The following is a 57671-nucleotide window of genomic DNA, read 5'->3' on the forward strand; positions in this document are numbered from 1 at the left end:
CGTTTTGTTTTGACGACTTACATATCTTATCATTCATTCTGCATTATTGTCAACACTTTATCATAAAAAAGTAATAGGGGGTTTTTTAGTGTTTATAAAAAATGAGTGGGAGCGTTGATATGATGCGGAAAATTATCATTTTAAGTATTTTTATTTTGTGTGCTTTATTATTATTTATTCCTACAAAAGAGAAACTATTAGAAGTTTTTAATGTAACGGACGGACCGAATATTATTGCGAAAGGAACTCATGGGCAAACTTTAACGATCGATGTTTCTTTTGGCGATCAAGAGTTGGAGCAATGGCTAGAGTCACTATCTGCCCCGTATCCTCTATTGTTATTAGACACGGATTGGATTAATCGTTCCCCTACGATTATTCAATTAATTCAAGAGAAGAAAATTGCTACTGGACTGTTAGGTAAAAATAGTACCTATTATGAAAGTAACTTACAGGCTTTGGAGGAAGACATAGCTGTTTATGAAAAGCACTTTGGTGTAAAACCACTTTGGTTTAGAACAAAAGACCAACTATTCCCTAGTGATATGCGCCAAGTTTTATGGCAAGAACAAATTAATATGCTTGGCTCTTCTAAAGTATGGACGAATGATAAACTCCCTATGCTTGTAAAAGGAGATATTATTACTGCTCTTATGCACAAAGAAGAACGGATGAGTTTTAAAAAGATTGATGAATTGCGTGCAAAATATACCTTTTCTTCTATAGAGGAAACGATTTTCGGCTACGATGTGAAAGAAAAAAAGTTTCCATGAGAGATTGTTTGTTACTGAAAGTAGTTTGATCGTCGCTTAGCCAGATGGTTGCTTCTCTAAAAACAGACAGCTTAATATGATTTTCTACTCTAAATTTAACGATAATCTTTATCCATAAAAAAAGTGATGACCTTATATTACAGGCCATCACTTTTACTTATTACTTTGCTTTAGCTGCTTCCGCAAGTCTACGTGCTTTGCGGCGTTCTTCTAATTTTAAACGGTCCTCATCTGATTTTGCGTTATACTTTGGCAAAACTAGTAATTGGAAAGCATTTACTGCTAATAGAGGGAATAATAATAATGTTACGTATTCGTCTCCACCTTCAGTACGTACCCATAGTGCGATTAACCATTCTAATGTCGTCACAACGATCATAAAGAATAGTGCTGGGACAAGAACATGTTTCTTCGTTAGCTTTGTTTTTTTAATCGCTGTAGCTATAGAACCTGCTAGTAAAATTAGCAATAAACCAAAATACAATAACCAATCTTGAGCAGTGTGAGCATATGGTTTAAAACGGAACCAAACTAAATCAACTAGTGTTATAACGATTATTAGCATTTGCACCCAATTCCATAATGTTAAGGAACGGAAAATATTCACGCCTATTTGGTGCACTGTTAAATATGCAAAGAATCCCATCTGTGCAATAACACTCATTGTAAAACCTAAAATAACAAACCAAGCGAAACCGGAAAATAACTCTGCCCATTCTCCATTCGAAAAATGTACAGCATAAAAGTCATTCCATCGGATGAATAAACTTAAAATCCCCGTGATGGAACCACCGATTAACATTGCATTTAAGAAAAATTTAAACCAATTTCGTATCGTCACGACTAAAAGTCCTCCGTTTATAAAAACAATTTCTTGTTTCATTCTAACAACGAATGTGTAAAAAATCTATTTCTCGTGCAAATCAATACATATTCCTTCGTCAATTGTGAACAATAAATGAAAGCATAGTGGAGAAAGTGAGGAATTCGAATGGTGAAAAAGATCATCTTATCATTTTCCTTCGTCGTTTTCTTGTATGGCTGTTCTGCAAATCAGCAAAACACACAGTCTTATGATGAAATGAAAAAGATTGTACTCGATTCACTGCAATCTGAAGATGGTAAAAAGGCAATGCGTCAGCTTCTAGAAGATAGTAGCTTCCGGGATATGCTTATATTGGAGCATGAAGATGTAAAGAAAGCAATTGAAGAGACAATGCTATCCAAAGAAGCCGAAGCTTATTGGAAAAAACAATTTGAGGATCCCAAATTCCGTGAAACATTTGCTAAAAGTATGAAAAAAGAGCAAGAAGGGGTTATGAAAGATCTTATGAAGGATGCTTCATTCCAAAAAGACCTGGAGCAATTTTTTGGACAGCCCGATATGCAAAAGCAACTGGAGAAAATTTTAAAGTCGGCCAATTCTAAAGAAAACTTAGAAAAGGTCATTGCAGAAACGATTGAAAGTCCACTTTTACAAGAAAAATGGCTGAAACTTATCCAATCTGTTGGTGAACCATCTGGCGGTGAAGAAAAATCTAAAGGTGGCAAGAGCAGCAGTGATTCTGGTGGAGAAAAAGGAAAGCAGGGGGAAAAATGATTTATGTGTACTAAAAAGCGAGTACCTTTTAAAAGGTACTCGCTTCTTTTTAAGATTATTTCTCTTCTAATTTTCCAATCACATTACGTGCGATATCAAGATAAATTTGACCTGTTGAGTGATTTTCAGCATAAACAGATGGTGCGAAATCAACATCATTCCAGTCAGGTTGACCTAATGGAATTTGACCAAGTAATTCCGTGCGAAGTTCTTCAGCCAATTTAGGACCGCCACCTTCACCAAAGACGAATTCACGCTCACCAGACATTTTTGATTGGAACCAAGACATATTTTCAACAACACCAAGGATATTATGATCTGTTTTGATGGCCATTGCGCCAGCACGAGCCGCTACGAATGCAGCAGTTGGGTGCGGAGTTGTGACAACGATTTCATTTGATTCAGGTAGCATTTGGTGTATATCAAGTGCAATATCCCCTGTACCTGGAGGTAAGTCCAATAGTAAGTAGTCAAGCTCGCCCCACTCTACATCGCGGAAGAATTGGTCTAATACTTTACCAAGCATTGGTCCACGCCATACTACCGGTGCGTTATCTTCTACGAAGAAGCCCATAGAAATCATCTTCACACCTAAACGGTCAACTGGAATAATGCGGTCTTCTTCTACTACCGGCATCGTTTGTACACCCATCATATCAGGCACACTGAAGCCATAAATATCAGCATCGATTAGGCCTACTTTTTTGCCAAGACGCGCAAGAGCTACAGCGAGATTAACTGAAACAGTTGATTTACCTACGCCGCCTTTACCTGAAGCGATTGAGATAAATTTCACATTGTTTAGTGGTGACAGTACATCTTGTGCTTCCGCTCTTGTTGCTGTACCACGAAATTGTTCTAGTGTTTCTGATGGAAGCTCTTCAAAACGAATACCCACTGTTCCCACTCCAGCGTTCTTCAATGTATCTACAACTTGCATTTGTAATTGCATTTGTTCTGGTGTATTTGTTTTAGCGATTGCTACTTTAACACTTACATGATTTTTTTCTTCTTTGATTGAAACGTCTATAATACCGTTTGTTTCTGCTATTGTTTTATGTAAAAAAGGATCTTTTAATGCTCCGACTAATTCACGGACTTGTTGTTCGTTCATCACAGTAGACACTCCTCTAAATATCTTTTTTCGAATTTTAGTATATCACAAAGGGTATGAATTAGGTTTATGAGTTGCTTCACTCAATATTAATCTCAAAATACCGCTCGATTCCTTCTACAATTGCATCTGCCATTTGATCTTGGTATTTTTTCGATATTAGTAATTTCTTTTCTTCTGGATTGCTAATAAAGCCTGTCTCCACTAACGCAGACGGCATCGTTGCTTTTTTCAATAAATACACCTGCTTAATAGATAAAGCTTCTCGCTCCGTATTCTTCAAATTCTCACGAATAGACGATTGAATTTCCTTTGCCAAAAATTCACCACCAGCATGACCGTCCTGATGATAGAATACTTGGGCACCTCTCCACTTTGTCTCTGGAATAGCATTCGCATGAATACTAATAAAAATATCAGGATTCTGTTTTGCCACAAGTTGCTCTCTTAGGAAAATATCCTGCTTTTTACGTTCGCGCAATGTGTTATATGATTGATCAGATGCATGCTCTGAAATGACATCTCCATTTTTAGTACGCGTCATAAATACAGTAGCACCTTTTTTCTTCAGCTTCTTCTCTACATTGAGCGCAATGGCTAGTGTTATATCTTTTTCAATAATATCATCTTTAGATGCCCCACCATCTATCCCTCCATGCCCAGCGTCTAAAACAACCTTCACTCCACCAAGTGTTTCTGAGATGAAAAATCCTCGATCTGATGCTTGCGTTTCATATACGACAAAAATTAAACAGCCAAGTAGTATCGTCCCCAATATAAGCCATCGCTTCAAATAAAGACACCGCCTTTTGCATTAATATATGCGGTTCGATATGATGTTATGTCGTAATGATGAGCTTATATAGAATCGTTTATACAGCGTATTGTATTTTGGGTATAAAAAACCAGCCCCGTAACAGATACATTATTATCAATAATAATTTGTCTACATAGCATGAATAGATTTTAGGGTTGAGCCTTAATATATGTAATATTGCAAATGAACATAAAAAAGCACCCTCCAAATATAATGGAGAGTGCTTGAATGTTGAAAGATTAACGTTTTGAGAACTGAGGTGCACGACGAGCGCCGCGAAGACCTGGTTTTTTACGTTCTTTCATGCGTGAATCACGAGTAAGTAGACCTGCTGATTTAAGTGCTGGACGGAAATCAGGATCAACTTTTAGTAAAGCACGTGCAATACCATGACGGATTGCTCCTGCTTGACCTGTGTATCCACCACCATTTACATTAACGTGAATGTCATAGCTTCCAACTGTTTCAGTTGCTACTAATGGTTGTTTAATAATTTCGCGTAAAGCTGCAAATGGAACGTAGTTTTCAACGTCGCGATTGTTAACAATGATGTTTCCTTCGCCTGGTACTAAACGTACGCGAGCTACAGAACTTTTACGACGACCTGTGCCGATATATTGAACTTGTGCCAAGGGTGTTTCCTCCTCTAATAATTATCCGCGAAGCTCATATGCTTCTGGTTTTTGTGCTGCATGTGGGTGTTCTGCTCCAGCGTATACGTGAAGTTTTGTGAACATTTGACGACCTAAAGAGTTTTTAGGAAGCATGCCTTTAATTGCTAATTCCAACATTTGAGTTGGATATTTTTCTTTCATCTCACCTGCAGTACGTGTTTTTAAACCACCTGCAAATTGAGTGTGACGGTAATAAATTTTCTTTTTCAATTTATCACCAGTTAATTCGATTTTACCAGCATTGATAAGGATTACGTGATCCCCAGTGTCAACGTTTGGTGTGAAAATTGCTTTATGTTTACCGCGTAAGATAGCAGCGATTTCAGAAGCTAAACGACCTAGAGTTTTGCCTTCTGCATCAACTACTAACCATTTACGCTCTACTTCGTGACCTTTAGCCATGAATGTTGTACGCATGTTAGTATCCTCCTACTAATTGTTTCTATTATTCTGTTCCAATTGTTTTCTTTATCCACAACACTATAAGATTCGGGGCTTATCGAGTGGGGTAATGAAAATACCATATGTTATATTATAACGAATAGCAAGTTTTGTCAAGTGGTTCGATAAAAACACCTGGTGATGTTGCTTCAGTCATTATAGAACACGGATTCTAAGTACAATCCGTGTGGTGGCGCGGTTTTTCCGGCTTTTCCTCGCTCCAATGAAGCTACGATTGAGGCTAGTTCATCGGCTTGGCGCTTGCCAATTCCAACTTCCCATAAAGTACCTGCGATAATTCGCACCATATTATACAAAAAGCCGTTTCCTTCGATTGTCATATGTAATTCCTTACCATGCCATTCAAAGTCCAGCTTTGCGACAGTACGCACTTTATCTTTCACGCTTGTATTGGCTGCACAAAAGCATGAAAAATCATGTGTCCCAAGAATATACTGCGCTGCTTCTTGCATTGCCATAACATTTGGCTTTACACCATTGGTTGGCGTCGCATAAAAACGTCTAAAAGGGCTCTGTACGGCTTCACAAGACCAGATATAGCGATACCGCTTACCATGTACGCTAAATCTCGCGTGAAAGTCCTCAGACACCTCTTCTATTTCCACAATGCGGATGTCTCTCGGCAATTGGACGTTTAATGCTTGTGCATAACGATCAAGAGGAATGGACAACGTCGTGTCAAAATGGATGACTTGGCCAGTTGCATGCACCTTTGCATCTGTTCTTCCACTAGCAGTCACGTGGACAATCTCATTTTTATGCATGGTGGTAAGCACTTTTTGAAGTTCTTCCTGCACGGTACGCTTTTCAGGTTGCACTTGGTAACCCGAAAAGTTCGTCCCATCATATGCGATTGTTGCTTTCATTCTTCTTTTCATCGTTATGCAATCTCCTCATTTATTAACTACGAAGGGTTATTAATAACGCTGTCATGGCTACAAGTAGGATCATTGCTAATGTATCCTTACCATCCCATTTCAGCTGACGATAGCGTGTACGGCCTTCTCCGCCTCGGTAGCCACGTACTTCCATTGCTGTAGCCAAATCCTCCGCACGCTTAAATGCGCTAACGAAGAGTGGTACTAGCAGTGGTACAACCGCTTTTACACGTTCTTTGATCGGGCCGGTACTAATATCGGAGCCACGGGCCATTTGTGCCTTCATTATTTTATCTGTTTCATCCATTAACGTTGGGATGAAGCGGAGTGAAATCGACATCATTAATGCTAATTCATGCACAGGTAGCTTCAATTTTTTGAATGGATTCAAAAGTACTTCTAAACCATCTGTAATTGAAATCGGTGATGTTGTTAGCGTTAAAATCGAGGTCATAAATACTAACACTAAAAAACGGATTGAAATAAATATCCCTTGTCTCAAACCTTCTTCATACACATGGATGAACTTCCACTCAAAGATTGGATTGCCTTCCTTCGTGAAGAAGATATGAAGCAAGAATGTAAAAACCATTAATATAATAACAGGCTTTAAGCCATTTATTAAAAAATATAATTTAATTCGCGAAACGAAAATGACTAGTAACGCAAACACAAGCAATCCCGCGTAAGTCACTGGATTATTCGCAAAAAACACAATAAATATAAACGCGAATACAAAAAGTAGCTTCGATCGTGGATCTAGTTTATGCACGAAGGAATCCCCTGGCATAAAACGACCGAAGATCATTTTTTCCATCATTGGCCCGCACGCTCCTCTCGAACAGCTGCCGTAATCGCTCTGGCAAGCTCTTCTTCTGTTAGACAAAGCGTCTGCAATCGACGGCCAATCTTCGCTTCAAGCTCTCTTTGGAAACGTACAATACGAGGCGCCTCTAAACGATAAGTTGCTAACTTCTCAGCATTACCGAAAATTTCTTCTGGACTTCCTGTTAAAACACATTTACCTTCGTGCATAATCGCAATACGGTCAGCATAACGCGCCGCATCCTCCATACTATGTGTCACAAGAATTGTCGTTAAATTGCGCTCTTTATGCAGTTGCAGAAATAAATCCATAATTTCTTTACGACCTCGTGGGTCAAGTCCAGCTGTTGGCTCATCTAGGACGATTACTTCCGGCTCCATTGCAAGTACACCTGCAATCGCTACTCGACGCATTTGACCACCTGATAAATCAAATGGTGACTTCTCAAGTATAGTATGTGGTAAGCCAACCAACTCAATTAGTTTGTGCGCACGCTTTGTCGCCTCTTGTTCAGAGACACCGAAGTTCATCGGGCCAAAAATAATATCCTTTAAAACCGTTTCTTCAAACAATTGATGCTCAGGGAATTGGAATACAATCCCTACCTTTTGACGAACCGGTTTTAAATCCTTCGCCTTTTTACCAGCTGTAATTGTACGATCTCCGATTTGCAAAGCACCCTCAGTAGGTTTTAGAAGTGCATTAAGATGTTGTAAAATCGTCGACTTGCCTGAACCTGTATGACCTATGATGGCTTGATAGCTACCTGAAGGAATAGCCAATTCAACATCAAATAACGCTCTCTTTTCGAAGGGAGTGCCTTTTGCATATGCATAGCTTACTTTTTGAAGTTGGATGTCCATAAGTCATTCACCAGCTCTTCTTCTGTCATGTGCTCTCCTTGAAGTTCGACACCATCTTGTTTCAAAAGCTTCGTAAGCTTCATAGCAAATGGTAAGTCTAATCCAAGATCTAATAATTGGTCGCCTAAAGCGAAAATTTCAGATGGCGTTCCTTCAGCAAATTTCTCGCCGCCATTCATAAATAACATACGGTCAGCCAAAATGGCTTCTTCTAAGTCATGCGTAATGGACAGTACAGTTAAACCTGTTTCCTCACGCAATGCTTGTACAGTAGCGAGTACTTCTGCGCGACCTTGAGGATCAAGCATAGATGTAGCTTCGTCTAAAATGAGCAATCTCGGCTTTAATGCAAGTGCACCCGCAATCGCTACACGCTGCTTTTGTCCACCTGATAAATGCTGGGGCTCATGATTTAACAACTGATCCATCTTTACCTGCTGTAGTGCTTCATGTACACGTTTGACCATTTCTTTATATGGTATGCCATTGTTTTCAAGTGCGAAAGCAACGTCATCCTGTACTGTCGCTCCAACAAATTGGTTATCTGGGTTTTGGAATACCATGCCCATTTGTGATCGGATTTCCCATAGATTCTCTTCTGTTAATGGCTCATTCATGACTTTAATCGTTCCTTGCTGCGGAAACAATAGTCCGTTCATAAGACGCGCGATAGTCGATTTACCAGACCCGTTGTGACCAACAATCGCTATCCATTCGCCTTCATGTACAGTAAATGATACATCTTCAACCGCGTTCTTAACATTCGGTTCATCCGGGGAATATGTAAATGTTATGTGATCCAGTGATAAGATTTCATCCATTTGCTCAAAACTCCTCTCGCTCAACTTCGCTCTGCTGTTCTCTCTAACTTACACTGTTTTATGTATTAATACTAGCTGAAAAAATTCTTCCTTAGAAAAATACGACTTTTGCACATAACGGCGAAAGTCGATTCTCTTCATTGCTAATATTTAGTGGACAAGAGCAAGTGCTCTTCCAAATTAAATAAAAAAGCGCGCACCCCATTCAGAGAAATGCGCTTTGTTTCGTATCTCCGTTCTTATGGTTGCTCAGACCTTAAGGGTGAATGAGGTGCGTAGAGCTAAACGAGTCGGCTTTTATGTCCGCTCATCATAACACTCAGCTTTTAAATTTGTCGTATAAATCTTAATTGTTATTTTGAAAAAAAGAGGGTGCAGTTCAAATAGCAATGAACCTGACACCCTCCTCCGCATCGTATGATTAAACTAGTTCAATCACAACTACAGGCGCACCGTCACCGCGGCGAGGTCCCATTTTCATAATGCGTGTATAACCGCCTTGACGTTCAGCGTAGCGTGGCGCTACATCATCGAACAATTTTTGCAAAGCGTAAACTGTTGATTCGTTGCCTTCTGCGTCAGTAGTAGTCGCTAATTCACGACGGATATAAGCAGCTGCTTGACGACGTGCATGCAAGTCTCCGCGTTTGCCTAAAGTAATCATTTTTTCAACAACCGAACGTAATTCTTTAGCACGAGTTTCTGTTGTTTCAATGCGCTCATTGATGATTAGGTCAGTCGCTAGATCGCGTAACATCGCTTTACGTTGAGAACTTGTACGTCCAAGTTTTCTGTAACCCATGGATGTTTCCCTCCTTTGTTCAATAACTGATCAGTCTTTTATATAAAAGTTCGCTTAGTCTTCTTCGCGTAACCCTAAACCAAGCTCTTCTAACTTCGCTTTTACTTCTTCTAATGATTTACGTCCTAGGTTACGAACTTTCATCATGTCATCCTCTGACTTGTTAGCAAGTTCGAGAACAGTGTTGATACCTGCTCGTTTTAAACAGTTGTAAGAACGCACAGAAAGATCAAGCTCTTCGATAGTCATCTCTAAGACTTTTTCTTTTTGGTCTTCTTCTTTTTCAACCATGATTTCAGCAGTTTGTGCCTCGTCTGTTAAACCAACGAAGATATTTAAGTGCTCGGTTAATATTTTTGCTCCGAGCGAAATCGCCTCTTTAGGACCGATGCTGCCATCTGCCCATACATCAAGTGAAAGTTTATCGTAATCAGACGATTGTCCAACACGAGTATTTTCAACTTGGAAGTTGACGCGTGAAACTGGAGTGTAAATAGAGTCGATCGGGATCACACCGATAGGAAGATCCTCGCGTTTGTTTTGATCAGCAGGAGTGTAACCACGTCCGCGTTGCGCATACATACGCATACGAAGATGACCATTTTTAGCAATAGTTGCGATATATAGATCTGGGTTTAAAACTTCTACGTCACTGTCATGCGTTATATCCGCAGCAGTTACTACCCCATCACCTTTAAAATCGATTTCAATGACTTTTTCTTCATCAGAATAGATTTTTAAAGCTAGCTTTTTAATATTCAAAATAATTGAAGCAACATCTTCTACAACGCCCTCAATAGTAGAGAATTCGTGTAGTACGCCGTCAATTTGGATTGAAGTAACAGCAGCTCCTGGTAAAGAAGACAGAAGGATACGACGTAAAGAATTTCCCAAAGTGTTTCCATATCCACGCTCAAGTGGTTCTACAACAAACTTGCCGTATTTGGCATCATCGCTGATCTCAACGGTTTCAATCTTTGGTTTTTCAATTTCGATCATTCAAATTTACCCTCCTTCAAAACATCGAATGTATGATTTTTATTTCCTACATAAAATCGAATGTCTAATCAATCATGTGTCTGCACAATTCAGTTTGTACAAGAAATGAGATTCTCAATCAACAGATTGAGATTCATCAATTATACACGACGACGTTTTGGTGGGCGACAACCGTTATGTGGAACTGGAGTTACATCTTTAATTGCTGTAACGTCTAAACCTGCAGCTTGAAGCGCACGAATAGCAGCTTCACGACCTGCACCAGGACCTTTAACAGTTACTTCTAATGTTTTTAAACCATGTTCAATTGATGTTTTAGCAGCAGCTTCAGCAGCCAGTTGTGCAGCAAAAGGAGTTGATTTACGAGAACCACGGAATCCTAGAGCACCTGCACTTGACCAAGAAACAGCATTACCTTGCATGTCAGTGATGGTTACAATTGTGTTATTAAATGTAGAACGGATGTGAGCAATACCAGATTCGATATTCTTTTTCACACGACGTTTACGAGTTTGTTGTTTACGTGCCATGTTAAGAAGAAACCTCCTTTACCGATTATTTTTTCTTGTTCGCTACAGTTTTACGAGGACCTTTACGCGTACGCGCATTGTTCTTCGTATTTTGACCGCGAACAGGTAAACCGCGACGGTGACGGATACCACGGAAAGATCCGATTTCCATCAAACGTTTAATGTTAAGAGAGATCTCACGACGAAGATCACCTTCTAATTTATATGAGTCTAATTGTTCACGGATTTTATTAAGTTCGTCTTCAGTAAGATCGCGAACTCGAGTATTTTCAGAAACACCTGCATCTGCAAGAACTTGTTTAGCAGTTGTGTTACCTACTCCGTAAATGTAAGTTAATGAAATTACAACGCGCTTGTCGCGAGGAATGTCAACACCAGCAATACGTGCCATATACGTTGTGCACCTCCTTCAAATTAACCTTGTTTTTGTTTGTGCTTAGGATTTTCACAGATTACCATTACTTTACCGCGTCTACGAATAACTTTACATTTTTCGCAGATCGGTTTCACAGATGGTCTCACTTTCATCTAACCTAACCTCCTTAGTGGTCCGGAGTGCAAAAGATTATTTAAAACGGTATGTGATACGACCGCGAGTTAAATCATACGGAGATAACTCAATAGTTACTTTATCTCCAGGTAAGATGCGAATAAAGTGCATACGAATTTTGCCCGATACGTGAGCAAGAACTGTATGACCATTTTCTAATTTTACCTTAAACATCGCGTTTGGCAAAGTCTCAACAACTGTGCCTTCGATTTCAATTACATCGTCTTTCGCCATCGACCCTGTCTCCCTTCTATATGCAATTCAGGTTCTCATCGTCAAATCAAACGGAATTTGCTGCAAGTGTGTTTCTTTCATGAAAGAAGCGACTCGTCTCAACATATGTTTGGATTGTATGAGAGATGTTCGAAAGACGCTCATCAGGTTTCGCTTCTCACAACCCATGGAATTGACTTCCCGGTTGAACCCTGTTTCCCTCATGTCAACACGACCATCCGGAATTGTCTTGGATAAGATTCTTCCATACCCGCTTACACAGACGCTTCCACGAAACCCATTATACCCTTTCAGAACTAGGATTGCATCAAGGACAAAGGGTATCCTGTATACCGATGCAGCTAATTCATCAGTGCATAGACCGGGCACAATATGCTTTTGCAGCTCTCGAAAATACATTTCCGTTGCTACCGCATACTCCCCGCGGAGGCAGTTATCTGCACCCGGGATTCGGGTATTAGTTGCGGCTGCCCTGTAATAGAGCATCTACGTCAGCGAACACATCTGAGATGTCTTGCTGTCCGTTGATATTTGTTAACACATTTTTAGCTTGATAGAAATCAAGTAAAGGTTGTGTTTGTTTGATATTTATTTCCAGACGGTTTGTAACCGTTTCTGAATTATCGTCTGCTCTTTGATAAAGTTCTCCTCCGTCTTTATCACAAATGTTTTCCTCTTTTGAAGGATTGAACACTAAGTGATAAGCAGAGCCACATACTTTACAGATACGACGACCTGTTAGACGTTTAATCAATTCTTCTTGTTCTACTTCGATGTTTACTACATATTCTACTTTTTTACCGAGATTAGATAAAATAGTATCTAATTCTTCAGCTTGTTCAATAGTACGCGGGAAACCATCTAGTAGGAAGCCTTGATCACAATCAGGTTGGCCTAAGCGTTCGCGAACGATACCAATCGTTACTTCATCAGGTACAAGAGCACCTTTATCAATAAACGATTTTGCTGTAAGACCTAATTCCGTACCACCTTTAATAGCTGCACGGAACATATCGCCTGTAGAAATATGAGGGATTTCGTACTTCTCAACAATTTTGTCTGCTTGAGTGCCTTTACCAGCACCAGGCAAACCCATCAAAATGATATTCATACGGAGAGCTCCCCTCAGATTAGTTTGAAGGTTCAAGGAACGATAATCGTCCCAAAAACCAACATTATTTCATAAAACCTTTGTAGTGGCGTTTCACAAGTTGTGATTCTAATTGTTTCATCGTTTCCAGTGCAACACCGACTATGATTAGTAAACTAGTACCGCCAATTTGAGCTGACTCTGGAAGCTTCGCAACATTAATAAAAATGATTGGAAGAATCGCAACTAGCGATAAGAAAATCGCTCCTACAAATGTTAAGCGATATAAAACACGTGTTAGATAATCTTGAGTGCTTTGACCTGGGCGAATACCCGGAATATAGGCACCTTGTTTTTTCAGATTATCCGCTACTTTTTCAGGATTCACTTGAACGAACGCATAGAAATATGCAAACGCCATAATTAGCGCTACATACATGACCATCCCAACTGGTTGAGAGTAATCAAACGTTCTTTGAATGAACTGAGTTGCTTTATTATCTCCAAAGAAAGGTGCAATAGTTCTAGGCGTTACGATAAATGCAACAGCGAAGATCACTGGGATAACCCCAGCAGCATTTACTTTCAATGGTAAGTGAGATTGTTGTGCTCCTCTTTGTGCACCAGCACGTTTTGCATATTGAATAGGAATTTTACGCAACGCTTGTTGAACGTAGATAACCCCAACAACAATCACAAGAGCGGCTAATACAATCAAAGCCATTACGATAATACGGATGAACAATTGCTCTCCCGCACCTTCGAATTGTGAAGCATAAATTTGATTCACTGTATTTGGCATTGCAGCTACGATACCTGCGAAGATGATAATGGAAATACCATTCCCAACACCTTTTTCAGTAATTTGCTCACCTAACCAAAGTAAAAATGCAGTACCAGCAGTTAACACTATCGCAATTGTTAAGTACGTCATAACACCCTCATCTTTAATCAATGAACCGCCGTACATACGATTGAAACCGTAAGACATTGCGATTGATTGAATAAATGCAAGGATAATTGCGAAGTAACGTGTAAATTGAGCGATTTTACGTCGACCAACTTCACCTTGTTTTGACCACTCAGTGAACTTTTGGACAACATCCATTTGTAATAGCTGAACTATGATAGAAGCCGTAATGTAAGGCATAATACCCATAGCAAAAATCGAGAAGTTTGATAAAGCTCCTCCGCCAAATGTATTTAAGAAACCAACTAAACTATATTGATCAGTGGCTTTTAATACATTAGCATCGACGTTTGGTACCGGGATAAACGTTCCAATACGGAAAACCACCAACATCAAAAGGGTGAAAATGATTTTATTTCTAATATCTCTCACGCGCATAAAGTTAGAGATTGTTTGAAACATTAAATCACCTCGATTTGTCCGCCGGCATTTTCAATTGCTGTCTTAGCAGAAGCTGAGAATTTAAGAGCTTTAACTGTAAGCTTTTTCTCAAGAGTTCCATTACCTAGAACTTTGATTCCTGCTTTTTCGTTGCTCACAACACCAGTTTCAAGTAATAAAGCTGGTGTTACTTCTGTGCCGTCTTCAAAACGATTTAAAGTGTCAAGGTTTACGATAGCGTATTCTTTACGATTAATATTCGTAAATCCACGTTTAGGTAAACGACGGAACAATGGATTTTGACCGCCTTCGAATCCTGGACGAACGCCGCCGCCAGAACGAGCTTTTTGACCTTTATGCCCTTTACCAGAAGTTTTACCGTTACCAGAACCGATTCCGCGACCTACACGGTTACGTTCTTTACGTGAACCTAAAGCTGGTTCTAACTCATGAAGTTTCATTTGGGTGGCACCTCCTTGTTATTGATTTTAAATTAAATCTCTTTAACAGTAACTAAGTGTGCTACTTTTGTGATCGCACCGCGAACAGCTACATTGTCAGCATGTTCAACAGTATGATTTACTTTACGTAAGCCAAGCGCTTCGATTGTTTTACGTTGAGCAGGTTTAGTACCGATTAAACTTTTAGTGAGGGTGATTTGTAGTTTAGTTGACATGTAATTCCCCCCCTTAACCTAATAGTTCTTCTACTGATTTACCACGAAGTTTTGCAACTTCTTCAGCATGTTTAAGTTCAGATAAACCTTTAACAGTAGCACGAACCATGTTAATTGGTGTGTTTGAACCAAGTGATTTTGAAAGAATGTCAGTGATACCAGCAAGTTCTAATACAGCACGAACTGGACCACCAGCGATAACTCCTGTACCAGGAGCAGCAGGTTTAATCATGATGTTACCTGCACCGAAGCGACCCATGATTAAGTGTGGTGTTGTACCACCAACACGTGGAACTTCGATCAGGTTTTTCTTCGCATCTTCTACTGCTTTGCGAATTGCATCAGGTACTTCCTGAGCTTTACCTGTACCGAAACCAACATGGCCGTTACGGTCTCCAACCACTACTAATGCAGTGAAGCGGAAACGACGTCCACCTTTAACAACTTTAGCTACGCGGTTAATCGTAACTACGCGTTCTTCAAGTTCAAGTTTGTTTGCGTCAATGCGACTCATGAAATGTGTACCTCCTTCTTATTAAAATTCTAAACCATTTTCACGTGCAGCTTCAGCTAAAGCTTTTACACGTCCATGATATAAGTAACCACCACGGTCAAAAATAACAGATTTGATATTTTTTTCCGTAGCGCTTTTAGCGATAATTTCACCGATTTTCTTAGCAGCTTCTAAGTTACCAGCATTGCCTTCAAACCCTTTATCCATAGTTGAAGCACTTACTAGTGTTAGGCCTTGAGAATCATCGATTAATTGCGCGTAAATGTGTTTGTTAGAACGGAATACGTTTAAACGTGGACGTTCAGTAGTACCAGTAATTTTAGAACGCACGCGCGCATGACGTTTTTTACGAACTTGATTCTTATCTTGTTTCGTAATCACAGAGGTCACTCCTTTCTAATGCTTTAAGAAGCATTATTTACCTGTTTTACCTTCTTTACGACGAACGTGTTCGCCTTCATAACGGATCCCTTTACCTTTATAAGGCTCTGGAGGACGAACTTGACGGATGTTAGAAGCTAAAGCTCCAACGCGTTCTTTGTTAATCCCTTTAACGATAACTTTAGTGTTTGTAGGAACTTCTACAGAAACTCCTTCTTCAGGTGTGAACTCAACTGGATGAGAGTAACCTACGTTCAATACAAGTTTAGTTCCTTGTAATTGAGCACGATATCCTACCCCAACTAATTCAAGTGTACGTTCAAATCCTTCAGAAACACCAGTAATCATGTTTGCTAAAAGAGCACGAGTTGTACCATGGTTAGTACGGTGTTCTTTTGATTCAGAAGGACGAGATACAGTAATCACGTTACCTTCTTGTTCAATTGTCATATCTTTGTTAAAAGAGCGAACAAGTTCACCTTTTGGTCCTTTCACAGTTACTGTGTTGCCAGCAGCGACAGTTACAGTTACAGTTGCAGGTACCTCGATTGGTTTTTTACCTACGCGAGACATTAATGTTGCACCTCCATTCTTTTGTTGCTAATTACCAAACGTAAGCTAAGATTTCTCCGCCAACTTGTTTAGCGCGAGCTTCTTTGTCAGTTAATAAACCGTTAGAAGTTGATACTAAAGCAATACCAAGCCCGTTCAATACTTTAGGTACTTCGTTAGTTTTTGCATATACACGTAATCCTGGTTTAGAAATACGTTTTAATCCTGTAATAACACGTTCGTTGTTTTGGCCATATTTTAAGAAGATACGGATGATACCTTGTTTGTCATCTTCTACATACTCAACGTCACGTACAAAACCTTCACGCTTAAGAATTTCAGCGATCTCTTTTTTGATGTTAGAAGCCGGAACCTCTAATTTCTCGTGACGGACCATGTTAGCATTACGAATGCGTGTAAGCATATCTGCAATTGGATCAGTCATTGTCATTACATTTTACCTCCTTCCCAAATTAGGGGATTACCAGCTGGCTTTTTTCACGCCAGGAATTTGTCCCTTATAAGCAAGTTCTCGGAAACAAATACGGCAAAGTTTAAATTTGCGGTATACAGAGTGTGGACGCCCACAGCGTTCACAACGAGTGTATTCTTGCACTTTAAACTTTTGCGTGCGTTGTTGTTTAACGATCATTGATTTTTTAGCCACGTTTTCGCCCTCCTTGTTTTATTACTTCTGGAACGGCATACCGAATTGAGTAAGTAACTCGCGAGCTTCTTCATCAGAGTTCGCAGTAGTTACGATAACGATATCCATACCGCGTACTTTAGAAACCTTATCGTAGTCGATTTCTGGGAAGATTAATTGTTCTTTAACACCTAGAGTGTAGTTACCGCGACCGTCGAATGCTTTTTTAGAAACACCACGGAAGTCACGTACACGTGGAAGTGAAACAGCAATTAATTTATCCAAGAATTCATACATACGCTCACCGCGTAATGTAACTTTCGCACCGATTGGCATACCTTCACGAAGACGGAAACCTGCGATAGATTTCTTAGCTTTTGTTACAACAGGTTTTTGACCTGTAATTAATGTTAACTCTTCAACAGCAGAGTCAAGAATCTTAGAGTTTTGAACAGCGTCACCAACACCCATGTTAACAACGATTTTCTCAACTTTAGGAACTTGCATTACTGATGTATATTCAAACTTGCTCATAAGAGCAGGTGAAACTTCACTTAAAAATTTGTCTTTTAGGCGGCTCATGTGTTTGTACCTCCCTTCTCTATAACTTATTTATCGATTACTGCACCTGATTTTTTTGCTACACGAACTTTTTTACCATCTTCGATTTTGTAACCTACGCGAGTCGGCTCGCCAGATTTTGGATCGATTAGCATTACGTTCGAAACGTGAATTGCTGCCTCTTGGCTGACAATTCCACCTTGTGGATTGATTTGGTTAGGTTTCACGTGTTTTTTGACGATGTTAACACCTTCAACTAGTACACGATCTATCTTAGGAAAAGCAGCAAGAACAACACCTGTTTTGCCTTTATCTTTACCAGAAATAACCTTTACTTTGTCGCCTTTTTTAACATGCATTCTGTCGCACCTCCTTGATTGGCACTTTCATGAAAATTAAAGAACTTCCGGAGCTAAAGATACGATTTTCATGAAGCTGCTGTCACGTAGTTCACGTGCAACAGGTCCGAAAATACGAGTTCCGCGTGGTGATTTGTCGTCTTTGATGATTACACATGCGTTCTCATCGAATTTGATGTAAGTACCGTCTTTACGACGAACACCGCTCTTTGTACGAACGATTACAGCTTTTACAACTTCACCCTTCTTGACAACGCCACCTGGTGTTGCTTTCTTAACTGTACATACGATTACATCACCGATGTTTGCAGTTTTACGTCCAGAACCACCAAGTACTTTGATTGTTAATACTTCTTTCGCACCTGAGTTGTCAGCAACTTTTAAACGGCTTTCTTGTTGGATCACTTAGGTTACCTCCCTTCGGACATTGTTATGTTCCGAAATATAATTAGATAATAACCGCTTTTTCTACAACTTCAACCAAACGGAAACGTTTAGTAGCTGATAGCGGACGAGTTTCCATAATGCGGACGATATCTCCAACTTTTGCTTCGTTGTTTTCATCATGCGCCTTAAATTTCTTAGAGTATTTTACACGTTTGCCATAAAGCTTATGCTTTTTGTGTGTTTCAATTAAAACAGAAATAGTTTTATCCATTTTATCTGAAACTACGCGGCCAGTGTAAACTTTGCGTTGATTACGCTCAGTCATGCTGCAAACCTCCTTTATCAGTTATTTGCACTGATTTCTCTTTCACGAATCACAGTTTTCATACGCGCAATTGCTTTGCGTACTTCGCGGATGCGAGCTGTGTTTTCTAATTGACCAGTCGCCAATTGGAAGCGAAGGTTGAAAAGCTCTTCTTTCAGTGATTTTACTTTAGTTTCAATTTCTGCTGTTGTAAGTTCACGGATATCATTAGCTTTCATTAGATTCACCACCAATTTCTTCACGTTTAAGAATCTTACATTTCACAGGAAGCTTATGAGATGCTAAACGAAGTGCTTCACGAGCGATTTCCTCTGAAACGCCTCCGATTTCGAACATAATTTTTCCTGGTTTAACTACAGCTACCCAACCTTCAGGAGCACCTTTACCTGAACCCATACGAACTTCTAGAGGCTTTTTCGTATATGGTTTATGTGGGAAGATTTTAATCCAAACTTTACCGCCACGTTTCATGTAACGAGTCATCGCGATACGTGCAGCTTCGATTTGACGGTTAGTGATCCAGCTAGCTTCAGTTGCTTGTAAACCGAATTCGCCGAATGCAATTTCTTTACCGCCTTTCGCTTCTCCACGCATTTTTCCGCGGTGTACACGACGGTATTTTACGCGTTTTGGCAATAACATATTATTTGCCTCCTTCCTCAGAGTTCTTCTTCACTGGAAGGACTTCACCGCGGTAGATCCATACTTTAACACCTAATTTACCATAAGTAGTGTCAGCTTCTGCATGAGCATAATCAATGTCAGCACGAAGAGTATGAAGCGGAACAGTTCCTTCACTATAATGTTCAGCACGAGCAATATCAGCGCCGCCTAAACGACCAGATACTTGAGTTTTAATCCCTTTAGCACCTGAACGCATTGTGCGTTGAATAGATTGTTTTTGTGCACGACGGAATGATACACGGCTTTCTAATTGGCGAGCAATGTTTTCTGCAACCAATTTAGCGTCAAGATCCGCACGTTTAATTTCAACGATATTGATGTGTACACGTTTACCAGTGATTTTGCCAAGGTTTTTACGAAGTGATTCCACTTCAGTACCGCCCTTACCAATTACCATACCTGGTTTCGCAGTGTGAATTGTAATGTTAACACGGTTTGCAGCACGTTCGATTTCTACTTTAGAAACTGACGCTTCTTTCAAGCTGCTTTCGATGTGTTTACGTACTTTAATGTCTTCATGAAGTAAAGTAGCATACTCTTTTTCAGCGTACCATCTAGATTCCCAATCACGAATGACACCAACACGTAATCCTATTGGATGTACTTTTTGACCCACGTATTATCCCTCCTTCTTCTCAGATACCACTAGAGTAATGTGGCTTGTACGTTTGTTAATTGCGCTTGCACGTCCTTGTGCGCGTGGACGGAAACGTTTTAACGTTGGACCTTCATCAACGAATATTTCTGAAATAACTAAGTTATTTACATCTAAATCATAGTTATGTTCAGCATTAGCAACTGCAGATTTTAGTACTTTCTCAACTACAGGAGACGCTGCTCTTGGAGTATGACGTAAAATTGCAACCGCTTCGCCGATTTGCTTGCCTCGGATTAAATCAACCACTAAGCGGACTTTACGAGGAGCAATACGAACTGTGCGAGCAATAGCTTTAGCTTGTTGCATCAGGATTTACCTCCCCTCATATTAGCGTACTGATGTTTTCTTATCATCTGCACCATGACCTTTGTATGTGCGTGTTGGTGCGAACTCACCCAATTTATGACCTACCATATCTTCAGTCACGTATACAGGAACATGTTTACGTCCATCATATACAGCGATCGTTAGTCCGATAAAGTTCGGGAAGATTGTAGAACGGCGAGACCAAGTCTTGATAACTTGTTTTTTCTCAGAAGCCTCTTGTGCTTCCACCTTTTTCATTAAGTGGTCATCAACAAAAGGTCCTTTTTTCAAGCTGCGGCCCATATTGGAACCTCCCTCCGTGATCCCACTACGGCTCTTTCAATGAACCGCAGTCTAATCACTTTATTTTTTACGACGACGAATGATAAGTTTGTCGGATTTGTTTTTCTTGTCACGAGTTTTGTAACCAAGTGCTGGTTTACCCCATGGCGTCATTGGTGATTTACGTCCGATTGGAGAACGACCTTCACCACCACCGTGTGGGTGATCGTTAGGGTTCATTACAGATCCACGTACAGTTGGGCGTTTACCTAACCAACGAGTACGACCTGCTTTACCAATGTGGATAAGTTCATGTTGCTCATTACCAACTTGACCGATTGTAGCGCGGCAAGTAGCAAGGATCATACGAACTTCACCAGATTGTAGACGAACAATTACGTATTTACCCTCTTTACCAAGGATTTGTGCTGATGTACCAGCAGAACGTACTAGTTGTCCACCTTTACCAGGTTTCATTTCGATGTTATGGATTGTAGTACCCATTGGGATATTTTCAAGTGGTAATGCGTTACCTACTTTAATATCAACATCTGTACCAGATACAATTGTCATTCCTACTTCTAGACCTTTAGCAGCTAGAATGTAACGTTTCTCACCATCAACATAATTAATTAATGCGATGTTGGCAGAACGATTTGGATCATATTCGATAGTAGCAACGCGTCCTGGTATGCCATCTTTCAAACGTTTGAAATCGATGACACGGTATTGGCGTTTGTGGCCACCACCATTATGACGAACAGTGATTTTACCTTGGTTATTACGACCAGCTTTGCGTTTTGTCGGTTGTAACAAAGATTTCTCAGGTTTGTTAGTTGTGATTTCAGCAAAGTCAGATGACGTCATGTTACGACGACCATTTGAGGTAGGCTTATACTTTTTAATCGCCATTTGAGTTCCCTCCTTCTTTATTGTTCAAATATGAACGAAATTTACATTTCGAATAATTCGATTTCGTTGCCAGCAACTAATTTTACGATTGCTTTACGGCGTTTGTTTGTGTAACCACCGAATTTACCTACACGTTTGTATTTACCTTTGTAGTTCATGATGTTAACTTTCTCAACTTTAACTCCAAAGATAGATTCAACAGCGTCTTTAACTTCAGTTTTGTTGGCACGAGTGTCAACATCAAATGTATATTTATTTTCTGCCATTAGTTCTGAAGAACGCTCAGTAATGACAGGACGTTTTAAAATATCACGTGCTTCCATTAACCAAGCACCTCCTCAACTTTTTCTACAGCAGCTTTAGTGAATACAACTTTATCGTGACCTAATAGATCAAGAACGTTGATACCAGCAGCTGGTACAACAGTAACGCCTTGGATGTTACGAGCAGATAATGCCACGTTTTCATCTAAATCAGCAGTTACGAATAATGCTTTAGATTCGATTGAAAGATCTTTAAGAACTTTTACGAAATCTTTTGTTTTTGGTGTGTCTAGTTTAAGACCATCTAGTACTAAGAAGTTAGTTTCTAATACTTTAACAGATAGTGCTGATTTAAGAGCTAAACGACGTACTTTTTTCGGTAGTTTGTAGCTATAGCTACGAGGTACTGGACCGAATACGACACCACCACCACGCCATTGTGGCGAACGGATAGAACCTTGACGAGCACGACCTGTTCCTTTTTGCTTCCATGGTTTACGACCACCACCAGCTACTTCAGAACGGTTTTTTACTTTGTGATTACCTTGACGTAATGAAGCGCGTTGAGCGATTACAGCGTCAAATAATACATTTTGGTTTGGTTCGATTCCGAAGATTGCATCGTTTAATTCGATTTCACCAACAGAAGAACCTGTTTGACTAAGCAAAGATACCTTTGTCATTCCTGTTTCCTCCTTTCTTCGGTAATTTAGTTAGCTTTAGTTGCAGATTTAACTGTTACTAGCGCTTTACGAGAACCAGGAACATTACCTTTAATAAGTAGTAAGTTGCGTTCAACGTCAACTTTTACAATTTCTAAATTTTGGATTGTAACAACTCCGCCACCCATTTGACCAGGTAATTTCTTTTGTTTAAATACGCGGTTCGGAGCAACTGGACCCATTGAACCAGGACGACGGTGGTAACGTGAACCGTGAGACATCGGGCCGCGAGATTGTCCGTGACGTTTAATTACGCCTTGGAAACCTTTACCTTTAGTAACACCTGTTACATCTACTACTTCGCCTTCTGCGAAAATTTCAACTTTGACTTCTTGACCAACCTCGTACTCAGCTAAGTTTACATCGCGGATTTCGCGGATGAAGCGCTTAGGAGCAGTGCTTGCTTTAGCTACGTGTCCTTTTTCAGGTTTGTTAGAAAGTTTCTCACGCTTATCTTCGAAACCGATTTGGATTGCTTCGTAACCATCTGTATCAACTGTTTTCTTTTGAAGAACTACGTTTGGAGCAGCTTCAACTACAGTTACAGGGATTAAATCACCGTTCTCAGCAAAAACTTGCGTCATACCGATTTTTCTACCTAAGATTCCTTTGGTCATTTGTCACACCTCCTGTGATTATTGTTTTTCTATTTTCATTTTTACCATTAAAGTTTGATTTCAATATCAACGCCAGATGGTAAATCAAGTTTCATTAACGCGTCAACAGTTTGTGGTGTTGGGTTAACGATATCAATCAGACGTTTATGAGTACGCATCTCGAATTGCTCACGAGAATCTTTGTACTTATGAACGGCACGCAGAATTGTATACACCGATCTTTCAGTTGGAAGTGGAATCGGACCTGATACACTTGCACCTGAACGTTTAGCAGTTTCCACAATTTTCTCAGCAGATTGATCAAGAATTCTATGATCATATGCTTTCAAACGGATACGGATCTTTTGTTTTGCCATTATTTTCCCTCCTTTTCGCCTATTCCCTAGACATTCTCCACAGAAATTTCTCCGTCACACGCGCCATGGCAATGCGGCCGGGTGTGTCGGCAACCTCCCGCTTCATCGCAGTCAAAGACCAACATTAAATATTATACACATTAAAAAAAGAATAAGCAAGTCTTTTTGCTAAATTCTTTTCAATGTCACGATTATTCTTTGTCAATTTTATATTTTGCTCTTTAGCCGATTTCAAGTATATAAAATAACCATCTATATTGCAAATTATATGGTATAAAAAAGATGCAATTCATTTAGAATCGCATCTTTACAGTTATAAGAAGAATACACAAGCAACCCACCCAAAGATAATGAGTGGTATATTCACGAAGATAAATGTCGGTACACATGTATCCCAAATATGATTGTGCTGTCCATCAACATTCAATCCAGCTGTTGGCCCAAGCGTCGTATCAGAAGCAGGTGAGCCAGCATCTCCTAGGGCACCCGCTGTTCCAATCAAACACATTATCGCTAATGGGCTTAATCCTAGTTCTACAGATAATGGTACAAATAGTGTTGCAATGATTGGAATTGTTGCAAAGGATGAACCAATCCCCATTGTTACGATTAAACCAATGATTAGCATAGCAAATACTGCCAAACTAGCATTACCTTCTAAAACACTTAATGAACTTGTTATTAGGCTATCTATATCTCCTGTTGCATTAATAACGGATGCAAAGCCGTTCGCCGCAATCATAACAAAGCCGATAAATGACATCATGCGCATACCATCTGTTAAAACTTCATCCGCTTCTCTCCATTTCAAAGCTCCAGTTACATACATAACTGTAATACCTGCAAATGCACCAACAATCATAGAATCCGTGGTTATTTGTGTATAGAGCGATGCAATTAATGCAATGATAGTTGAAATAATCACTCTTTTGCTGACCTTTACCTCAATAGAAGAAGTTTCAACATCTGCTGCTTCGTAGTGTCGAGGTTTACGATAAAAGAATAACGCGACAACTAAGCCAATAAGCATCCCAAGCACCGGAATAGCCATTGCTGTCGGAACATCACTTACTGATACATTCATGCCAGCTTTCGTTACTTGAGTTGCTACAATCTCTTGGAAAATAGAACCGAACCCTGCTGGTACAAAGCTATATGTACCAACTAAACCAACTGCAATGATTGTTGCAATGATCCGACGATCTACTTCGAGCATATTTAAGATTTTCAAAATTGGCGGAATTAATAATGGAATAAATGCAATATGAATTGGAATCAAGTTTTGAGAGAAAACGGACATTGCAAAGATTAAAAGGAAGATCAAAACCTTCACTAATCCACGTCTATTATTTTCACCGTTATTATTCAAAAGTTTTAAAATCGATGCAATCATTAATTCAGGAATTCCTGTTTTTGAAATGGCGATTGCAAAACCACCCAATAAACCGTAACTCAAAGCAATTGTTGCTCCTGCTCCTAGCCCCTGTGTAAACGTTTCTACGGTGTTAGTAATCCCCATACCACTTGTTAGGCCCCCTGCAAATGCACCTAATACAAGTGAAAGTACAACATTTATGCGTAGTAAGCTCAATATTAACATAACAGCTATTGCTATAATTACTGCATTCACACTTTACACTTCGCTTTCACACTCTAGTTCTCTAGTTCGATAAAGTAATTATAGAGACATAAATTAATGATGTCAATAAAAAATTCCATGTAGAATCATAATCTACATGGAATTTCTTCTATATTATAAACTTTCATTTACTACTTTACGGTAATACATAACAGAGAGCCATGCGAATACCGAGTAAAGTAAAGCATAAATGCTCATTGTCACAATTAATGGTGTTGTTAACTCTGAACCAAATAACATCCACCCTGATTTAACTGCGAAATAACTGTGTAGTAAGCCGATTAGCAGCGGTACACCAAAGTTAAAGGCTTGCTTTATATAAATTCCCTTCATAATTTCTGACTTTGTAAAGCCGATTTTACGAAGTACTGTATAAGACTCTCTTTCATCTTCCGCATCAGACATTTGTTTAAAGTATAAAATGCTGCCTGTTGCTAGTAAGAATGCAAGGCCAAGGAAACCTGTGGCGAAAATGACATTCCCCCATAATTCTAATGAATCATTTTTTTTACCTTCCTGAGTTGATGCAAAAAACTTTCTCTCTTTGCCCTTTGCATCCTTCGTAGTAAATGTTCCCCCATTGGTCGTCTTTTCATAAATTTCTTGAGCCTTTTTCAGATCATTCTCTTCAAATGAGTAACCTTCTTGTTTATACCAAATAGAGTTCTTTTTGATTTTGGTATCAGTTACTAGCTTATCGAAAAATTTATCTGTCACTATCACAGCAGGACTACCATATGTTAGTTGACTCGAAATAATCCATTCCTTTTCAAGACCAACCATCGTTAATTTTGTTTTATCTTCTTTCGTATGAACAGTCATAGATTTACCAACCTCTAATGGCAGTAATTCTGCAAGCATTCCACTATTTCCAACTAGATACGCTTCTCCCTCTTTTAAAGTTACTTTAGGGTGGATTTTCTGCATATCGCTCAATCTTGTCACGATAGAACCTAATACCATATTCTCTTTTATCGAATCAGCTAATGGTTTCTCCAATAATCCTGAAGTATCAATATCTACCTTCAATAGAGAGAATTCATATTTCTCATAGTTAATATTTTGTTTCTTAAGATGTTCTTCAAACATTTTATTTTGCCCATTTAATGAAATGATATCAAAAGGCACAAATTGCTTTGCACTAGAACCTGCAGAATAATAGGAAATATACGACAGTGACATAATTGCTAAAGCAATAGCAGTCATAATTGTAATAAGTGTTAACGATTTCGCATTACCCTTCATACGGTGCATAATCGGCGTTAACGCCAACACATCATTTAATGATAAATGTCCTTTTTTCCCTTTACGAATCACATTCATGATGAATGACACTGAGAAACGGAACACAAAAAACGTCCCTATGATTGTTGAAGCTAATATAGTTATCATCTTAATAATTAGTAAATTCAAAGTAACTGAATCTGAATCTAAATCAAATAAATGCGTTGATTTATAATAACCAAAGCTGATTAATATTACTCCTACCAGACCTAGAAGCATTTGAAATGGTCCAATACGTTTCACACGCGTATCACCTTTTTTACTTGCCAAGAACAAATCAAGCAACGTAGAACGACGAATCACAAAAATCGTTTGAACTGTGATTAATACTAGGAGCGCCAAAAAGACAACCATTGTTTGCACGAACGCCTGTGAAGAAAAGGAAATCTCCACTAAAGCCTCTTTACTAATCAACTTCAATAGAATCATCGCAAATACACGTGAAGTTAAAAAGCCAATACCAACTCCAATAGTTGTAGCACCAACCCACAATAGAATATTCTCTAAAGAAAGTAGACGTACAACCGTTGTCTTCGACATACCAATCAATTGATACAAACCAATCTCTTTACTTCTACGCTTCATAAACAGATGATTTGCGTAAATTACGAAGAATGTCACGATGAATAATAACATTGCTGAAGCAGCTTTAAATCCCGCTGCCCCAGTCGTACTTCCTTCCGTCATATCTGAAACACTCGGATTAAATTGCAATGTCACAAATGAAAAGTACAAAGTCACACTAAATATCAATGCAAAAAAATATAAATAATAATGCGTAATATTCTTTTTCAAGCTACGCAGCACAAGTTGACTAAGCGTCATAACCGTCACCGCCTAAAACACCTTGCGTATTCATAATTTCTTGGAAGAACGTTTTACGATTTTTATCACCTTTATAAAGCTCTGTGTAAAGCTGACCGTCTTTTAAGAACAATACACGACTACAGAAGCTGGCCGCAACTGGATCATGAGTAACCATCATAATCGTTACACGTCGCTTCTCATTTATAGTTACTAAATTCTCTAATAGGACCGTAGCTGATTTTGAATCTAACGCACCTGTTGGCTCATCACCGAAAACGATTGACGGATTCGAAATAAGTGCACGTGCTGCAGATGTTCTCTGTTTTTGCCCACCTGATATTTCATTTGGATATTTATTAGCTAATTCTCGAATATCTAATAAGTCTGTTAGTGTATTGAAGCGACTTTCCGCCTCAGCTTTTGAAACTTTACTAATCGATAATGGCAATAGAATATTCTCTTTCACAGTTAATGTATCTAATAAGTTATAGTCTTGAAAGATGAAACCTAGTTGCTCACGACGGAATCTAGATAGTTCCTTTTCTTTCATCTTTCTTAAATCATTACCATCGATTTCAATAACACCCTCTGTCGCATGATCAATCGAACAAAGAACATTTAATAAAGTTGTTTTACCAGAACCCGAAGGCCCCATGATGCCGACAAATTCTCCCTCATTTACTTCTATATCAATACCCTTTAACACTTCTTGGGCTGTTAGTTTACGTCCATATACTTTTTTAACTTTACGTGCTTTTAAAATAGCCATTACAATTCCTCCCTTTCGCTTATAAACCTATATTATAGAATTTTCATAAAAGAATCGTTTGATTAACATGACAAATAAAAAGAGTAGATGACAATTTTGTCATCTACTCATGATTTTAACGAATTCATTTTTCAAAGGGAATCGTAAAGAGAAGACAGAACCTACCCCTTCTTCTGATTGCACAAAAATTCGGATCCCTAACTTACTTGCAGCTTTTTCGGCCAAATATAACCCCATACCAGTCGAAGCTGTCTGATGGCGTCCAATTGTACCCGTGAATGACTTATTAAAAATACGTGGTAAATCTGCTTGACTAATCCCAATACCCGCATCTTTAATATATAAATATACATGACCATCTTGATCCTTTGATGTATACACTTGAATGTCTGTATCATTGCCACTATACTTCACAGCATTCGCAAGTATTTGGCGGATAATAAAAGCCGTCCATTTCTGATCTGTTAGAACTTCTGCATCTAGATTTTCGATATCAAAACCAATATCCTTTTCAATACACCATGTTTGTAGATTTTTTATCTCTTTGAGCAATGTATATCTAATTGATACGATTTCCATCATATTGTCATTTTCTATAGAAAAAAGTCTAATATGATGCAATTGCTGATCAAGTAGCAAATGAACTCTCAACCATTCAATTTCAAGCCTCTTCTTCAAAGTATAATCCCCTAGCGAGTCAATCATAAGCTTCATCGCAGTTAGTGGCGTCTTCACTTCATGAATCCAAGCCAATGCTCTATCCTGCTCTTCTAAGGATTCAACATGCATTTTGTTTAGTTGTTCACGCCTTTTCGATTCTACATCTTCAATCACATTAAAATACACTTCCTCAAAACTGGATAGCTTTTCTGAAGATAACGGAACAATATTCTCTATATCTAAAGCATTTCCCAGGAAATGTTCCAGTTTACGAATTGACTTCGCCTCTTTTACATATCGCCATATTAAAAAAAGCACAAATAATAGTATATTAGTCATATTAAGATACTCTGCTGATACAGTGGATAAACCTACATCTAAATACAGAATCACATTCATCCATAGTTGCATGACGATAAAAAAAAGTATCCATGACTGTCTTTCCCTAAGAAACTTCCAAAGCATCGTAAATTAGACCTCCTTCGTAATTGCCATATAGCCTAATCCCTTTTTCGTAAGAATGACATCTGCTAAACCGATTTCTTCAAGCTTCAAGCGCAGACGATTTACATTCACGGATAACGTATTATCATTAACAAAACGTTCATCATCCCATAGTTTTCTCATTAATTCATCTCGTGATACTATTTGATCTAAACGTTCTAGTAATACTCTTAAAATAAATAATTCATTTTTTGTTAATTCTGCTGTACGTCCTTGTAGCGTAATCGTACTTCTAGAATAATCGATTGTCGCTGCATTCCATAAAGCACTATGTAAATGCTCTTCTTTATAATCATATGTTCTGCGTGTAATGGCTTGTACTTTAGCTAATAGCACGTCCATATTGAACGGCTTTTGTATAAAATCATCGGCACCCATTTGCATCGCCATAACTTGGTCCATCGGATGATCACGTGATGATAAGAAAATAATAGGCACTTTCGAAATATGACGTATTTCACGGCACCAGTGAAAACCATCGAATGCAGGCAACTGGATATCTATAATAACTAGCTGTGGTTTTTCCTTATAAAAGCTTTCCATCACTTTTTGGAAATCAGCAGGTCTTATAACTTCCAGTGACCACTGACTAAAGCGCTCCTGGATAATTTCAAAAATAGCCTGATCATCTTCAATTATAAGTATTTTCATAACTCGATCACCCTCTCTATTACCATTGTACAAGAATTTGGTAAAATAAAAAAACTTTCGCCAATAAAACGAAAGCCCCGCAAATTTGAACATAAAAAAATCCATCTCGTCGTCACGAGATGGATTTTAAAACTAGTAATAGAAATTACTTAGTGATTGTAGCTACAACGCCAGCGCCTACAGTACGTCCACCCTCACGGATAGAGAACTTAGTACCTTCTTCAAGAGCGATAGGAGAGATCAAAGAAACAGTCATTTCGATGTTATCTCCAGGCATAACCATTTCTACGCCTTCAGGAAGATTACAAACACCAGTTACGTCAGTTGTACGGAAGTAGAACTGAGGACGGTAGTTTGAGAAGAATGGAGTATGACGTCCACCCTCTTCTTTAGAAAGAACATAAACTTCAGCTTTGAAGTCTGTGTGTGGAGTGATTGAACCTGGTTTAGCAAGTACTTGTCCACGTTGGATATCTTCACGAGCTACACCACGAAGAAGAGCACCAATGTTGTCTCCAGCTTCAGCGTAGTCTAATAATTTACGGAACATTTCAACACCTGTTACAGTTGTTTGTTTAGCTTCTTCAGCAATACCAACGATGTCTACAACATCGCCGACTTTAACTTGACCACGTTCAACACGGCCAGTTGCAACTGTACCACGACCAGTGATAGAGAATACATCCTCTACTGGCATCATGAATGGTTTGTCAGTTTGACGTTCTGGAGTTGGGATATAAGAATCTACAGCGTCCATTAATTCAACGATTTTTTCTTCCCAATCTGCTTCGCCTTCAAGAGCTTTAAGAGCAGAACCTTTAATTACAGGAAGATCATCGCCTGGGAAATCATATTCAGTTAATAGGTCACGAACTTCCATTTCTACTAATTCAAGTAGTTCTTCGTCGTCAACCATATCACATTTGTTCATGAATACTACTAGGTATGGAACACCTACTTGACGAGATAAAAGGATGTGTTCACGAGTTTGTGGCATTGGACCATCAGCAGCAGATACTACTAAGATACCGCCATCCATTTGAGCAGCGCCTGTGATCATGTTTTTAACATAGTCGGCGTGTCCTGGGCAGTCAACGTGTGCATAGTGACGAGTATCAGTTTCGTATTCTACGTGAGAAGTGTTGATTGTGATACCACGTTCTTTTTCTTCTGGAGCGTTGTCGATATCAGCGTATGACTTAGCTTCGCCACCCATTTTTTTAGAAAGAACTGTAGCGATTGCAGCAGTTAAAGTTGTTTTACCATGGTCAACGTGTCCGATTGTACCAATGTTAGCATGCGTTTTAGAACGGTCAAATTTTTCTTTAGCCATTAGAAAATGCCTCCTCAATAATTGTTTATATTTTTTTAGTTTTATAGTCATGCATCTCAGAGGATAGGGCCCTACCCTCTTCCATACATAGCTTACAAATTAGTTATACTTTATGCAAGATGAAATTTCAATTATTCACCCATATTTTTTTTGATAATGTCAGCAGCAATTGATTTTGGTACCTCTTCATAATGATCGAATGTCATTGAGAAGACACCGCGACCTTGCGTTGCAGAACGAAGAGTCGTTGCGTAACCAAACATTTCCGATAAAGGAACCATTGAACGAACAACTTGAGAGTTACCGCGAGCTTCCATACCCTCAACGCGTCCGCGACGAGAAGTAATGTTACCCATGATATCACCAAGGTATTCTTCTGGAATTACTACTTCTACTTTCATCATTGGTTCTAAAATAACTGCATTACATTGTTTTGAAGCTTCTTTAAGAGCCATAGATGCAGCAATTTTGAACGCCATCTCATTCGAGTCAACGTCATGGTAAGAACCGAATACTAATTTCGCTTTAATGTCGATTAGTGGGTAACCAGCTACTACACCGCGGTCAAGAGAGTCACGAAGACCCGCTTCTACTGCAGGAATGTATTCACGAGGTACTACACCACCAACGATAGCGTTTTCGAATTCAAAGCCTTTACCTTCTTCATTTGGAGAGAACTCAATTGTTACGTCTCCGTATTGTCCACGACCACCAGATTGGCGAGTGAATTTACCTTGAACTTTTGCAGAGCCACGGAATGTTTCACGATAAGATACTTGTGGAGCACCTACGTTAGCTTCTACTTTAAATTCACGGCGCATACGGTCAACTAAGATATCAAGGTGAAGTTCACCCATACCTGAGATGATTGTTTGTCCAGTTTCTGTGTCAGTGTGAGCACGGAAAGTTGGATCCTCTTCTTGAAGTTTTTGTAAAGCTTGACCCATTTTATCTTGGTCTGCTTTAGATTTTGGTTCTACAGAAAGAGAGATAACTGGTTCTGGGAATTCCATTGATTCAAGAATAACTAAGTGTTTCTCTTCACAAAGTGTATCACCAGTAGTAGTATCTTTAAGACCTACTGCAGCAGCGATATCCCCAGCGTGTACTTCTGCAATTTCCTCACGAGAGTTAGCGTGCATTTGTAGGATACGACCTACGCGTTCACGTTTACCTTTTGAAGAGTTTTGCACGTATGAACCTGATTGTAAAACACCAGAGTATACACGGAAGAATGTTAACTTACCAACGAATGGGTCTGTCATTACTTTGAACGCTAATGCAGAGAATGGTTCTTCATCACTTGAGTGACGAACAACTTCTTCGTCTGAATCAGGAAGTGTTCCTTTAATTGACTCAACATCTGTTGGAGCTGGTAGGTAATCGATTGCTGCATCTAGCATTTTACGAACACCTTTATGTTTGAATGCCGTACCACAGATAACTGGGTAGAACTCAATATTGATTGTTGCTTTGCGAATCGCTTTTTTAAGCTCAGCAACAGAAATTTCTTCACCTGCAAAGTATTTTTCCATGATATCTTCATTAACGTCAGCAATTGCTTCGATTAATTTTTCACGGTATTCCTCAGCTTGTGCTTTATATTCTTCAGGAATTTCGCCCACAGTAACTTCAGTACCTAGGTCATTTCCGTAGAAAGTTGTGTTCATTTCAACTAAGTCAATAATTGCTTTGAACTCATCTTCAGCACCGATTGGCAACTGAATTGGGTGAGCGTTCGCTTGTAAGCGCTCAGTTAAAGTTCCTACAGAGTATAGGAAATCCGCACCCATTTTGTCCATTTTGTTAATGAACACAATACGTGGAACACCGTAAGTTGTAGCTTGACGCCAAACTGTTTCTGTTTGTGGTTCTACACCTGATTGTGCATCAAGCACTGTAACTGCACCATCAAGTACGCGTAGTGAACGTTCAACTTCAACTGTGAAGTCTACGTGTCCAGGAGTATCGATGATGTTTACACGGTGGCCGTCCCATTGAGCTGTTGTTGCAGCAGAAGTGATTGTAATACCACGTTCTTGCTCTTGCTCCATCCAGTCCATTTGTGATCCACCGTCATGCGTTTCACCGATTTTATGGATTTTACCAGTGTAATAAAGGATACGCTCCGTCGTTGTTGTTTTACCAGCATCGATGTGAGCCATAATCCCAATATTACGTGTTTTCTCAAGTGAGAATTCGCGTGCCATAGGGTATTTCTCCTTCCGAGTTGGGTTAAAGTCGGTTTAATCTTACCAGCGGTAGTGAGCGAATGCTTTGTTCGCTTCTGCCATTTTGTGCATATCTTCACGTTTTTTAACTGACGCACCAGTGTTGTTAGAAGCATCTAGAATTTCGTTAGCTAGACGTTCTTCCATAGTTTTTTCTCCACGAAGACGAGAGTAGTTAACTAGGTAGCGAAGACCAAGAGTAGTACGACGATCTGGACGTACTTCAACTGGTACTTGATAGTTAGTACCACCAACACGGCGAGCACGAACTTCAAGAACAGGCATTACGTTGTTTAATGCAGCTTCAAATACTTCAATTGGATTGTTACCAGAACGTTCTTGAACTAATTCGAACGCACCGTATAAAATCTTTTGAGAAGTACCTCTTTTACCATCTACCATCATTTTATTGATTAAACGAGTTACTAGTTTTGATTTATAAATTGGATCTGGTAACACGTCACGTTTGGAAACAGGACCTTTACGAGGCATGTGTTTTCCTCCTTTCGATTAGAGCTTGAATTTTAGATTATTTTTTTTCTTTTGGTCTTTTAGCACCATATAGAGAACGAGATTGCATACGGCCAGTTACTGCAGCAGTATCTAGCGCACCACGAACAACGTGATAACGTACACCTGGTAAATCTTTTACACGACCTCCGCGAATAAGTACAACACTGTGTTCTTGTAGGTTGTGGCCTTCACCAGGAATATAAGCGTTAACCTCGATTTGGTTTGTTAAACGTACACGAGCGTACTTACGTAACGCTGAGTTTGGTTTTTTAGGTGTCATTGTACCAACACGTGTACATACACCGCGTTTTTGTGGTGAGTTAACATCAGTTAAAGCTTTTTGGAAGCTGTTATAACTTTTGTTTAACGCTGGTGATTTTGATTTCTTACTTTTGGATTGGCGAGGCTTACGTACTAATTGGTTAATTGTAGGCATCGGTTTTTCCTCCCTTCATATCTTCAGTTTAAATCCACACATCCAGGTGGTTCATTTTTAGGTAAAAAACAAAGTCTTTGTGTACTATACACAAAAACCATCATTCAGTAATTGCAACTACTGCAGCACCTACTTGAATTCCGCAGGCTCTACCAAGTTCTTTTTTCGAGTCTACAAATGCAATGGGAATACCATTTTTTTGTGCTAATTGCACCGCATGCGTGGTAATTCGATCATCTACATCTAGAGCAACGAAAAGTTTAGTAACATGACCAGTACATATTGCTTTTACTGCTTGCTTATTACCGACGATTGTTTTTTTAGCCTTTTTGACTTTTTCATAAGACATTTGCATATCCTCCGAAATGATAGACAATCAACTATCAACCTTAAATATATTATCATTCAATGCATTTATTGTCAATCAAAATTATAAAAATCCCGAGAAGAAGGAAAATATCTCTTCTCCCCGGATGATTTTTTATAATTATTCAGCTAAAACTGATTCAGCGTCTTCTGTTTCGCTTTCCTCAATTTTGATTTGACGATAACGTTGCATACCAGTACCAGCTGGAACAAGTTTACCTAAGATAACATTTTCTTTCAGTCCTAGAAGTTCATCACGTTTACCTTTAATTGCTGCATCAGTTAAGACACGAGTTGTTTCTTGGAATGATGCTGCAGATAAGAATGATTCAGTTTCAAGAGATGCTTTAGTGATACCAAGGATTAGAGGACGGCAAGTTGCTGGAAGTTTTCCATTTAACAGCGCCTCTGCATTGGCTTCAGAGAATTGATGTATATCAAGTAATGAACCAGGAAGTAAATCTGTTTCACCAGCTTCAATTACACGTACTTTACGAAGCATTTGGCGTACCATCACTTCGATATGTTTATCTCCGATTTCTACACCTTGCATACGGTATACTTTTTGAACTTCTTTCAATAAGTATAATTGAACTGTAGATACATCAGTGACTTTAATCAATTCTTTTGGATCAATAGAACCTTCTGTAAGCGTTTCTCCGTGTTGTACTTGATCGTTCACTTGAACTTTCAAACGACCATTGTACGGAGCTAAGTATTTACGAGTTTCTACTGCGCCTTGAATTGTAATTTCTTTTTGGCCTTCACGAATTTCATCGATGTCAACTACTGTACCAGTGATTTCCGTAATAACAGCTTGACCTTTAGGGTTACGCGCTTCGAAAATCTCTTGGATACGTGGAAGACCTTGAGTAATATCGGCACCGGCAACCCCACCTGTATGGAAAGTACGCATTGTTAACTGTGTACCTGGTTCGCCGATAGATTGAGCCGCGATAATACCAACAGCTTCACCGACTTCAACTTTGTCACCCGTCGCTAAGTTCATACCGTAACATTTTTCACATACACCATGTTTAGTGTTACATGTAAATGCAGAGCGAATTGTAATCTCTTCAAGACCAGCCTCAATTACTTTACGAGCAAGCTCTGGAGTAACTAATGCGTCTCTTGCAATAATCACTTCATCCGTTTCTGGATGACGGACTGTTTTCTTAACATAACGACCTAGAATACGTTCTTCAAGAGCTTCGATTATTTCATTGCCCTCTTTTAAAGAACCGATTGTTAAACCGCGGTCCGTACCACATTCATCTTCACGGACGATAACATCTTGTGCAACGTCAACTAGACGACGAGTAAGATAACCTGAATCGGCAGTTTTAAGCGCTGTATCGGCAAGACCTTTACGAGCACCATGTGTAGAGATGAAGTATTCCAATACTGTTAAACCTTCACGGAATGAAGATTTGATCGGAAGTTCAATAATACGACCAGCCGGATTGGCCATCAGACCACGCATACCAGCAAGTTGAGTAAAGTTAGATGCGTTACCACGGGCACCAGAGTCACTCATCATGAAGATAGGATTAAAGCTATCTAATGATTTCATAAGTTTTTCTTGGATTACGTCTTTCGCTGCACTCCAATAAGAGATGACGCGATCGTAACGTTCTTCTTCTGTAATTAGACCACGACGGAACTGTTTCAATACTTTATCAACTTTTTCTTGAGTTTCTTCAAGAATTTCATTTTTATCAGGTAATACTAGGATATCTGAGATACCAATTGTAATACCTGCTTTAGTTGCGTATTTGAATCCAAGATCTTTTAGACGGTCAAGCATTTTAGAAGTTTCTGTAATGTGGAAGTTCGCAAATACTTCTGCAATAACTTTACCTAAATAACTTTTCGTAAATGGTCTAACTGTTTCAACTTCTGCTAAATGTTTCTTAACGTCTGTATTTGTAGGAACAAAGTATTTCGCAGGTGTTTCAACTTGTAAGTTAGTTGTTGTTGGTTCATTAATGTACGGGAAAGATTCCGGTAAAATCTCATTAAATAGAACCTTACCTACTGAAGTTAATAACAACATGTTATTTTGTTCATCTGTAAATTGTTGATTTTTCAATGATGAAGCTTTAATAGCGATACGTGTATGCAAGTGGACTTCTTGGTTTTCATAAGCAACCACTAATTCCTCAGGACCATAGAATACAGCGCCTTCACCTCTTGCCCCTTTACGTTCAAGTGTTAGGTAGTAGTTACCTAATACCATATCTTGCGATGGTGTAACAACTGGTTTACCATCTTTAGGGTTCAAGATATTTTGAGCTGCCAACATTAATAAACGAGCCTCTGCTTGTGCTTCAGCTGATAGTGGAACGTGAACCGCCATTTGGTCACCATCAAAGTCAGCGTTATAGGCTGTACATACTAATGGGTGAAGACGGATTGCTTTTCCTTCAACTAATGTAGGTTCGAACGCTTGGATACCAAGTCTGTGAAGAGTTGGTGCACGGTTAAGTAAAACTGGGTGTTCACGAATAATGTCTTCTAAAACATCCCATACCTCATAGTGCATACGTTCAATTTTACGTTTTGCAGATTTAATGTTGTGTGCAAGACCGCGCTCAACAAGTTCTTTCATCACGAAAGGTTTGAACAATTCGATTGCCATTTCTTTCGGTAGACCACATTGGTACATTTTCAAGTTCGGTCCTACAACGATTACAGAACGACCTGAGTAGTCAACACGTTTACCAAGTAAGTTTTGACGGAAACGACCTTGTTTACCTTTTAACATATGTGAAAGAGATTTTAATGGACGATTACCTGGTCCAGTTACTGGACGACCACGACGACCGTTATCGATTAAAGCATCTACCGCTTCTTGAAGCATACGTTTTTCGTTTTGAACGATAATGCCAGGTGCTCCAAGATCAAGAAGGCGTTTTAAACGGTTGTTACGGTTAATAACACGACGGTATAAATCATTTAAGTCACTTGTTGCAAAACGGCCACCATCTAATTGCACCATAGGACGAAGCTCTGGTGGAATTACAGGTAGTACATCTAAGATCATCCAATCTGGACGGTTGCCAGAGTGACGGAATGATTCAACAACTTCTAAACGTTTAATTGCACGAGTACGACGTTGACCTTGTGCAGTTTTAAGTTCTTCTTTTAAAGAATCTGCTTCTTTATCAAGATCGATTTCTTGTAAAAGACGTTTAATTGCTTCAGCGCCCATTGCAGCTTGGAATGTGTTGCCGTATTTTTCACGGTAAGCACGGTATTCTTTTTCTGAAAGCAATTGTTTTCTTTCAAGAGCAGTATCACCAGCTTCTACTACAACATAAGATGCGAAGTAGATTACTTCTTCTAATGAACGTGGTGACATATCTAAAATAAGCCCCATACGGCTTGGAATTCCCTTGAAATACCAAATGTGCGAGACTGGAGCAGCTAATTCAATATGACCCATACGCTCACGACGTACTTTTGCACGCGTTACTTCAACTCCACAACGATCACAAACTACGCCTTTATAACGTACGCGTTTGTACTTACCGCAGTGACATTCCCAGTCCTTTGTAGGTCCGAAAATTCGTTCACAGAATAAACCATCTTTTTCTGGTTTAAGTGTACGATAGTTAATAGTTTCTGGTTTTTTTACTTCTCCATAAGACCATGAGCGGATTTTATCAGGTGAAGCTAAACCAATTTTCATATACTCAAAATTATTAACGTCTATCAAGGAGCCTACCTCCCTTTAGTATGAAGTCTTTTCGACTTTATTCTTAGCTCGACGATTGATTTAATGATAATTGGAAAGGTGGACAAGTCCTACTGGCCCTGTCCAACGATCCATTATTAGTTATTTATTATTATTCAGGAGACCCTACTGGTGCTTCTTCATCAGTGTTCGGCAGAATATTAAGCGCGTCTGCTGGTTGAAGATCTTCATCTTCATCCATGTCACGAAGCTCAATTTCTTCGTCATCGATTGTTAGCATTTTCACATCTAAACCTAAACTTTGAAGTTCTTTAATTAATACTTTGAATGACTCAGGAACGCCTGGTTCTGGAACACTTTCACCTTTAACAATTGCTTCGTATGTTTTCACACGACCTACAACGTCATCGGATTTAACTGTTAAAATTTCTTGAAGTGTATAAGCAGCGCCGTAAGCTTCAAGAGCCCAAACTTCCATCTCACCGAAACGTTGTCCACCGAATTGAGCTTTACCACCCAATGGTTGTTGCGTTACTAATGAGTATGGCCCTGTTGAACGTGCGTGAAGTTTGTCGTCAACCATGTGAGCAAGTTTGATCATGTACATGACACCAACTGATACTCGGTTATCGAATGGTTCACCTGAACGTCCATCATAAAGTGTTGTTTTACCATCACGGTCCATGCCTGCTTCTTCCATTGTTGTCCAAACATCTTCTTCATTGGCACCATCAAATACTGGTGTTGCCATGTGAACGCCTAGAGTACGAGCAGCCATACCTAAATGCAACTCTAATACTTGACCGATGTTCATACGTGATGGTACACCAAGTGGATTTAACATGATATCAATTGGTGTGCCGTCTGGAAGGAATGGCATATCTTCTTCTGGAAGGATACGAGAAATTACACCTTTGTTACCGTGACGTCCTGCCATTTTATCCCCTACGCGAATTTTACGTTTTTGAACGATATATGCACGTACAAGTTGGTTAACGCCTGGAGGTAATTCGTCTCCATCTTCACGATTGAAGACTTTAACATCAAGAACGATACCGCCCGCACCGTGAGGAACACGTAGTGATGTATCACGTACTTCACGTGCTTTTTCACCGAATATTGCATGTAATAAGCGTTCTTCAGCTGTCAATTCAGTTACACCTTTAGGAGTTACTTTACCTACAAGGATGTCTCCGTCATGAACTTCAGCACCAATACGGATAATTCCACGTTCGTCAAGATTGCGTAATGCTTCTTCACCGACATTTGGAATATCACGAGTGATTTCTTCAGGTCCTAATTTAGTATCACGCGCTTCTGACTCATATTCTTCAATATGAACAGATGTGTAAACGTCGTTTTTAACAAGACGTTCGCTCATGATTACGGCATCTTCATAGTTATAACCATTCCAAGTCATGAAGCCAATTACTACGTTACGGCCAAGTGCTAGCTCGCCACACTCCATTGAAGGACCGTCAGCAAGTATATCACGCGGATTTACGCGGTCGCCAATTTCAACAATTGGACGTTGGTTATAACTTGTACCTTGGTTAGAACGGATGAATTTTTGTAATTTATATTTAGTTAAGTCGCCTTTAACTTCTTTGCCATCGATTTCTTCAATACGACGAACGTGAATAGAACGAGCTTCAACATGTTCAACAATACCAGGGTATTTCGCAACTACTGCAGCACCAGAATCACGTGCATCTACATGCTCCATACCAGTACCAACGAATGGCGCTTCTGGGTTTAACAACGGAACAGCTTGACGTTGCATGTTCGCTCCCATTAGAGCACGGTTAGAGTCATCGTTTTCTAAGAAAGGAATACATGCTGTCGCGGCAGAAACTACTTGTTTTGGTGATACATCCATATAGTCAACGTTTTCACGTTTGAATATAGTGTTATCACCACGGAAACGACCTACAATTTCGTCTTTAACAAATGAACCATCTGAATTTAAGATTGAGTTCGCTTGCGCTACTACGTAGTTGTCTTCTTCGTCGGCAGTTAAGTAATCGATATGTCCAGTTACTTTACCAGTTTCAGGGTCTACACGACGGTAAGGTGTTTCGATGAAGCCAAATTTATTCACTTTCGCAAAACTTGAAAGTGAGTTAATTAAACCAATGTTCGGACCCTCTGGAGTCTCGATTGGACACATACGACCATAGTGAGAGTAGTGAACGTCACGTACTTCGAAACCAGCACGCTCACGAGTTAAACCACCAGGTCCCAATGCTGATAGACGACGTTTGTGCGTTAATTCAGCTAGTGGGTTTGTTTGGTCCATGAATTGAGATAACTGAGAACTACCAAAGAATTCCTTGATAGAAGCAATTACAGGACGAATATTGATCAATTGTTGTGGAACAATAGATTGTGTATCGTTAATCGACATACGTTCACGTACAACACGTTCCATACGAGATAAACCGATACGGAATTGGTTTTGTAGCAATTCACCTACAGAGCGTAAGCGACGGTTACCTAAGTGATCGATGTCATCTGTGTTACCAACACCATATAGCAAGTTGAAGAAATAAGATACAGATGCGATTACGTCAGCAGGAGTGATATGTTTCACTTCTTCTTCAACGTAAGCGTTACTGATTACTTTAATTTCTTTTTGTGCTTCGTCGTTAGGAGCATAGATTTTAACTTCTTGAATTAAAACATCGCCTTCTAGAACGCCAGCCACTTTAGAAATCGTTTGGAAACCAATACCGTTTTCTAAATGCGGGATTAAGCGATCTAAAACACGACGATCGATTAATGTACCAGCTTCAGCTAAAATCTCACCTGTTTCAGGGTCAACTAGTGTTTCTGCCACTGTTTGATTGAATAGGCGATTTTTAATATCAAGCTTTTTGTTCATTTTATAACGACCAACATTAGCTAAGTCATAGCGTTTTGGGTCAAAGAAACGTGAGTACAAGAGATTTTTAGCACTTTCTACTGTAGGTGGTTCACCCGGGCGTAGACGTTCATAAATTTCTAATAATGCTTTCTCTGTACTTTCAGTATTATCTTTTTCTAAAGTATTACGTAAATATTCGTTATCACCGATTAGCTCAATGATTTCTTGGTCTGAAGCAAAACCTAGTGCACGTAAAAGAACTGTAACCGGTAATTTACGTGTACGATCGATACGAACATAGACAACATCTTTAGCGTCTGTTTCGTATTCCAACCATGCTCCACGGTTAGGAATTACTGTTGCGCCGAAGCCTTTTTTACCGTTTTTATCTGTTTTATCGTGATAGTATACACTTGGTGATCTAACTAATTGTGAAACGATAACGCGTTCTGCGCCATTGATAACGAAAGTGCCAGTTTCAGTCATGAGTGGGAAATCACCCATAAATACTTCTTGCTCTTTCACTTCGTCTGTTTCTTTGTTGTGCAAACGTACTTTTACACGTAATGGTGCAGCGTAAGTAACGTCGCGCTCTTTACACTCATCGACATCATATTTCGGATCTCCGAGATTGTAGTCGACGAATTCAAGTGAAAGATTTCCTGTAAAGTCTTCAATCGGCGAAATGTCGCGGAACATTTCACGTAAACCTTCTGCAAGAAACCACTCGTTAGATGCGGTTTGAATCTCAATTAGATTCGGAAGTTCCAGCACCTCTTTAATACGTGCAAAGCTTCTACGCTGGCGGTGTTGTCCGTACTGAACTAGTTGACCTGTCAACTCATTCACCCCTCAATAAAGCGATAATAGGTCTTTGCGAAATCATACAAATAGTGTATGATATCGAAAGACAAAAAGAAAACGAGTTCGTTAAAGAGCTCATTTTCGATTAACCAAACTTAACTTTGAAAAGTTTATCCATTTATATATAGTTTTTATACAAAAGGACAGACGTATTCAAATTAATATTTTTGCATTTTATTATAATATCATAGCTAATTTGTCAAGTCAATCTATAAACTTTAACAAATTTATTTTTTGGCCTGGATAATCCAGTAGCCTTTTTTCTTTTCTACGACTGCTACAGCAGCAAATTTCTCTTCCAAGTGCGCTATAGTCGATGGTGCACCTTGCTTCTTCTGAATAACTACCCACAACTCTCCATCGTCCACAAGTTTTTCATAAGCTTGATCATAAAAACGAAGAATTGTTTCTTTGCCTGCGCGAATCGGAGGATTTGTCAAAACGACAGCGACTTGTTCTTCTTGAACAGCGGAAAGTCCATCACTCTCGAAAATCTGCACATTTTGTACCCCGTTCACCTCAGCGTTTTTCTTCGCCAATGATATTGCACGGTCGTTAACATCCATCATATGAATGACTCGTTCAGGATAACTTTTTGCAATAGACAAGCCAATAGGACCGTAGCCACAGCCCACATCCAAAATACACCCTTCAACTGTAGGCATTTCAAAACTATCAATTAACACACGGGAGCCAAAATCTACTTCGCTTTTACTAAAAACCCCTGCATCTGTTTCAAATACAAAAGAAAATCCACGAAGAGTGAAATTCCATCTACTTGGTTTACTTTCGACTTGAGGTTTTTTTGAATAATAATGTTCTGACAAGGAAATGCCCTCCATCACGTAAAATGAAGAAAAAGCCCGTCATAATTGACGAGCTTTTTTCAAATAGAAAGTAGAAATTATTTAACTTCTACGCTAGCGCCAACTTCTTCAAGTTTAGCTTTGATTTCTTCAGCTTCAGCTGCAGCAACTGCTTCTTTAATAGCTTTAGGAGCGTTATCTACTACTTCTTTAGCTTCTTTTAAGCCAAGACCAGTGATTTCACGTACCACTTTGATTACTTTAATTTTTGAATCGCCTGCAGATGCAAGGATTACGTCAAATTCAGTTTTTTCTTCAACTGCAGCAGCAGCACCAGCAGCAGCTACAGGAGCAGCAGCAGTAACACCGAATTCGTCTTCGATTGCTTTTACTAAATCGTTTAATTCAAGAACTGTCATAACTTTGATAGCTTCTAAGATTTGTTCATTGTTCATTATAATTTCCTCCTATACGGAATATTAGTTTTTTTTGGCATACTATGCCGTGAAGATTAAGCTACGCTTAAAATTAAGCGCCTTGCTCTTCTTTTTGTTCTGCAACAGCTTTTGTTGCAAGAGCGAAATTGCGTACTGGTGCTTGAAGCACAGATAGTAGCATAGATAGTAGACCTTCGCGTGATGGAAGTTCTGCCAATGCTTTAACATCTTCAGCAGATGCAAATGTACCTTCGATAAGACCAGCTTTAATTTCAAGTTGTTCGTTTGCTTTCGCAAAATCGTTAATGATTTTAGCAGGAGCAATAACATCTTCAGTAGAGAATGCGATTGCATTTGGACCTGTAAGGAATTCATTAAGTTCTGCATGTTCAACTTCTTCAGTAGCACGGCGAACTAAAGTATTTTTGTATACTTTGAATTCAACACCTGCTTCGCGAAGTTGTTTACGTAGTTCTGTTACTTGAGCAACAGTTAAACCACGGTAGTCAACAACTACTACGGATGCAGCGCTTTTGAACTTGTCAGCGATTTCTTGAACGACAGCTTGTTTAGCTTCAACTGCTTTGTTCATCTTGACACCTCCTATAAGAATGGGTCATTTATACCGACAAAAGAAAAGCCTCCCGTCTATGTAGACAAGGAGGCGGAAAGTCATCATCTTAAATAAGAGTCTGAGTTCCTTTGTCCTCGGTAGGATCATTAAGCGACAAGTCGCCCCTACGGTCTACGGTACAAATGGATGATTCACAACGTTGTACATCATATCAAAATATAATGCCGTTTGTCAATCAGAAATTATTTTGTAGCAACTGAAGTAGAAGCATCAACCTTAATTGATGGTCCCATTGTAGTTGTTACGTGTACAGATTTGATGTAAGTACCTTTCGCTGCAGCAGGTTTTGCTTTTACGATTACATCAACAAGAGTTGATAAGTTTTCAGCTAATTGGCCAGCTTCGAATGAAGCTTTACCGATTGGAGCGTGAACGATACCAGCTTTATCAGCACGGTATTCAACTTTACCAGCTTTGATTTCAGCGATTGCTTTCGCAACGTCAAAAGTAACTGTACCAGTTTTAGGATTTGGCATTAAGCCTTTAGGTCCTAATACACGTCCTAATTTACCAACTTCACCCATCATATCAGGAGTTGCAACGATAACATCGAAGTCAAACCACCCTTGTTGGATTTTAGCGATATATTCTGAATCACCAGCGAAGTCTGCACCAGCTGCTTCAGCTTCTTTAAGTTTTTCGCCTTTAGCGAAAACTAATACGCGTTGAGTTTTACCAGTTCCGTTTGGAAGTACTACTGCTCCACGGATTTGTTGGTCGTTTTTACGTGTATCAATATTTAAGTTAAATGCTACTTCAACTGTTGCGTCAAAGTTAACAGTGCTTGTTTTTTTAGCTAATTCAACTGCTTCTTGTACAGAATACAATTGAGTGCGTTCTACTAATTTAGCTGCATCTTGCAGTTTTTTACCTTTTTTAGCCATTATATATTTCCTCCTTGATTGTGGTTGTAGCGGAATAAACCTCCCACGAATAAAGGCTGCGAGTTTCAAATATGACTATTAGAAACATTCGCAACCCTCAAAAACAATACTTCTATCAAGTAATGGGATTAGTCTTCGATAACGATACCCATGCTACGCGCAGTACCTTCAACCATTAACATAGCTGCTTCAACTGTTGCAGCGTTAAGGTCTGGCATTTTTGTTTCAGCGATTTCGCGAACTTTATCGCGTTTCACTGTAGCTACTTTTTTACGGTTAGGTTCACCTGATCCTGATTGGATACCAGCTGCTACTTTAAGTAACACTGCTGCCGGCGGAGTTTTTGTAATGAATGTGAATGAACGATCTTCAAATACAGAAATCTCTACTGGAATGATTAAACCTGCTTGGTCCGCAGTACGAGCGTTGAATTCTTTACAGAATCCCATGATGTTAACACCTGCTTGTCCTAATGCAGGACCTACTGGCGGCGCTGGATTTGCTTTACCAGCTGGGATTTGAAGTTTTACAACTTTAATAACTTTTTTAGCCACGAGACACACCTCCTTAAGTCCGTGATGTGGTAATTGGGTTGCCCCTCCCACTCAATATCTGTCTGTCGGCTTATTCCGATAACATTAAAAAATACATTGACAGTCTATAATTTTATTACAGTCTGACCTTTGAAATGATAACACTTTTAACATTCTAAGGCAAGTATAATTGTTAATTATACTTTCAACACTTGATCATAGTCTAATTCCATTTTAGTTAGGCGACCAAACATATCAATCGTTACTTTTACTTTTCCTTTATCAGCAACAATCTCTTCGACTTTACCTTGGAAATGAGCAAAAGGCCCTTCCAAGACTTCAACTAAATCGCCAATAGAGAAATCAATTTCAAGTGATTTTTCTTGCACACCCATTTGTTTAAGAATGAATTCAACTTCTTCAGGTAATAATGGTGTAGGTTTTACACCACCGCCTGATGAACCGATAAACCCAGTAACACCTGGTGTATTACGCACTACATACCATGCGTCATCTGTCATAATTAATTCCACTAGCACATAACCAGGGAATGTTTTACGCATATATTCTTTTTTACGGCCATCTTTAATTTCCGTTTCTTGTTGCTCAGGAATGATGACGCGGAAAATTTTATCTTGCATACCCATCGTTTCAACACGTTTTTCTAGGTTTGCTTTAACTTTATTCTCATAACCAGAGTAAGTATGAACTACATACCAATTTTTTTCCATAATAGATAGGACTACTCGTCCTTCCCTCCTTCGCTAAAGGCAAATGAAAAAACCCGTTACAGATTATTCACGGGCTATTTCAAAAATATTAACATTAATTCAATCATAAATCCAAATACATGCGGAATAATTTAGAAATCCCTAAATCTACTAACATGAAAAACGCAGCCATGAAAAGCAATGTTGAAACTACAACAATTGTATATTTCGTAAGCTCTTGGCGTTTAGGCCAGCTCGTTTTTCGCATTTCCGACATAACGCCGCGGAAAAAGCTATTAATCTTACCCATCTAACTAACCCCCGAATAAAATCATATATACAAAGCGAATCGTATTATCTAGTTTGTTTATGTAATGTATGTTCATTACAGTGAGAACAATATTTTTTCAGTTCCATCCTTGCAGTTGTACTGTCCTTAGATGCAGGAAGTGAATAATTTCTTGTCCCACATTTTTCACAGCTAAGCACGACTTTTTTTGCCATTTTATCACCTTTTCGGCATTTGTCCTTATAAAGACTAACACCTATCACAAATGCTGTCAACTTGCCTACAGCTAGCATTCTTGCAATTATTCGATATCTAAATGACGTTCTAATTTCCGCTTCACTCGTTGTAAGGCATTGTCAATCGACTTCACATGCCTATTCAATTCGGCCGAAATTTCGTGATAAGATTGTCCATCTAAATATAGAGCCAACACTTGCCGTTCTAAATCACTTAATATTTCGCCAATTTTTTCTTCCATATAGCTAAATTCTTCACGATGAATAATAAGCTCCTCTGGATCGTCGACAACTGAGCCTGTTAACACGTCCATCAACGTGCGCTGGGACTCTTCGTCAAAAATTGGTTTGTCCAATGAGATGTATGAATTAAGTGGGATATGCTTTTGTCTAGTTGCAGTTTTTATAGCAGTGATGATTTGGCGTGTAATACAAAGTTCCGCAAAAGCTTTGAAGGAGGATAGCTTGTCTCCTTTAAAATCGCGAATAGCCTTATAAAGCCCAATCATACCTTCTTGCACAATATCCTCTTTATCAGCACCTATGAGAAAATACGACTTCACCTTCATACGAACGAATGATTTATACTTCGTAATGAGGAAGTCTAACCCTTCACTATCACCACTATGGATCATTCCCACTAGCTCTTCGTCGGTATATTGCTCATATTGTTGCTGCTTCAAGTGTAAATGATCGCTAATAATCAATAGTATCACTCCAATTGCGCTAGCATTGTTAAACTAAGTATAACGGAATTGGAAAATATCAGTCAATCATTCATTTTATTTCCTCTTCGCCATAGTTCAAACTTTGCTGCAATATCATCCCTTAATTGGATCTTAGAACTTGGCCTTTGCACTTGAATATCTCTTACTGTTTGCGTTATTTTGGATTGTGTAGTTTGCATCTCTATTTCTAGTTCTCTAGCTGATTTTCTTAATGCCCCATGTCCGAAAATTACATTTTGCTCCGTCATATCGGATGTTGCCACATAAATACGAACCCTTTTACCACTTAAAGAAGCCGTAAGCTTTTCGATTCGTTCATCCGCTGTTTCCTTCGCTCTCGTATATATAACTTCCACTTCATGTTGCACATTTTTGGTTTCAATTCCAGGTACGAGATACGCGTCAAAGATAACAATGACGCGCCATCCAGTATACGCCTTATACTCTGCCATCATTTCAATCAGTCGGTCTCTCGCATCTATTAGCCTTTGCTCTTTTAATCTCCGGAGTTCTTCCCAAGCACCAATAATGTTATAGCCATCAACCAACAGTATTTCCATGGCATTCACCTTATACTTCTTGGCGTTTACGCAATACTTCGTACATCAGTAAAGCAGCCGCTACTGATGCATTTAATGATGTAACATGACCAACCATGGGTAAATTGTATAGGAAATCACATTTATCTTTTAGTAAACGGCTCATACCTTTTCCTTCGCTACCTATTATGACAGCTAGTGGCAGAGTAGCATCCATTTTACGATAATCCGCCGAACCTTTTGCATCTGTCCCTGCAATCCAAACACCACGTTTTTTTAATTCATCCACTGTTTGTGAAAGATTATTTACACGAACAGTTGGAATATGTTCAATTGCACCTGTAGATGCTTTTGCAACGACAGCAGTTAAACCTACCGCACGGCGTCTAGGAATAATAATGCCATGAGCACCAACAGCATCTGCCGTTCTCATAATAGAGCCTAAATTATGCGGATCTTCTAATTCATCAAGAATCAGGAAAAACGGATCCTCCCCACGACTTTCCGCTACTTTAAACAAATCATCTAATTCGGCATATTTATATGCAGCAACAGATGCGACGATTCCTTGGTGATTAGCATCTGTTAACTGATCTAATTTTTTCTTAGGAACGAATTGTACAATAATCCCTTGTTCTTTTGCTAACGCCAGAAGCTCTGTTAAGCTACCGTGTTGGACGCCTTCAGCAATCCAAATTTTATTCATTTCTCTCTCTGCACGAAGTGCCTCTAATACTGGGTTTTTCCCAGCAATCATTTCATTTGACAGTTCTTCCGTCATTATTTTGACACGCCTTTCTTTTCTTCAATAATCTCAATTGTATATTGAATGATTTCATTCACACGATCCATTTGACCTGTTAGATATAAACTGCCAAGTACAGCCTCATATGCTGAGCTGTAGCGGTATGTTTGGACATCGGTATTCTTTGGCACTGAGCCTGATTTTGCATTGCGACCACGTTTAAGGACAGCCATTTCTTCTTCTGAAAAATACTCCTCATCCATCATTCTATGGATGACGCTTGACTGAGCTTTTGCGGAAACATAATGTGTTGCCTCTTTATGAAGAATATTGGGTTTGACACGCCCAGAGCGTAAGAGATGCTCACGTATTGCGATTTCCAATACGGCATCTCCCATATACGCCAACGCCAGTGCATTTAATTGTTTGACATCTTGGTTACGAAGCTCTCCCACCGCCATTAACCCCGTTTCCATCTAATGCCTTGGCGTGTATCCTCTAAAATAATATTCATATCTTTTAGTTGATCACGAATTTCGTCAGCACGTTTAAAATCACGGTCTTTACGCGCTTGAATACGTTCTTCAATTAGCGCATCAATCTCTTCATCAAGCAATTCTTCTGCTACCTCTAATTCAATTCCAAGAACATTAGCTAATACACGTAAAGTATCAGCAAATCTCGTTAATACTTCTTCATTCGTATTTTTTTCAAGTAAATATTTGTTGGCAGTTGCGGATAATTCAAATAACATTGCAATTGCATTTGCCGTGTTGAAATCATCATCCATTGCTAATTCAAACTGTTCTTTTGTCGCTTCAATACTTGCTAACCACTCACCTTTTTCCTCGTTCAAATTAGCTGTTGCAGTTAAACGGTGCTTTAAGTTGTTGTAAGACGTACGAATACGTTCTAATCCCGTTGCAGCTGCTTCAACTAAATCTTGCGCAAAGTTAATTGGGTTACGGTAATGTACTGATAACACGAAGAAACGCAATACTTGTGGATCAATTTGTTGACGAATATCATGCACAAGGATGAAGTTGCCTAGTGATTTAGACATTTTTTCATTGTCAATATTGATATAACCATTATGCATCCAATAGTTTGCAAAAGCTTTGCCTGTGTAGGCTTCGGATTGAGCAATTTCGTTTTCATGATGAGGGAATGTTAAATCTTGCCCACCGGCGTGGATATCAATAGTATCACCAAAATGCTCATGTACCATTACAGAACATTCAATGTGCCAGCCAGGTCGGCCTTGGCCCCATGGACTTTCCCAAAAGATTTCACCTGGTTTAGCTGCTTTCCAAAGAGCAAAGTCTAATGCATCCTCTTTCTTGTCACCTGTTTCGATGCGAGCACCAACTTTTAAATCATCTACAGACTGATGAGAAAGTTTTCCATAACCGTCAAATTTACGCGGACGGTAATAAACATCTCCTTGAGATTCATAGGCATAACCCTTATCGATTAACACAGCAATAAATTCGATGATTTCATCCATATGCTCAGTAACACGTGGATGTGCATCTGCTTTTTGGCATCCTAATGCCGTAATATCTTCAAAATAAGCTTGAATAAAGCGATTTGTTAAATCTGATACATCTTCACCAAGCTCATTCGCCGCTTTAATAATTTTATCGTCAACGTCTGTAAAGTTTGATACAAACGTTACGTCATAACCTTTATAAGTAAGGTAACGGCGCACTGTATCGTATACAATTACAGGACGAGAATTGCCGATATGAATGTAGTTATAAACTGTCGGACCACATACATACATTCTCACTTTTCCTTCCTCGATTGGAACGAAATTCTCTTTCTGTCGCGTCAATGAGTTAAAAATTTGAATACCCATGTCAAATTACATCTCCTTTTTGCATTGTCCAATTTGTTGCTGAAGCTCTTCGATGCGCTGTTCTAGCGTTGAACAGCGCTCCTCTACTGGGTCAGGAATATTTTGGTGATCTAGTTTTTGCTTACTTTGCACTTTAATACCATCTTGAATAACAATTTTCCCTGGAATGCCCACAACTGTAGCATTTGGTGGTACAGCTTTTAATACTACAGAACCTGCGCCAATTTTGCTATTGGCACCAATTGTTATAGAACCGAGCACTTTAGCACCTGTAGCAACAAGTACATTATCTTCAAGTGTCGGATGACGTTTACCCTTCTCTTTACCTGTACCACCAAGTGTAACACCTTGATATAATGTAACATCATTACCAATTTCACAAGTTTCACCAACTACAACACCCATACCATGGTCAATAAAGAAACGTCGACCAATTTTAGCACCCGGATGAATTTCGATCCCAGTGAAAAATCTGCTAATTTGAGAAATAATACGTGCAATAAAATAAAATTTCCGCTTGTAAAACGCATGTGCCATGCGGTGTCCCCATACCGCATGCAAACCAGAATAAGTTAGCACAACTTCCAAAGTACTACGTGCTGCTGGATCATTTTCAAAAATTGTTGCAACATCTTCCCTCAAAGTTTTGAACATAAATTCAAAGCTCCCCTCTTTTTTTCAAAATAAAAACGCCTCTGTCACATAGGACAGAGACGCTGGATATGCGCGGTTCCACTCTGGTTGGAAGTATTGTAAAAACACTTCCCGCTTAAGGTCTATAACGGCGACTAACCGACTGAGCCTACTTAACGTTCAACTCAGTGCTCAGAGGTGCATTTCTGCATTGCCTTGGCTCAGACCACTTTCAGCCGGTGATGGTCCTCTCTATAGAGCTTGCTCTACATACTTCTCCTCTTCAACGCTTTTTTATCGATTGTAGCTTCATTTTACATTGAAGCTGAAAAAAAGCAAACTAAATTACTTGATAAATTGCTCGATGCGTTTAATAACTGTTTCCTTACCTAGTAGCGCAAGTGAGTCTGGAAGTTCTGGGCCGTGCATTTCACCGGTTGTAGCAACACGGATTGGCATGAATAAGTTTTTACCTTTATGGCCCGTTTCTTTTTGCACTGCTTTGATTGAAGCTTTAATAGTAGCTGGTTCAAATTCTTCTAAGCCTTCTAGTTGCGCTTTGAATGAAGCCATTACTTCCGAAACTTGCTCACCAGCTAATATTTCTTTCTCTTCTTCATTATATGCAAGTTCCTCTGTAAAGAATAATTGAGATAACTCAGCAATTTCAGCACCGTAACTCATTTGTTCATGATATAGGCCAATTAATTTAGAAGCCCATGCATGTTGTTCTTCAGTTAACTCTGCTGGTAATAGGCCTGCTTTTTGTAAATGTGGTAACGCAAGCTCTACCACTCCCTCATGAGATAACTTTTTAATGTATTGGTTATTCATCCATGTTAGTTTTTGTTTATCAAACATAGATGGTGATTTAGAAAGACGTTTTTCATCGAATAAACGGATGAAGTCTTCTTTAGAGAAGATTTCTTCTTCGCCTTCCGGTGACCAGCCTAATAAACCGAAGAAATTGAACATTGCTTCTGGTAAATAACCAAGATCACGATATTGCGAAACGAATTGGATAATCGATTCATCACGTTTTGATAATTTTTTGTGATTTTCATTAACGATCAGAGTCATATGGCCATAGTGTGGTGCTTCCCAGCCGAATGCATCAAAAATCATTAATTGTTTTGGTGTGTTTGATAAATGTTCTTCCCCACGGAATACATGCGTCATTTCCATGAAGTGGTCATCTAATACAACAGCATAGTTGTAAGTAGGGATGCCGTTTGCTTTTACAAGTACCCAGTCGCCAACGTCTTTAGATTCGAATGATACTTCACCACGAACTAAATCGTCGAATTTGTAAGTAACACCTTCAGGAACACCCATACGAATCGTGAATGCTTCGCCGGTTGCTTCTCTCTCTGCAACTTCTTCAGCAGACAAGTGACGGCATTTACCATTGTACATTGGAGCTGCTACGCCATTTGACTTTTGCACTTCACGGTCAGCTTCTAATTCTTCTGGAGTACAGAAGCATTTATAAGCCATACCTTTGTCCATTAGTTGTTGTGCATGGTCACTGTAAATATCTAAACGTTCCATTTGACGATAAGGTGCATAAGGGCCGCCGATATCAACTGATTCATCATACTCCATACCTAACCATTTTAAGTTATCTAATTGAGAAGCTTCGCCGCTCTCGATATTACGTTCGATATCTGTATCTTCAATACGAACGATGAAATCTCCATTATGGTGTCTTGCGTATAAATAGTTAAATAGAGCTGTACGTGCGCCACCAATGTGTAAATGGCCTGTTGGGCTTGGTGCATAACGAACACGAACTTTTTTAGTCATGATAAAATCCTCCTAATTTGCGTATAAAAATTCACTTCGTCCATTTTACCACTGGAAGTTTAAAAATTAAAGGAAGTCATTTTTTTATTAATAGAATGGTTGCCATTGAAGCAATCCCTTCTTCACGGCCTGTGAAACCTAACTTTTCAGTTGTTGTTGCTTTGACATTCACCTGAGAAGGTTCTGCATTCAAAAGTTCTGCAATTCGCTTACGCATAGGCTCAATATACGGGGCCATTTTAGGACGCTGGGCCATAATTGTGCAGTCAACATTACCAAGTACGTACCCTTTGTCTTCAACGATTTTCCATATATATTCTAAAAGCTTAGCAGAATCTGCATCTTTAAACGCGGGATCTGTATCAGGGAAATGACGACCGATATCACCTTCACCGATTGCACCTAATGCCGCATCAGTAACTGTGTGCAATAAAACATCAGCATCAGAATGGCCTACTAAACCTTTTTCATGAGGGATTGTAATACCTCCGATAATTAATGGTCTACCTTCTTCAAATGCATGTACATCAAATCCTTGTCCTACTCGAAACATAGTTATCCTCCTATACGTTGGCTTAGAATAGCCTCTCCAAATATTAAATCTTCTTTAGTTGTTATTTTAACGTTTTCGTAGCTACTTTCAACAATATAAACAGTTTGTCCTAAACGTTCAACGAGCATTGCCTCATCTGTTCCTAAGAAATGCTCTCTCTCTGCAGCCTGCTCCGCCTCTTGTAAAAGTTCAAACTGGAATGCTTGAGGTGTTTGAATCATCCACAGACTTGAACGATCCACTGTCTCTACAATGACTCCATTTTCCACCTTTTTCATCGTATCCTTTGCGCGCACACCTGCAATTACTGCTCCTTTTTCTTCCGCGGCTTCTACTAACTTGTGGATGACCGGGATTGTTATGAACGGTCTTGCTGCATCATGCACGAGCACAATTTCGCCATCTTCTATTTTTTGCACACAAGAGTACACGCTGTTTTGGCGTTCTGCTCCACCATTTGGCAACGCTTTTACTTTTGTAATATTATATTTTACAAGGAGTGATTGGATGAATGCTCGTTCCTCTGGCTTCACAGCTAACCAAATCCCTTTACATGCAGAATCCTGTTCAAAGACTTCAAGCGTATGGATTAAAATTGGCTTTTGGCTTAACTCTAAAAACAATTTGTTATGGCCAGCACCCATGCGCTTACCACTACCAGCTGCAGGCAAAATAACATCATATTTCTTCAAAATATTCACGTCCTACTCATGGAAAAGGACAAGGCAAAATGCCCTGTCTCTTTTAGTTTTCTATTAAGCTGTTTTGCTATTGCTTTTCGGTTTTGCGAAAATCATACGGCCAGCAGATGTTTGTAAAACACTCGTTACAACAACGACAATTGCTTGACCAATATAAGATTTCCCTTCTTCTACTACAATCATTGTACCATCATCTAAATAGGCAACACCTTGATTATGTTCTTTGCCATCTTTAATGACAACTACATGCATTTCTTCGCCCGGAATAACGACAGGCTTCACAGCATTGGCTAAATCATTAATATTCAAGACAGAAACATTGTGTAGATCACATACTTTATTTAAATTAAAGTCATTTGTTAAAATTTGTCCGCTCATTTTCTTCGCTAGGCGTACTAATTTTAAATCCACTTCTTGAATATCATCAAAATCCACTTCTGTAATTAAAATATCGGATGATCGTTCATCCTGCAACGTTTTTAAAATATCAAGACCTCTACGACCTCGTGTACGTTTCAAAGTATCAGATGAATCTGCAATATGTTGCAATTCTGTTAATACAAATTGTGGAACGACTAGAATACCTTCAACAAAGCCAGTGCCTGATATATCTGCAATACGCCCATCAATAATAACACTCGTATCGAGTAGTTTATAAGATGGTGCAGGCGCTTCCAGAGCAACATCCTCTGCATTTTTCTTTTTGGACAAATTACTTGCTCTTGCCGATGAGAACACCTGAATTAATTCATCACGTTTTTTAAACCCTACCTGGAACCCTAAATAACCAAGGACAATGGATAGTAAAAAGGGTAAGGGTACTACTGTCGTAAAAATTGCAAGTTGGATACTATCAATCGAAAACCCAATAAAATACGCAACTATTAATCCTACAACCAACCCCAATGTACCAAATAACAAATCACCAACAGGGGCTTTCAATAACTTTTCCTCCATCCATCGAATAAAACGGACAAAGTAATCGGAAAATAAAAACGAAAATCCGAATAAAATAATTGCACCGATTGTAACGGACACATACGGATTATTTAGCCATGGGTTTGAGGATAAATGAATGAATTCGTATAATGGCGGTAAGAATAGTAAACCCAACGTACCTCCGATAAATAAAAAAGCAATTTGAATAACTACTTTCAACAAAATAGGCACCTCCCTTATAGTATCAATTATACATAGTTTCCCTTTTATTTGCTCGGCAAACCCCTTACTCAATTCGAAAGATTGAAATCCTACGTTTTTTCTACTTTATAGTGCTCTTCATCCGCACAAAACCAATTTTTACGTAAAAACCTAACTTATAAATAACACAAAATATGCTCTATACTACAGAAATTCTTCTCGTTAACGACCTTCTTTTAGCCAAATCTTACATAACTGCTTTATATTCCCTGTAATCAGTTACAATTTTTGTATTCTAATAAATTCACAAAATGAAACAGGAGGATTTTTATGAATCAGACAAAAGACATTAAAATCACAACTGCAGATCCATCTGGTATTGGGCTTTTCGGACTCGCAATCGTCACACTTGTCGCCTCATCCCAGAAATTAGGTTGGACAGAAGGCGTAGGGCTCATCATTCCTTGGGCAATTTTCCTAGGGGGTATTGCACAATTTTATGCATCTATACTCGATTCCAAACATAATAATACATTTGGTACTACTGCCTTTGGAGCTTATGGACTTTTTTGGATGGCCGTCGCAACATCTTGGTTCGTTCAATCTGGCGTTTTTGGCTTAACATTGCAAGAAAGCGTTGATGGACGTCAATTAGGCTTCGTTTACATAGGATACCTTGTTTTCACACTCTTTATGACGATTGGGGCTTTAGAAACGAATAAAGTATTATTCATCATCTTTTTCTTAATCAATTTCTTATTCGTTGGCTTATCGCTAAGTACACTCGGTATTATGGAACACGGTATGCATCTACTAGCTGCTTATTCTGAGCTTGGCATTGCTATCTTGTCACTATACGGTGCGGGGGCTAATGTATTGAACAAACATTTTGGTTTCGAATTTTTACCAATAGGCAAGCCTTTCGGAATAATTACAAAACCAGCTGAAAAGGAAAAAGCTACTCAATTACGTACGACTAACTAAATGCTATAGAAAAGCGACAGTCTATTTGAACAGCACCTCAATCGGAGGAGCTGTTCATTATAGCTGTCGCTTTTGTTCATTTCATCATAAATCACGGAAGCAAAGTTTCAATGCCTCATTTACTGTTTCTACACCTACTACTTCAATGCCCGCTGGAAAATCCCAACCACCTAAGTTAGATGCCGGAACAATTGCACGTTTAAAGCCAAGTTTCGCTGCTTCCTGCACACGCTGTTCTACACGTGATACACGACGCACTTCGCCCGTTAAGCCTACTTCACCCATAACACAGTCTCCTGCACTCACAGCACGGTCTTGATAGCTTGAAACTATGCTTGTTAAAACAGCCAGATCAATAGCTGGCTCATCTAATTTCACACCACCTGCTACTTTAATATACGCATCTTGCGCTTGCAGTAGCATACCCATACGTTTTTCAAGTACAGCCATTAGTAATGACACGCGGTTTTGGTCAATTCCCGTTGCCATACGTTTCGGATAATTAAAGCTTGATGGCGTCACTAATGCTTGAATCTCAACTAAAATTGGGCGTGTCCCTTCCATCGAAGCAACAACAGTAGAGCCTGCCACTCCTTGAGAACGCTCTTGCAAGAATAGTTCAGAGGGATTTAACACCTCTTTCAAGCCACTTTGTAGCATTTCAAAGATGGCGATTTCATTCGTCGAACCGAAACGGTTTTTCTGACTACGCAAAATTCTATACGTATGATGACGCTCTCCTTCAAAATAAAGTACCGTATCAACCATATGCTCTAAAATACGCGGGCCTGCTATTTGCCCTTCCTTTGTTACATGTCCAACAAGGAAAATAGCGATATTTTTTGTCTTAGCAATGCGCATTAATTCTGCTGTACATTCGCGTACTTGCGAAACACTGCCTGGAGCAGATGTTACTTCTGGATGATGCACTGTTTGAATGGAGTCAACAATTACAAACTTCGGCTGAACCTCTTCAATTGTCTGATTCAAAAACTCCAAGTTCGTTTCTGAATAAATATAAAGCTCTGCAGATTTCACACCCAGTCGCTCTGCACGTAATTTCGTTTGACGGATGGATTCCTCACCTGAAATATACAGTACACGATGACCTTTATTTGAAAGTAGTGCTGAAACTTGCAAAAGTAACGTCGACTTGCCGATCCCAGGGTCACCACCGATTAACACTAAAGAGCCTGGCACAACGCCTCCACCGAGCACACGGTTCAATTCATCGAACTCTGTTT

At 39.2% G+C, this 57671-nt stretch carries 72 protein-coding genes and 2 other annotated features (1 of these 74 running past the window's edge); of the genes, 3 read left to right on the top strand and 69 right to left on the bottom strand.

Features of this window, described 5'->3' with window-relative positions:
• Positions 1-119: 119 nt before the first annotated feature.
• Positions 120-773, top strand: a complete 654-nt coding sequence (locus JFL43_RS17145) for a hypothetical protein (protein WP_200750010.1) — start codon at positions 120-122, stop codon at positions 771-773.
• A gap of 160 nt (positions 774-933) precedes the next feature.
• Here JFL43_RS17145 and JFL43_RS17150 read toward each other — a convergent pair whose 3' ends face one another.
• Complete coding sequence (locus tag JFL43_RS17150) at positions 934-1614, bottom strand: KinB-signaling pathway activation protein (RefSeq protein WP_100795196.1); 681 nt, start codon at positions 1612-1614, stop codon at positions 934-936.
• A gap of 150 nt (positions 1615-1764) precedes the next feature.
• Here JFL43_RS17150 and gerD point away from each other — a divergent pair, with 150 nt between their 5' ends.
• A complete protein-coding gene (gene gerD, locus JFL43_RS17155; protein WP_198517828.1) occupies positions 1765-2373 on the top strand; it encodes a spore germination lipoprotein GerD in 609 nt (202 codons plus the stop codon).
• 55 nt (positions 2374-2428) lie between these two features.
• On the opposite strand, the gene JFL43_RS17160 is transcribed toward gerD, so the two are convergent.
• The 67 genes from JFL43_RS17160 to JFL43_RS17490 form a co-directional block, all read right to left on the bottom strand.
• Positions 2429-3490 (bottom strand): Mrp/NBP35 family ATP-binding protein, encoded by a 1062-nt coding sequence (locus JFL43_RS17160; protein WP_200750011.1) that lies wholly within the window; start codon positions 3488-3490, stop codon positions 2429-2431.
• 76 nt (positions 3491-3566) lie between these two features.
• Positions 3567-4280, bottom strand: coding sequence for an N-acetylmuramoyl-L-alanine amidase (locus JFL43_RS17165; RefSeq protein WP_100795198.1), 714 nt, complete (start codon positions 4278-4280; stop codon positions 3567-3569).
• A gap of 263 nt (positions 4281-4543) precedes the next feature.
• The gene (gene rpsI, locus JFL43_RS17170; RefSeq protein WP_100795199.1) at positions 4544-4936 is read right to left on the bottom strand and encodes a 30S ribosomal protein S9; all 393 of its coding nucleotides are present in this window, start codon (positions 4934-4936) and stop codon (positions 4544-4546) included.
• Positions 4937-4957: 21 nt separating this feature from the next.
• Positions 4958-5395 carry a 50S ribosomal protein L13 gene (gene rplM, locus JFL43_RS17175; RefSeq protein ID WP_100795200.1) on the bottom strand — a complete coding sequence of 146 codons (438 nt, stop codon included), beginning with the start codon at positions 5393-5395 and terminating at the stop codon, positions 4958-4960.
• Between the two features lie 173 nt (positions 5396-5568).
• On the bottom strand, positions 5569-6318 hold the full coding sequence (gene truA / locus JFL43_RS17180; RefSeq protein ID WP_100795201.1) for a tRNA pseudouridine(38-40) synthase TruA: 750 nt from the start codon (positions 6316-6318) through the stop codon (positions 5569-5571).
• Positions 6319-6340: 22 nt separating this feature from the next.
• The gene (locus tag JFL43_RS17185; protein WP_100795202.1) at positions 6341-7138 is read right to left on the bottom strand and encodes an energy-coupling factor transporter transmembrane component T family protein; all 798 of its coding nucleotides are present in this window, start codon (positions 7136-7138) and stop codon (positions 6341-6343) included.
• Positions 7135-8007, bottom strand: a complete 873-nt coding sequence (locus JFL43_RS17190; RefSeq protein ID WP_200750012.1) for an energy-coupling factor ABC transporter ATP-binding protein — start codon at positions 8005-8007, stop codon at positions 7135-7137. The genes JFL43_RS17185 and JFL43_RS17190 overlap by 4 nt, the downstream gene beginning before the upstream one ends.
• Positions 7983-8828, bottom strand: coding sequence for an energy-coupling factor ABC transporter ATP-binding protein (locus JFL43_RS17195; protein WP_100795204.1), 846 nt, complete (start codon positions 8826-8828; stop codon positions 7983-7985). Before JFL43_RS17195 ends, JFL43_RS17190 begins: the two co-directional genes overlap by 25 nt.
• Before the next feature lie 421 nt (positions 8829-9249).
• Positions 9250-9630 (bottom strand): 50S ribosomal protein L17, encoded by a 381-nt coding sequence (gene rplQ, locus JFL43_RS17200; protein ID WP_100795205.1) that lies wholly within the window; start codon positions 9628-9630, stop codon positions 9250-9252.
• 54 nt (positions 9631-9684) lie between these two features.
• Positions 9685-10629, bottom strand: a complete 945-nt coding sequence (locus tag JFL43_RS17205; RefSeq protein WP_100795206.1) for a DNA-directed RNA polymerase subunit alpha — start codon at positions 10627-10629, stop codon at positions 9685-9687.
• Between the two features lie 140 nt (positions 10630-10769).
• The gene (rpsK, locus tag JFL43_RS17210; protein WP_100795207.1) at positions 10770-11159 is read right to left on the bottom strand and encodes a 30S ribosomal protein S11; all 390 of its coding nucleotides are present in this window, start codon (positions 11157-11159) and stop codon (positions 10770-10772) included.
• A 25-nt stretch (positions 11160-11184) separates the two neighbouring features.
• A complete protein-coding gene (gene rpsM, locus JFL43_RS17215; RefSeq protein WP_100795208.1) occupies positions 11185-11550 on the bottom strand; it encodes a 30S ribosomal protein S13 in 366 nt (121 codons plus the stop codon).
• Positions 11551-11573: 23 nt separating this feature from the next.
• Positions 11574-11687: a 50S ribosomal protein L36 gene (gene rpmJ / locus JFL43_RS17220; RefSeq protein WP_000868344.1), complete on the bottom strand. Its 114-nt coding sequence runs from the start codon at positions 11685-11687 to the stop codon at positions 11574-11576.
• Between the two features lie 37 nt (positions 11688-11724).
• Entirely contained in the window at positions 11725-11943 is a 219-nt protein-coding gene (gene infA, locus JFL43_RS17225) for a translation initiation factor IF-1 (RefSeq protein ID WP_100795209.1), read from the bottom strand.
• 457 nt (positions 11944-12400) lie between these two features.
• On the bottom strand, positions 12401-13054 hold the full coding sequence (locus tag JFL43_RS17230) for an adenylate kinase (RefSeq protein ID WP_100795211.1): 654 nt from the start codon (positions 13052-13054) through the stop codon (positions 12401-12403).
• A 64-nt stretch (positions 13055-13118) separates the two neighbouring features.
• Positions 13119-14405 (bottom strand): preprotein translocase subunit SecY, encoded by a 1287-nt coding sequence (gene secY / locus JFL43_RS17235; RefSeq protein ID WP_100795212.1) that lies wholly within the window; start codon positions 14403-14405, stop codon positions 13119-13121.
• On the bottom strand, positions 14405-14845 hold the full coding sequence (gene rplO, locus JFL43_RS17240; protein ID WP_100795213.1) for a 50S ribosomal protein L15: 441 nt from the start codon (positions 14843-14845) through the stop codon (positions 14405-14407). Before rplO ends, secY begins: the two co-directional genes overlap by 1 nt.
• A gap of 32 nt (positions 14846-14877) precedes the next feature.
• The gene (gene rpmD / locus JFL43_RS17245; protein WP_100795214.1) at positions 14878-15060 is read right to left on the bottom strand and encodes a 50S ribosomal protein L30; all 183 of its coding nucleotides are present in this window, start codon (positions 15058-15060) and stop codon (positions 14878-14880) included.
• 13 nt (positions 15061-15073) lie between these two features.
• Complete coding sequence (gene rpsE, locus JFL43_RS17250) at positions 15074-15574, bottom strand: 30S ribosomal protein S5 (protein WP_100795215.1); 501 nt, start codon at positions 15572-15574, stop codon at positions 15074-15076.
• 21 nt (positions 15575-15595) lie between these two features.
• A complete protein-coding gene (rplR, locus tag JFL43_RS17255; protein ID WP_100795216.1) occupies positions 15596-15955 on the bottom strand; it encodes a 50S ribosomal protein L18 in 360 nt (119 codons plus the stop codon).
• Between the two features lie 33 nt (positions 15956-15988).
• A complete protein-coding gene (gene rplF / locus JFL43_RS17260; protein WP_100795217.1) occupies positions 15989-16528 on the bottom strand; it encodes a 50S ribosomal protein L6 in 540 nt (179 codons plus the stop codon).
• A 31-nt stretch (positions 16529-16559) separates the two neighbouring features.
• Positions 16560-16958: a 30S ribosomal protein S8 gene (rpsH, locus tag JFL43_RS17265; protein ID WP_100795218.1), complete on the bottom strand. Its 399-nt coding sequence runs from the start codon at positions 16956-16958 to the stop codon at positions 16560-16562.
• A 30-nt stretch (positions 16959-16988) separates the two neighbouring features.
• On the bottom strand, positions 16989-17174 hold the full coding sequence (gene rpsN, locus JFL43_RS17270) for a 30S ribosomal protein S14 (RefSeq protein WP_008406949.1): 186 nt from the start codon (positions 17172-17174) through the stop codon (positions 16989-16991).
• 21 nt (positions 17175-17195) lie between these two features.
• Positions 17196-17735, bottom strand: a complete 540-nt coding sequence (rplE, locus tag JFL43_RS17275) for a 50S ribosomal protein L5 (protein WP_100795219.1) — start codon at positions 17733-17735, stop codon at positions 17196-17198.
• Between the two features lie 26 nt (positions 17736-17761).
• Entirely contained in the window at positions 17762-18073 is a 312-nt protein-coding gene (rplX, locus tag JFL43_RS17280) for a 50S ribosomal protein L24 (protein WP_100795220.1), read from the bottom strand.
• Positions 18074-18109: 36 nt separating this feature from the next.
• A complete protein-coding gene (gene rplN / locus JFL43_RS17285) occupies positions 18110-18478 on the bottom strand; it encodes a 50S ribosomal protein L14 (RefSeq protein ID WP_100795221.1) in 369 nt (122 codons plus the stop codon).
• 43 nt (positions 18479-18521) lie between these two features.
• A complete protein-coding gene (gene rpsQ, locus JFL43_RS17290) occupies positions 18522-18785 on the bottom strand; it encodes a 30S ribosomal protein S17 (RefSeq protein ID WP_038179084.1) in 264 nt (87 codons plus the stop codon).
• Positions 18786-18802: 17 nt separating this feature from the next.
• Complete coding sequence (rpmC, locus tag JFL43_RS17295) at positions 18803-19003, bottom strand: 50S ribosomal protein L29 (protein ID WP_100795222.1); 201 nt, start codon at positions 19001-19003, stop codon at positions 18803-18805.
• Positions 18993-19427: a 50S ribosomal protein L16 gene (gene rplP / locus JFL43_RS17300; RefSeq protein ID WP_100795223.1), complete on the bottom strand. Its 435-nt coding sequence runs from the start codon at positions 19425-19427 to the stop codon at positions 18993-18995. Before rplP ends, rpmC begins: the two co-directional genes overlap by 11 nt.
• A gap of 1 nt (position 19428) precedes the next feature.
• Positions 19429-20085, bottom strand: a complete 657-nt coding sequence (gene rpsC, locus JFL43_RS17305; protein WP_100795224.1) for a 30S ribosomal protein S3 — start codon at positions 20083-20085, stop codon at positions 19429-19431.
• Between the two features lie 3 nt (positions 20086-20088).
• Complete coding sequence (gene rplV / locus JFL43_RS17310) at positions 20089-20433, bottom strand: 50S ribosomal protein L22 (protein WP_100795225.1); 345 nt, start codon at positions 20431-20433, stop codon at positions 20089-20091.
• Positions 20434-20454: 21 nt separating this feature from the next.
• Positions 20455-20736: a 30S ribosomal protein S19 gene (gene rpsS / locus JFL43_RS17315; protein ID WP_038179075.1), complete on the bottom strand. Its 282-nt coding sequence runs from the start codon at positions 20734-20736 to the stop codon at positions 20455-20457.
• Positions 20737-20796: 60 nt separating this feature from the next.
• A complete protein-coding gene (gene rplB / locus JFL43_RS17320; RefSeq protein ID WP_100795226.1) occupies positions 20797-21627 on the bottom strand; it encodes a 50S ribosomal protein L2 in 831 nt (276 codons plus the stop codon).
• A 41-nt stretch (positions 21628-21668) separates the two neighbouring features.
• Positions 21669-21950 carry a 50S ribosomal protein L23 gene (gene rplW, locus JFL43_RS17325; RefSeq protein WP_100795227.1) on the bottom strand — a complete coding sequence of 94 codons (282 nt, stop codon included), beginning with the start codon at positions 21948-21950 and terminating at the stop codon, positions 21669-21671.
• Positions 21950-22573, bottom strand: coding sequence for a 50S ribosomal protein L4 (gene rplD / locus JFL43_RS17330; RefSeq protein WP_100795228.1), 624 nt, complete (start codon positions 22571-22573; stop codon positions 21950-21952). Before rplD ends, rplW begins: the two co-directional genes overlap by 1 nt.
• Positions 22574-22599: 26 nt before the next feature.
• Entirely contained in the window at positions 22600-23229 is a 630-nt protein-coding gene (gene rplC / locus JFL43_RS17335) for a 50S ribosomal protein L3 (RefSeq protein WP_100795229.1), read from the bottom strand.
• 47 nt (positions 23230-23276) lie between these two features.
• Positions 23277-23585, bottom strand: a complete 309-nt coding sequence (gene rpsJ / locus JFL43_RS17340; protein WP_042478628.1) for a 30S ribosomal protein S10 — start codon at positions 23583-23585, stop codon at positions 23277-23279.
• Positions 23586-23898: 313 nt separating this feature from the next.
• Positions 23899-25215: a Na+/H+ antiporter family protein gene (locus JFL43_RS17345; protein ID WP_200750013.1), complete on the bottom strand. Its 1317-nt coding sequence runs from the start codon at positions 25213-25215 to the stop codon at positions 23899-23901.
• Positions 25216-25338: 123 nt separating this feature from the next.
• A complete protein-coding gene (locus JFL43_RS17350; RefSeq protein ID WP_200750014.1) occupies positions 25339-27333 on the bottom strand; it encodes an FtsX-like permease family protein in 1995 nt (664 codons plus the stop codon).
• Positions 27323-28084: an ABC transporter ATP-binding protein gene (locus JFL43_RS17355; protein ID WP_200750015.1), complete on the bottom strand. Its 762-nt coding sequence runs from the start codon at positions 28082-28084 to the stop codon at positions 27323-27325. Before JFL43_RS17355 ends, JFL43_RS17350 begins: the two co-directional genes overlap by 11 nt.
• A gap of 99 nt (positions 28085-28183) precedes the next feature.
• Entirely contained in the window at positions 28184-29209 is a 1026-nt protein-coding gene (locus JFL43_RS17360) for a sensor histidine kinase (RefSeq protein ID WP_200750016.1), read from the bottom strand.
• Between the two features lie 6 nt (positions 29210-29215).
• Complete coding sequence (locus JFL43_RS17365) at positions 29216-29899, bottom strand: response regulator transcription factor (RefSeq protein WP_200750017.1); 684 nt, start codon at positions 29897-29899, stop codon at positions 29216-29218.
• A 145-nt stretch (positions 29900-30044) separates the two neighbouring features.
• Positions 30045-31232 (bottom strand): elongation factor Tu, encoded by a 1188-nt coding sequence (gene tuf, locus JFL43_RS17370; protein ID WP_100795234.1) that lies wholly within the window; start codon positions 31230-31232, stop codon positions 30045-30047.
• Between the two features lie 131 nt (positions 31233-31363).
• Positions 31364-33442, bottom strand: a complete 2079-nt coding sequence (gene fusA, locus JFL43_RS17375) for an elongation factor G (RefSeq protein ID WP_200750018.1) — start codon at positions 33440-33442, stop codon at positions 31364-31366.
• 42 nt (positions 33443-33484) lie between these two features.
• Entirely contained in the window at positions 33485-33955 is a 471-nt protein-coding gene (rpsG, locus tag JFL43_RS17380) for a 30S ribosomal protein S7 (protein WP_100795236.1), read from the bottom strand.
• Between the two features lie 37 nt (positions 33956-33992).
• The gene (rpsL, locus tag JFL43_RS17385; RefSeq protein WP_100795237.1) at positions 33993-34412 is read right to left on the bottom strand and encodes a 30S ribosomal protein S12; all 420 of its coding nucleotides are present in this window, start codon (positions 34410-34412) and stop codon (positions 33993-33995) included.
• 100 nt (positions 34413-34512) lie between these two features.
• Positions 34513-34761, bottom strand: coding sequence for a ribosomal L7Ae/L30e/S12e/Gadd45 family protein (locus JFL43_RS17390; RefSeq protein ID WP_100795238.1), 249 nt, complete (start codon positions 34759-34761; stop codon positions 34513-34515).
• Between the two features lie 138 nt (positions 34762-34899).
• Positions 34900-38499: a DNA-directed RNA polymerase subunit beta' gene (gene rpoC / locus JFL43_RS17395; RefSeq protein WP_200750019.1), complete on the bottom strand. Its 3600-nt coding sequence runs from the start codon at positions 38497-38499 to the stop codon at positions 34900-34902.
• Positions 38500-38629: 130 nt separating this feature from the next.
• Positions 38630-42193, bottom strand: a complete 3564-nt coding sequence (gene rpoB, locus JFL43_RS17400) for a DNA-directed RNA polymerase subunit beta (protein WP_198517832.1) — start codon at positions 42191-42193, stop codon at positions 38630-38632.
• A 242-nt stretch (positions 42194-42435) separates the two neighbouring features.
• Entirely contained in the window at positions 42436-43035 is a 600-nt protein-coding gene (locus JFL43_RS17405; RefSeq protein WP_200750020.1) for a class I SAM-dependent methyltransferase, read from the bottom strand.
• A 77-nt stretch (positions 43036-43112) separates the two neighbouring features.
• On the bottom strand, positions 43113-43469 hold the full coding sequence (gene rplL, locus JFL43_RS17410) for a 50S ribosomal protein L7/L12 (protein WP_100795242.1): 357 nt from the start codon (positions 43467-43469) through the stop codon (positions 43113-43115).
• A 73-nt stretch (positions 43470-43542) separates the two neighbouring features.
• Positions 43543-44043 carry a 50S ribosomal protein L10 gene (gene rplJ / locus JFL43_RS17415; protein WP_100795243.1) on the bottom strand — a complete coding sequence of 167 codons (501 nt, stop codon included), beginning with the start codon at positions 44041-44043 and terminating at the stop codon, positions 43543-43545.
• 32 nt (positions 44044-44075) lie between these two features.
• Positions 44076-44220, bottom strand: a sequence feature (ribosomal protein L10 leader region).
• Between the two features lie 47 nt (positions 44221-44267).
• Positions 44268-44969: a 50S ribosomal protein L1 gene (gene rplA, locus JFL43_RS17420; protein WP_100795244.1), complete on the bottom strand. Its 702-nt coding sequence runs from the start codon at positions 44967-44969 to the stop codon at positions 44268-44270.
• 128 nt (positions 44970-45097) lie between these two features.
• The gene (gene rplK / locus JFL43_RS17425; RefSeq protein WP_038179029.1) at positions 45098-45523 is read right to left on the bottom strand and encodes a 50S ribosomal protein L11; all 426 of its coding nucleotides are present in this window, start codon (positions 45521-45523) and stop codon (positions 45098-45100) included.
• Positions 45524-45699: 176 nt separating this feature from the next.
• Complete coding sequence (gene nusG / locus JFL43_RS17430) at positions 45700-46233, bottom strand: transcription termination/antitermination protein NusG (RefSeq protein WP_100795245.1); 534 nt, start codon at positions 46231-46233, stop codon at positions 45700-45702.
• 103 nt (positions 46234-46336) lie between these two features.
• Complete coding sequence (gene secE, locus JFL43_RS17435; protein ID WP_100795246.1) at positions 46337-46522, bottom strand: preprotein translocase subunit SecE; 186 nt, start codon at positions 46520-46522, stop codon at positions 46337-46339.
• A gap of 44 nt (positions 46523-46566) precedes the next feature.
• The gene (gene rpmG / locus JFL43_RS17440; protein ID WP_407701995.1) at positions 46567-46794 is read right to left on the bottom strand and encodes a 50S ribosomal protein L33; all 228 of its coding nucleotides are present in this window, start codon (positions 46792-46794) and stop codon (positions 46567-46569) included.
• A gap of 8 nt (positions 46795-46802) precedes the next feature.
• Positions 46803-47444 carry an RNA polymerase sporulation sigma factor SigH gene (sigH, locus tag JFL43_RS17445; protein ID WP_234447865.1) on the bottom strand — a complete coding sequence of 214 codons (642 nt, stop codon included), beginning with the start codon at positions 47442-47444 and terminating at the stop codon, positions 46803-46805.
• Between the two features lie 62 nt (positions 47445-47506).
• Positions 47507-48025, bottom strand: coding sequence for an NYN domain-containing protein (locus JFL43_RS17450; RefSeq protein WP_100795247.1), 519 nt, complete (start codon positions 48023-48025; stop codon positions 47507-47509).
• 10 nt (positions 48026-48035) lie between these two features.
• The gene (rlmB, locus tag JFL43_RS17455) at positions 48036-48785 is read right to left on the bottom strand and encodes a 23S rRNA (guanosine(2251)-2'-O)-methyltransferase RlmB (RefSeq protein ID WP_100795248.1); all 750 of its coding nucleotides are present in this window, start codon (positions 48783-48785) and stop codon (positions 48036-48038) included.
• Positions 48785-49204 (bottom strand): Mini-ribonuclease 3, encoded by a 420-nt coding sequence (locus JFL43_RS17460; protein ID WP_407701996.1) that lies wholly within the window; start codon positions 49202-49204, stop codon positions 48785-48787. Before JFL43_RS17460 ends, rlmB begins: the two co-directional genes overlap by 1 nt.
• 5 nt (positions 49205-49209) lie before the next feature.
• Positions 49210-50610 (bottom strand): cysteine--tRNA ligase, encoded by a 1401-nt coding sequence (gene cysS, locus JFL43_RS17465; RefSeq protein WP_200750021.1) that lies wholly within the window; start codon positions 50608-50610, stop codon positions 49210-49212.
• A 6-nt stretch (positions 50611-50616) separates the two neighbouring features.
• Positions 50617-51264: a serine O-acetyltransferase EpsC gene (gene epsC, locus JFL43_RS17470; RefSeq protein WP_100795251.1), complete on the bottom strand. Its 648-nt coding sequence runs from the start codon at positions 51262-51264 to the stop codon at positions 50617-50619.
• 52 nt (positions 51265-51316) lie between these two features.
• Positions 51317-51539, bottom strand: a binding site (T-box leader).
• Between the two features lie 49 nt (positions 51540-51588).
• Positions 51589-53049: a glutamate--tRNA ligase gene (gene gltX, locus JFL43_RS17475; protein WP_200750022.1), complete on the bottom strand. Its 1461-nt coding sequence runs from the start codon at positions 53047-53049 to the stop codon at positions 51589-51591.
• 76 nt (positions 53050-53125) lie between these two features.
• A complete protein-coding gene (gene ispF / locus JFL43_RS17480) occupies positions 53126-53602 on the bottom strand; it encodes a 2-C-methyl-D-erythritol 2,4-cyclodiphosphate synthase (RefSeq protein ID WP_100795253.1) in 477 nt (158 codons plus the stop codon).
• A gap of 2 nt (positions 53603-53604) precedes the next feature.
• A complete protein-coding gene (gene ispD, locus JFL43_RS17485) occupies positions 53605-54294 on the bottom strand; it encodes a 2-C-methyl-D-erythritol 4-phosphate cytidylyltransferase (RefSeq protein WP_267907818.1) in 690 nt (229 codons plus the stop codon).
• A 63-nt stretch (positions 54295-54357) separates the two neighbouring features.
• Positions 54358-55464 (bottom strand): PIN/TRAM domain-containing protein, encoded by a 1107-nt coding sequence (locus JFL43_RS17490; RefSeq protein WP_200750023.1) that lies wholly within the window; start codon positions 55462-55464, stop codon positions 54358-54360.
• Positions 55465-55773: 309 nt separating this feature from the next.
• Here JFL43_RS17490 and JFL43_RS17495 point away from each other — a divergent pair, with 309 nt between their 5' ends.
• On the top strand, positions 55774-56427 hold the full coding sequence (locus JFL43_RS17495) for an acetate uptake transporter (RefSeq protein WP_200750024.1): 654 nt from the start codon (positions 55774-55776) through the stop codon (positions 56425-56427).
• A gap of 84 nt (positions 56428-56511) precedes the next feature.
• Here the strand turns inward: JFL43_RS17495 and radA are convergent, their stop codons facing one another.
• Positions 56512-57671, bottom strand: partial view of a DNA repair protein RadA gene (radA, locus tag JFL43_RS17500; RefSeq protein ID WP_200750025.1) — the 3' portion only. It continues 217 nt past the right edge of the window; the window shows 1160 of its 1377 coding nt (coding positions 218-1377); the start codon falls outside the window, past its right edge — the gene reads right to left on this strand; its stop codon occupies positions 56512-56514.

Source organism: Viridibacillus soli, from assembly GCF_016612995.1.
Taxonomy (GTDB): Bacteria; Bacillota; Bacilli; order Bacillales_A; family Planococcaceae; genus Viridibacillus; species Viridibacillus soli.

Excerpts from the sequence above, each read along its gene's own strand:
- fusA (WP_200750018.1), bottom strand. The coding sequence starts at position 33,442 with ATGGCACGCGAATTCTCACTTGAGAAAACACGTAATATTGGGATTATG.
- JFL43_RS17450 (WP_100795247.1), bottom strand. The coding sequence starts at position 48,025 with ATGGAAATACTGTTGGTTGATGGCTATAACATTATTGGTGCTTGGGAA.
- gltX (WP_200750022.1), bottom strand. The coding sequence starts at position 53,049 with ATGACTAAAAAAGTTCGTGTTCGTTATGCACCAAGCCCAACAGGCCAT.
- rpmG (WP_407701995.1), bottom strand. The coding sequence starts at position 46,794 with ATGCTAGCTGTAGGCAAGTTGACAGCATTTGTGATAGGTGTTAGTCTT.
- JFL43_RS17185 (WP_100795202.1), bottom strand. The coding sequence starts at position 7,138 with ATGATGGAAAAAATGATCTTCGGTCGTTTTATGCCAGGGGATTCCTTC.
- rplP (WP_100795223.1), bottom strand. The coding sequence starts at position 19,427 with ATGTTATTGCCAAAACGCGTAAAATACCGTCGTGTACACCGCGGAAAA.
- rpmC (WP_100795222.1), bottom strand. The coding sequence starts at position 19,003 with ATGAAAGCTAATGATATCCGTGAACTTACAACAGCAGAAATTGAAACT.
- rplF (WP_100795217.1), bottom strand. The coding sequence starts at position 16,528 with ATGTCTCGCGTAGGTAAAAAACCAATCGAGGTACCTGCAACTGTAACT.
- rplO (WP_100795213.1), bottom strand. The coding sequence starts at position 14,845 with ATGAAACTTCATGAGTTAGAACCAGCTTTAGGTTCACGTAAAGAACGT.
- JFL43_RS17230 (WP_100795211.1), bottom strand. The coding sequence starts at position 13,054 with ATGAATATCATTTTGATGGGTTTGCCTGGTGCTGGTAAAGGCACTCAA.
- tuf (WP_100795234.1), bottom strand. The coding sequence starts at position 31,232 with ATGGCTAAAGAAAAATTTGACCGTTCTAAAACGCATGCTAACATTGGT.
- secE (WP_100795246.1), bottom strand. The coding sequence starts at position 46,522 with ATGGGTAAGATTAATAGCTTTTTCCGCGGCGTTATGTCGGAAATGCGA.
- secY (WP_100795212.1), bottom strand. The coding sequence starts at position 14,405 with ATGTTTCAAACAATCTCTAACTTTATGCGCGTGAGAGATATTAGAAAT.
- infA (WP_100795209.1), bottom strand. The coding sequence starts at position 11,943 with ATGGCGAAAGACGATGTAATTGAAATCGAAGGCACAGTTGTTGAGACT.
- rplJ (WP_100795243.1), bottom strand. The coding sequence starts at position 44,043 with ATGAACAAAGCAGTTGAAGCTAAACAAGCTGTCGTTCAAGAAATCGCT.
- rplX (WP_100795220.1), bottom strand. The coding sequence starts at position 18,073 with ATGCATGTTAAAAAAGGCGACAAAGTAAAGGTTATTTCTGGTAAAGAT.
- rpsQ (WP_038179084.1), bottom strand. The coding sequence starts at position 18,785 with ATGACTGAGCGTAATCAACGCAAAGTTTACACTGGCCGCGTAGTTTCA.
- rplQ (WP_100795205.1), bottom strand. The coding sequence starts at position 9,630 with ATGGGTTACAGAAAACTTGGACGTACAAGTTCTCAACGTAAAGCGATG.
- JFL43_RS17355 (WP_200750015.1), bottom strand. The coding sequence starts at position 28,084 with ATGGCTATTTTAAAAGCACGTAAAGTTAAAAAAGTATATGGACGTAAA.
- rplM (WP_100795200.1), bottom strand. The coding sequence starts at position 5,395 with ATGCGTACAACATTCATGGCTAAAGGTCACGAAGTAGAGCGTAAATGG.
- rpsM (WP_100795208.1), bottom strand. The coding sequence starts at position 11,550 with ATGGCACGTATTGCTGGTGTTGACATTCCTCGCGACAAGCGCGTTGTA.
- rplA (WP_100795244.1), bottom strand. The coding sequence starts at position 44,969 with ATGGCTAAAAAAGGTAAAAAACTGCAAGATGCAGCTAAATTAGTAGAA.
- nusG (WP_100795245.1), bottom strand. The coding sequence starts at position 46,233 with ATGGAAAAAAATTGGTATGTAGTTCATACTTACTCTGGTTATGAGAAT.
- cysS (WP_200750021.1), bottom strand. The coding sequence starts at position 50,610 with ATGGGTATTCAAATTTTTAACTCATTGACGCGACAGAAAGAGAATTTC.
- rpsS (WP_038179075.1), bottom strand. The coding sequence starts at position 20,736 with ATGGGCCGCAGCTTGAAAAAAGGACCTTTTGTTGATGACCACTTAATG.
- rplD (WP_100795228.1), bottom strand. The coding sequence starts at position 22,573 with ATGACAAAGGTATCTTTGCTTAGTCAAACAGGTTCTTCTGTTGGTGAA.
- truA (WP_100795201.1), bottom strand. The coding sequence starts at position 6,318 with ATGAAAAGAAGAATGAAAGCAACAATCGCATATGATGGGACGAACTTT.
- JFL43_RS17205 (WP_100795206.1), bottom strand. The coding sequence starts at position 10,629 with ATGATCGAAATTGAAAAACCAAAGATTGAAACCGTTGAGATCAGCGAT.
- rpsH (WP_100795218.1), bottom strand. The coding sequence starts at position 16,958 with ATGACAATGACTGATCCAATTGCAGATATGCTTACACGCATTCGTAAT.
- rpsJ (WP_042478628.1), bottom strand. The coding sequence starts at position 23,585 with ATGGCAAAACAAAAGATCCGTATCCGTTTGAAAGCATATGATCATAGA.
- JFL43_RS17190 (WP_200750012.1), bottom strand. The coding sequence starts at position 8,007 with ATGGACATCCAACTTCAAAAAGTAAGCTATGCATATGCAAAAGGCACT.
- JFL43_RS17365 (WP_200750017.1), bottom strand. The coding sequence starts at position 29,899 with ATGAAAATACTTATAATTGAAGATGATCAGGCTATTTTTGAAATTATC.
- JFL43_RS17195 (WP_100795204.1), bottom strand. The coding sequence starts at position 8,828 with ATGGATGAAATCTTATCACTGGATCACATAACATTTACATATTCCCCG.
- JFL43_RS17390 (WP_100795238.1), bottom strand. The coding sequence starts at position 34,761 with ATGTCTTATGAAAAAGTCAAAAAGGCTAAAAAAACAATCGTCGGTAAT.
- JFL43_RS17350 (WP_200750014.1), bottom strand. The coding sequence starts at position 27,333 with ATGACGCTTAGTCAACTTGTGCTGCGTAGCTTGAAAAAGAATATTACG.
- rplE (WP_100795219.1), bottom strand. The coding sequence starts at position 17,735 with ATGAGCCGCCTAAAAGACAAATTTTTAAGTGAAGTTTCACCTGCTCTT.
- rpsG (WP_100795236.1), bottom strand. The coding sequence starts at position 33,955 with ATGCCTCGTAAAGGTCCTGTTTCCAAACGTGACGTGTTACCAGATCCA.
- epsC (WP_100795251.1), bottom strand. The coding sequence starts at position 51,264 with ATGTTCAAAACTTTGAGGGAAGATGTTGCAACAATTTTTGAAAATGAT.
- rplV (WP_100795225.1), bottom strand. The coding sequence starts at position 20,433 with ATGCAACAAGCTAAAGCTATTGCTCGCACAGTTCGTATTGCTCCTCGT.
- rpsK (WP_100795207.1), bottom strand. The coding sequence starts at position 11,159 with ATGGCACGTAAACAACAAACTCGTAAACGTCGTGTGAAAAAGAATATC.
- rlmB (WP_100795248.1), bottom strand. The coding sequence starts at position 48,785 with ATGACGGAAGAACTGTCAAATGAAATGATTGCTGGGAAAAACCCAGTA.
- rpmD (WP_100795214.1), bottom strand. The coding sequence starts at position 15,060 with ATGTCAACTAAACTACAAATCACCCTCACTAAAAGTTTAATCGGTACT.
- gerD (WP_198517828.1), top strand. The coding sequence starts at position 1,765 with ATGGTGAAAAAGATCATCTTATCATTTTCCTTCGTCGTTTTCTTGTAT.
- JFL43_RS17495 (WP_200750024.1), top strand. The coding sequence starts at position 55,774 with ATGAATCAGACAAAAGACATTAAAATCACAACTGCAGATCCATCTGGT.
- rplB (WP_100795226.1), bottom strand. The coding sequence starts at position 21,627 with ATGGCGATTAAAAAGTATAAGCCTACCTCAAATGGTCGTCGTAACATG.
- rplL (WP_100795242.1), bottom strand. The coding sequence starts at position 43,469 with ATGAACAATGAACAAATCTTAGAAGCTATCAAAGTTATGACAGTTCTT.
- rpsL (WP_100795237.1), bottom strand. The coding sequence starts at position 34,412 with ATGCCTACAATTAACCAATTAGTACGTAAGCCTCGCCAATCCAAAAGT.
- rpsE (WP_100795215.1), bottom strand. The coding sequence starts at position 15,574 with ATGAGTCGCATTGACGCAAACAAACTTGAACTTGAAGAACGCGTAGTT.
- JFL43_RS17145 (WP_200750010.1), top strand. The coding sequence starts at position 120 with ATGATGCGGAAAATTATCATTTTAAGTATTTTTATTTTGTGTGCTTTA.
- rpmJ (WP_000868344.1), bottom strand. The coding sequence starts at position 11,687 with ATGAAAGTGAGACCATCTGTGAAACCGATCTGCGAAAAATGTAAAGTT.
- ispF (WP_100795253.1), bottom strand. The coding sequence starts at position 53,602 with ATGTTTCGAGTAGGACAAGGATTTGATGTACATGCATTTGAAGAAGGT.
- rplC (WP_100795229.1), bottom strand. The coding sequence starts at position 23,229 with ATGACCAAAGGAATCTTAGGTAGAAAAATCGGTATGACGCAAGTTTTT.
- JFL43_RS17360 (WP_200750016.1), bottom strand. The coding sequence starts at position 29,209 with ATGCTTTGGAAGTTTCTTAGGGAAAGACAGTCATGGATACTTTTTTTT.
- rplW (WP_100795227.1), bottom strand. The coding sequence starts at position 21,950 with ATGGAAGCACGTGATATTTTAAAACGTCCTGTCATTACTGAGCGTTCT.